Origin of the sequence: Cohnella zeiphila, assembly GCF_014212055.1 — a bacterium.
Taxonomy (GTDB): domain Bacteria; phylum Bacillota; class Bacilli; order Paenibacillales; family Paenibacillaceae; genus Cohnella; species Cohnella zeiphila.
In genome coordinates, this window is sequence record NZ_JACJVO010000023.1 from 1 (window position 1) to 50,547 (window position 50,547).

The 50,547-nt window shown below is 60.5% G+C and carries 40 protein-coding genes and 2 pseudogenes; 26 read left to right on the forward strand and 16 right to left on the reverse strand.

From position 1 onward, the window contains the following. Positions 1–118 precede the first annotated feature (118 nt). The 9 genes from fabI to H7C18_RS18640 all read left to right on the forward strand — a co-directional run bounded on the left by fabI (position 119) and on the right by H7C18_RS18640 (position 8,317). Positions 119–895: an enoyl-ACP reductase FabI gene (fabI, locus tag H7C18_RS18600; RefSeq protein ID WP_337913732.1), complete on the forward strand. Its 777-nt coding sequence runs from the start codon at positions 119–121 to the stop codon at positions 893–895. A 186-nt stretch (positions 896–1,081) separates the two neighbouring features. After that, positions 1,082–2,473, forward strand: a complete 1,392-nt coding sequence (locus H7C18_RS18605) for a DHA2 family efflux MFS transporter permease subunit (RefSeq protein ID WP_185130598.1) — start codon at positions 1,082–1,084, stop codon at positions 2,471–2,473. A 189-nt stretch (positions 2,474–2,662) separates the two neighbouring features. Continuing rightward, entirely contained in the window at positions 2,663–2,977 is a 315-nt protein-coding gene (locus tag H7C18_RS35210; protein WP_238357796.1) for a hypothetical protein, read from the forward strand. Positions 2,978–3,005: 28 nt separating this feature from the next. After that, positions 3,006–3,491 carry a nitroreductase family protein gene (locus tag H7C18_RS18615; protein ID WP_185130599.1) on the forward strand — a complete coding sequence of 162 codons (486 nt, stop codon included), beginning with the start codon at positions 3,006–3,008 and terminating at the stop codon, positions 3,489–3,491. A 55-nt stretch (positions 3,492–3,546) separates the two neighbouring features. Further along, positions 3,547–4,959, forward strand: coding sequence for an MFS transporter (locus H7C18_RS18620; protein WP_337913735.1), 1,413 nt, complete (start codon positions 3,547–3,549; stop codon positions 4,957–4,959). 23 nt (positions 4,960–4,982) lie between these two features. Beyond that, a complete protein-coding gene (gene cls / locus H7C18_RS18625; protein WP_185130600.1) occupies positions 4,983–6,437 on the forward strand; it encodes a cardiolipin synthase in 1,455 nt (484 codons plus the stop codon). A gap of 41 nt (positions 6,438–6,478) precedes the next feature. After that, positions 6,479–7,351, forward strand: a complete 873-nt coding sequence (locus tag H7C18_RS18630) for an aminoglycoside 6-adenylyltransferase (RefSeq protein ID WP_185130601.1) — start codon at positions 6,479–6,481, stop codon at positions 7,349–7,351. A gap of 20 nt (positions 7,352–7,371) precedes the next feature. Then, positions 7,372–7,782: a DUF488 domain-containing protein gene (locus tag H7C18_RS18635; protein WP_185130602.1), complete on the forward strand. Its 411-nt coding sequence runs from the start codon at positions 7,372–7,374 to the stop codon at positions 7,780–7,782. Beyond that, positions 7,775–8,317, forward strand: coding sequence for an NUDIX domain-containing protein (locus H7C18_RS18640; protein ID WP_185130603.1), 543 nt, complete (start codon positions 7,775–7,777; stop codon positions 8,315–8,317). Before H7C18_RS18635 ends, H7C18_RS18640 begins: the two co-directional genes overlap by 8 nt. Positions 8,318–8,326: 9 nt before the next feature. Here H7C18_RS18640 and H7C18_RS18645 read toward each other — a convergent pair whose 3' ends face one another. The 3 genes from H7C18_RS18645 to H7C18_RS18655 all read right to left on the reverse strand — a co-directional run bounded on the left by H7C18_RS18645 (position 8,327) and on the right by H7C18_RS18655 (position 11,017). After that, a complete protein-coding gene (locus H7C18_RS18645; RefSeq protein WP_185130604.1) occupies positions 8,327–8,755 on the reverse strand; it encodes a hypothetical protein in 429 nt (142 codons plus the stop codon). A gap of 97 nt (positions 8,756–8,852) precedes the next feature. Continuing rightward, complete coding sequence (locus H7C18_RS18650; protein ID WP_185130605.1) at positions 8,853–9,923, reverse strand: Gfo/Idh/MocA family protein; 1,071 nt, start codon at positions 9,921–9,923, stop codon at positions 8,853–8,855. After that, the gene (locus tag H7C18_RS18655) at positions 9,920–11,017 is read right to left on the reverse strand and encodes an FG-GAP repeat domain-containing protein (protein ID WP_185130606.1); all 1,098 of its coding nucleotides are present in this window, start codon (positions 11,015–11,017) and stop codon (positions 9,920–9,922) included. Before H7C18_RS18655 ends, H7C18_RS18650 begins: the two co-directional genes overlap by 4 nt. A 154-nt stretch (positions 11,018–11,171) precedes the next feature. Here H7C18_RS18655 and H7C18_RS18660 point away from each other — a divergent pair, with 154 nt between their 5' ends. Together H7C18_RS18660 and H7C18_RS18665 are read left to right on the forward strand one after the other, a co-directional pair. Next, the gene (locus H7C18_RS18660; protein ID WP_185130607.1) at positions 11,172–11,990 is read left to right on the forward strand and encodes a helix-turn-helix domain-containing protein; all 819 of its coding nucleotides are present in this window, start codon (positions 11,172–11,174) and stop codon (positions 11,988–11,990) included. 77 nt (positions 11,991–12,067) lie between these two features. Beyond that, on the forward strand, positions 12,068–12,442 hold the full coding sequence (locus H7C18_RS18665) for a YciI family protein (protein WP_185130608.1): 375 nt from the start codon (positions 12,068–12,070) through the stop codon (positions 12,440–12,442). Positions 12,443–12,511: 69 nt separating this feature from the next. Here the strand turns inward: H7C18_RS18665 and H7C18_RS18670 are convergent, their stop codons facing one another. From H7C18_RS18670 to H7C18_RS18695, 6 genes are all read right to left on the reverse strand, one after another. Beyond that, positions 12,512–13,339 (reverse strand): phytanoyl-CoA dioxygenase family protein, encoded by an 828-nt coding sequence (locus H7C18_RS18670; protein WP_185130609.1) that lies wholly within the window; start codon positions 13,337–13,339, stop codon positions 12,512–12,514. Between the two features lie 32 nt (positions 13,340–13,371). Further along, the gene (locus H7C18_RS18675) at positions 13,372–14,976 is read right to left on the reverse strand and encodes an extracellular solute-binding protein (RefSeq protein ID WP_337913737.1); all 1,605 of its coding nucleotides are present in this window, start codon (positions 14,974–14,976) and stop codon (positions 13,372–13,374) included. 58 nt (positions 14,977–15,034) lie between these two features. Further along, positions 15,035–15,895, reverse strand: a complete 861-nt coding sequence (locus H7C18_RS18680) for a carbohydrate ABC transporter permease (RefSeq protein ID WP_185130610.1) — start codon at positions 15,893–15,895, stop codon at positions 15,035–15,037. Then, positions 15,889–16,845 (reverse strand): ABC transporter permease, encoded by a 957-nt coding sequence (locus tag H7C18_RS18685; protein ID WP_185130611.1) that lies wholly within the window; start codon positions 16,843–16,845, stop codon positions 15,889–15,891. The genes H7C18_RS18680 and H7C18_RS18685 overlap by 7 nt, the downstream gene beginning before the upstream one ends. 196 nt (positions 16,846–17,041) lie before the next feature. Then, on the reverse strand, positions 17,042–18,811 hold the full coding sequence (locus H7C18_RS18690) for a sensor histidine kinase (protein ID WP_185130612.1): 1,770 nt from the start codon (positions 18,809–18,811) through the stop codon (positions 17,042–17,044). Next, positions 18,808–20,409, reverse strand: a complete 1,602-nt coding sequence (locus H7C18_RS18695) for a response regulator (RefSeq protein WP_185130613.1) — start codon at positions 20,407–20,409, stop codon at positions 18,808–18,810. The genes H7C18_RS18690 and H7C18_RS18695 overlap by 4 nt, the downstream gene beginning before the upstream one ends. Before the next feature lie 203 nt (positions 20,410–20,612). On the opposite strand from H7C18_RS18695, the pseudogene H7C18_RS18700 reads away from it, so the two are divergent. The 9 genes and pseudogenes from H7C18_RS18700 to H7C18_RS35220 all read left to right on the forward strand — a co-directional run. Next, positions 20,613–20,915 (forward strand): annotated as a pseudogene (locus H7C18_RS18700) (CobW family GTP-binding protein); the annotation flags it as partial. 560 nt (positions 20,916–21,475) lie between these two features. Continuing rightward, positions 21,476–22,393, forward strand: coding sequence for a LysR family transcriptional regulator (locus H7C18_RS18705; protein ID WP_185130614.1), 918 nt, complete (start codon positions 21,476–21,478; stop codon positions 22,391–22,393). A gap of 154 nt (positions 22,394–22,547) precedes the next feature. Continuing rightward, on the forward strand, positions 22,548–24,836 hold the full coding sequence (gene metE / locus H7C18_RS18710; RefSeq protein ID WP_185130615.1) for a 5-methyltetrahydropteroyltriglutamate--homocysteine S-methyltransferase: 2,289 nt from the start codon (positions 22,548–22,550) through the stop codon (positions 24,834–24,836). A 138-nt stretch (positions 24,837–24,974) separates the two neighbouring features. Beyond that, complete coding sequence (locus H7C18_RS18715; RefSeq protein ID WP_185130616.1) at positions 24,975–25,193, forward strand: spore germination protein; 219 nt, start codon at positions 24,975–24,977, stop codon at positions 25,191–25,193. A 233-nt stretch (positions 25,194–25,426) separates the two neighbouring features. After that, on the forward strand, positions 25,427–26,434 hold the full coding sequence (locus tag H7C18_RS18720) for an ABC transporter substrate-binding protein (protein ID WP_185130617.1): 1,008 nt from the start codon (positions 25,427–25,429) through the stop codon (positions 26,432–26,434). Positions 26,435–26,555: 121 nt separating this feature from the next. Beyond that, positions 26,556–28,157 carry a helix-turn-helix domain-containing protein gene (locus H7C18_RS35215; protein WP_185130618.1) on the forward strand — a complete coding sequence of 534 codons (1,602 nt, stop codon included), beginning with the start codon at positions 26,556–26,558 and terminating at the stop codon, positions 28,155–28,157. Further along, the gene (locus H7C18_RS18730; RefSeq protein ID WP_185130619.1) at positions 28,099–28,404 is read left to right on the forward strand and encodes a helix-turn-helix transcriptional regulator; all 306 of its coding nucleotides are present in this window, start codon (positions 28,099–28,101) and stop codon (positions 28,402–28,404) included. The genes H7C18_RS35215 and H7C18_RS18730 overlap by 59 nt, the downstream gene beginning before the upstream one ends. A 203-nt stretch (positions 28,405–28,607) precedes the next feature. Beyond that, a complete protein-coding gene (locus H7C18_RS18735) occupies positions 28,608–29,603 on the forward strand; it encodes an ABC transporter substrate-binding protein (RefSeq protein ID WP_238357799.1) in 996 nt (331 codons plus the stop codon). Between the two features lie 22 nt (positions 29,604–29,625). Next, positions 29,626–30,189 (forward strand): annotated as a pseudogene (locus tag H7C18_RS35220) (ABC transporter ATP-binding protein); the annotation flags it as partial. On the opposite strand, the gene H7C18_RS35225 reads toward H7C18_RS35220, so the two are convergent. Further along, the gene (locus H7C18_RS35225) at positions 30,184–30,969 is read right to left on the reverse strand and encodes a protein-glutamine gamma-glutamyltransferase (RefSeq protein WP_337913742.1); all 786 of its coding nucleotides are present in this window, start codon (positions 30,967–30,969) and stop codon (positions 30,184–30,186) included. The pseudogene H7C18_RS35220 and the gene H7C18_RS35225 overlap by 6 nt on opposite strands. 228 nt (positions 30,970–31,197) lie before the next feature. Between H7C18_RS35225 and H7C18_RS18745 the strand changes: the two genes are divergently transcribed. After that, complete coding sequence (locus H7C18_RS18745) at positions 31,198–33,555, forward strand: helix-turn-helix domain-containing protein (protein WP_185130620.1); 2,358 nt, start codon at positions 31,198–31,200, stop codon at positions 33,553–33,555. Positions 33,556–33,642: 87 nt separating this feature from the next. Here H7C18_RS18745 and H7C18_RS18750 read toward each other — a convergent pair whose 3' ends face one another. The 4 genes from H7C18_RS18750 to H7C18_RS18765 form a co-directional block, all read right to left on the reverse strand. Beyond that, positions 33,643–35,217 (reverse strand): ABC transporter substrate-binding protein, encoded by a 1,575-nt coding sequence (locus tag H7C18_RS18750; protein ID WP_185130621.1) that lies wholly within the window; start codon positions 35,215–35,217, stop codon positions 33,643–33,645. A gap of 110 nt (positions 35,218–35,327) precedes the next feature. Then, positions 35,328–36,206, reverse strand: coding sequence for a carbohydrate ABC transporter permease (locus H7C18_RS18755; RefSeq protein WP_185130622.1), 879 nt, complete (start codon positions 36,204–36,206; stop codon positions 35,328–35,330). Positions 36,207–36,225: 19 nt separating this feature from the next. After that, positions 36,226–37,224, reverse strand: a complete 999-nt coding sequence (locus tag H7C18_RS18760; RefSeq protein WP_238357800.1) for an ABC transporter permease — start codon at positions 37,222–37,224, stop codon at positions 36,226–36,228. A gap of 204 nt (positions 37,225–37,428) precedes the next feature. Further along, complete coding sequence (locus tag H7C18_RS18765) at positions 37,429–39,738, reverse strand: helix-turn-helix domain-containing protein (protein WP_185130623.1); 2,310 nt, start codon at positions 39,736–39,738, stop codon at positions 37,429–37,431. Positions 39,739–40,023: 285 nt separating this feature from the next. On the opposite strand from H7C18_RS18765, the gene H7C18_RS18770 reads away from it, so the two are divergent. Together H7C18_RS18770 and H7C18_RS18775 are read left to right on the forward strand one after the other, a co-directional pair. Next, on the forward strand, positions 40,024–43,251 hold the full coding sequence (locus H7C18_RS18770; RefSeq protein WP_185130624.1) for a fibronectin type III domain-containing protein: 3,228 nt from the start codon (positions 40,024–40,026) through the stop codon (positions 43,249–43,251). A 147-nt stretch (positions 43,252–43,398) separates the two neighbouring features. Beyond that, on the forward strand, positions 43,399–45,516 hold the full coding sequence (locus tag H7C18_RS18775; protein WP_185130625.1) for a right-handed parallel beta-helix repeat-containing protein: 2,118 nt from the start codon (positions 43,399–43,401) through the stop codon (positions 45,514–45,516). Between the two features lie 93 nt (positions 45,517–45,609). On the opposite strand, the gene H7C18_RS18780 is transcribed toward H7C18_RS18775, so the two are convergent. Both H7C18_RS18780 and H7C18_RS18785 read right to left on the reverse strand, forming a co-directional pair. Further along, positions 45,610–46,290, reverse strand: coding sequence for a hypothetical protein (locus tag H7C18_RS18780; RefSeq protein ID WP_238357801.1), 681 nt, complete (start codon positions 46,288–46,290; stop codon positions 45,610–45,612). A 125-nt stretch (positions 46,291–46,415) separates the two neighbouring features. Next, positions 46,416–47,405 carry a LacI family DNA-binding transcriptional regulator gene (locus tag H7C18_RS18785; protein WP_185130626.1) on the reverse strand — a complete coding sequence of 330 codons (990 nt, stop codon included), beginning with the start codon at positions 47,403–47,405 and terminating at the stop codon, positions 46,416–46,418. A 260-nt stretch (positions 47,406–47,665) separates the two neighbouring features. On the opposite strand from H7C18_RS18785, the gene H7C18_RS18790 reads away from it, so the two are divergent. The 3 genes from H7C18_RS18790 to H7C18_RS18800 all read left to right on the forward strand — a co-directional run. Continuing rightward, complete coding sequence (locus H7C18_RS18790) at positions 47,666–48,976, forward strand: ABC transporter substrate-binding protein (RefSeq protein WP_185130627.1); 1,311 nt, start codon at positions 47,666–47,668, stop codon at positions 48,974–48,976. A gap of 64 nt (positions 48,977–49,040) precedes the next feature. Next, the gene (locus tag H7C18_RS18795; RefSeq protein WP_185130628.1) at positions 49,041–49,937 is read left to right on the forward strand and encodes a carbohydrate ABC transporter permease; all 897 of its coding nucleotides are present in this window, start codon (positions 49,041–49,043) and stop codon (positions 49,935–49,937) included. A gap of 17 nt (positions 49,938–49,954) precedes the next feature. Further along, positions 49,955–50,547: carbohydrate ABC transporter permease (locus H7C18_RS18800; protein WP_185130629.1), on the forward strand; the 593-nt coding region annotated here is incomplete at its 3' end.

The window sequence follows — 50,547 nt, forward strand, 5'->3', positions numbered from 1 at the left end:
CATTATCACAGCACAACGACACGTTCCGTCGCGGCCGCTGGAACGTTCCTCCGCAAAGTAGTATAATATCGCCTGACTCGCGTACCGAGGCTAATTTATAGTAGGAGGAACATCCGTCGTGTCCAATTTGATGAGCAACAAGACCGTCGTGGTGATGGGCGTCGCCAACGAACGGAGCATCGCCTGGGGCATTGCCAAATCGTTGCATCGCCATGGAGCGAAGCTAATTTTTACATATCGCAAGGAAAGGTCTTATGAGAAACTGACGAAGCTTCTGGCGGACAGCGGCATCGAGCCGCGGCTGACCGTTTCGTGCGACGTCTCGGACGACCGGAGCGTCGAAGCCGCCTTCGCCCGGATCGGGTCCGAAGCCGGGGTCGTCCACGGCGTTGTCCATTCGCTCGCTTTCGCGGACAAAGAGGAGCTGCAAGGCGAATTCGTCAATACGTCGCGTTCGGGCTATATGCTCGCCCAGGACGCCAGCGCCTATTCGCTCGTGGCCGTCGCCCGCGAAGCCAAGAAAATCATGACCGAAGGGGGAGCCCTGGTCACCCAAAGCTACATCGGCGCGGAGCGCGTCGTCAAAAACTACAATGTGATGGGCGTGGCCAAGGCGGCATTGGAAGCCGGCGTGCGCTATCTGGCCGAGGATCTCGGCAAGTACGGCATCCGCGTCAACGCCGTCTCCGCCGGGCCGATCCGCACGTTGGCGGCCAAGGGAGTATCGGGCTTCAACGAGATTATGTCCCTCGCGGAATCCCGGGCGCCGCTCCGCAAGAACGTCGATCAGGACGAAGTCGGAGACGCGACGATGTTCCTGCTCAGCGATCTTTCCCGCGGCATTACGGGAGAAGTGCTTCACGTCGATTCGGGCTTTCACATTCTCGGGATGTAGGCGCATCGCCGGTCTCCGGCACGTTATTCCGCTCGATAACCGCTCCTATCCGGCTTGCCGGGGGGCGGTTTTTTGTCCGTAAAGCTTCGGTTTTTTTTGGGTTGACACGAGCGGAGGACGTCTCGATAATGGTAAAGCAAGCTTGTTGTTTCAAAAGTCCGGCAAGGAGAAAAGAGGCTTACAATCGTGCCAAAGCAATCGAAAGTCGGATGGGTCGTGGCGGGGCTGCTGATCGCGCTCTTCGTCGGAGCGCTGGATGTGACCGTCGTCAGCACGGCCATGCCGAATATCATCGCGGACTTAAGCGGAACGCATCTGATCAGTTGGGTGTTCACCATTTATACGCTGACGACCTGCGTGGCGACGCCGATCTTCGGGAAGCTGACCGATCTGTTCGGGCGGAAGCCGGTCTTTACGATAGGCGTGGTGCTGTTCGTCGGCGGCTCGATCCTGTGCGGCTTCTCCCAGTCGATGATCGCCTTGATCTGGTTCCGGGCGGTGCAGGGAATCGGCGCCGGCGCGCTGAACCCGGTCTGCTTCACGATCGTCGGAGATTTGTTCGCGGGCGAGAAACGCGGACGGATGATGGGCGTATTCGCCTCGGTGTGGTCGGTCGCGGGACTGCTCGGGCCGCTGGTCGGAGGCTATTTCGTCGACCAGGTATCGTGGAGATGGATTTTCTTCATCAACCTGCCGCTCGGCGTTCTGGCGCTTATTCTCGTTCTCGGTTTTATGAGGGAGACGTTCGAGAAGCAGAAGAAATCGATCGACTTTGCGGGTGCCGCCGTCTTCACCGTCGCGATCTCCGCGCTCATGTACGCGCTGCTGAGCGGGGGCGATAAATACGCATGGGATTCCGCCGTCATTATCGGTCTGTTCGTCGTATCGGCGTTATTTCTCTTCCTGTTCGTTTGGGTGGAGAGCCGGGTGAAGGAGCCGATGGTTCCGCTGTCGATATTCCGCAACCGGGTCATGAACGTCTCCAATCTGAGCGGCTTTCTGGCGTTCAGCATTACGGCCGGGGTGACTATCTACGCGCCGATCTGGATTCAAACCGTATTGGGGCACAATGCGACCAACTCCGGCCTCACGGTCATGCCGATGTCGCTCGCCTGGCCGCTCGCTTCGAATCTGGCCGGCAGGCTCATGTACAAAGTCGGCATGAAGGCGACCGTGGTGTGGGGCGCCGCGCTGGTCGCCGGAGGCGCCGTCTGGCTGTCCGCGCTCGAGCTGGGCTCACCCTACTGGTTCTGGGTGTGCATTCTGAGCATTCTCGGCTTCGGAATGGGCTTCATCTCCAATCCGACGACCGTCATGGTCCAGTCTTCGGTCGGCTGGGAAATGCGCGGCGTCGCGACGGCCGCCAATTCGCTGCTCCGCTCGCTTGGCCAAACCGTCGGCGTCGCCGTTTTCGGCACCATCTTCAATCATTTCGTCGGAACGGCCGGGGCGAAAGAACAAATGACGAGCGGCATGCACGCCATCTTCGTGCTCATGCTCGCCATCGCGGCAGTTCATCTTCTGACCGTGGCGTTCCTTCCTCCCCATCGCAAAGTCATGGCTCAACAAGTATCTTGAATAACGGGACCTCTTCACGATACGCGGCCGCTCTTCTCTAATCGGAAGGCGGCCGCTTTTGCGATCGGGCTTGTTCCCGCGGTTTCGACCCTGTTTCCTGTCACTTGACAAATGGGTAATGCACGTATACATTCATATCCAGATGGTGTATACGAATGTATACGAATCGAGGGAAGGAGCGAGGTCGACTTGCGCAACGGAGAGCGAGGCCCCGACGGCCCGGATCGAAGGCTCGACGGGCATAATAGCGGATGGCGCCGGCGAGAGGGCCAGAGCGCGCAGACGTTCCGCCGCGGCAGGGCGCTTGCTTTTCTGGAAAAGCTGCACGTCATGCGGAATACGCTGGCGGCCCAGCTGAACGAGCAGGAGTTCGAGGCGATCCGTCCGGTGATCTGCGGCGAGCTGAAGGCGGTCGACAGCGTGATTCAAGCGTTCGTACATACATTCGAGCTCGAAGAAGAGTCGCGGCGCCCAGATTCGGAACAGCCGGATTCGCGGCAGTAGGAATATTATGAATGAAAGAGGAATCGGCATGAATACGATCGAAGCGATAAAATCCCGCAGGAACATTAAGGAGTTCAAGAAGGAACCGCTGGATTTGAACAAAGTCAAGGAATGGCTGGAGGCAGCCAGCTACGCGCCGAATCATCGCATGACCGAGCCGTGGAAAATCAAGATCGTCGGACCGCAGACGAGGGCGGCGCTCCGGCACAAAACGGACTTCGGAGGCGCGCCGGTCGTCCTGCTGCTCACCTCCAAAGGATCGGATATCGAGATCGAACGGACGGAGAACGCGCTGGCCGTCGCTTGTTTCGCCCAAAACTTTATGCTGGCCGCCCGTTCGGAGGGAGCCGGCGTCTTCTGGTCGTCTCTCGCGGGATCGCCACAAAGCCGAGCCATTCTCGGCGTTCCGGAAGAGGATGACGTGATCGGCATTTTCGGAGTAGGCTATCCGGCCTCGCTGCCGCCGGCGAAGGAACGGATTCCGGTCGCCCGGAAGATCGAGGAGATGCCGTGATGAGAGGCATTTCGGAGACTCCGCGGCGCAACGGAAAGGGACAGGAGGCCGGAACGTGAGCGGGGAAGCGCAGCCCGCGAGGCTGCCGAGACCGGCGACCAATCGTTGGGTCATCCTGGCCAACGTGTCTCTCGGCACGTTCATGTCCACGCTGGACGGGAGCATCGCCAACGTGGCGCTGCCTACGATGTCGCAAGAGCTGTCGGCGCCGATTCATCTGATTCAATGGGTGCTGACGGCTTACCTGCTGACGATCTGCGCGACGCTGCCGATCATGGGCAAGCTCTCGGATCTGCTCGGCCGCACGCGAGTGTACTTGTTCGGCTTCCTGCTGTTCGCGTTCGGCTCGGCCTTGTGCGGGATGTCGCATACGCTCGGGTTCCTGATCTTCTCCCGGATCGTGCAAGCTTTGGGCGCCGCGTGCCTGATGTCCAACAGCCAGGCGATCGTCGCCGAGACGTTCGCCAAGGGAGACCGGGGACGCGCGCTCGGCATCATCGGAACCGTGGTGTCGCTCGGTTCGCTGACGGGACCGGGGATCGGCGGCATTCTGGTCGATCGGTTCGGCTGGCCCACGATCTTCTGGATCAACGTGCCGATCGGGGCGCTCGCGTTCCTGGCCGGTCTCGTCTTCCTGCCGAAGGATTCCGGGCGGAAGCGCGAGCCGTTCGACTATGCGGGCTCGGGCCTGTTTATCGTGGGCATGACCGCCTTCTTGTACATCCTGTCCAACGCCCAGGATTGGGGTTGGGCATCGGCCGCCGTGCTCGCCGGCGGAGCGGGATCCCTCGCCGTATTCGCGTGCTTCTACTTATGGGAACGGCGCGTCCGGTACCCGATGCTCGACTTCACCCTGTATCGGATTCCGGCCTTTGCGGTCGGCAATCTGACGGCGCTGCTCGTGTTCGCGGCGAACTTCTTCACGACGGTGATGCTCCCGTTCTACCTGCAGAACGTGCTGGGCCTGACTCCGGAGAGCACCGGTTATTTCATGATGGTCTATCCGATCACGATGGCCGTGGTTGCGCCGATGTCCGGGTTTCTGTCGGACAAGATGGGCTCGAAGCTGCTTACGACGCTGGGGCTGGCGGTCACGATCGGCGGCTTCCTCTGCTTGACGACCGTCTCCGCAAACGAGAATCGAATCGCGCTCGTCTCGTTCCTGGTGCTGTTCGGTCTCGGCAGCGGCTTGTTCCAGTCGCCGAACAACGCCAGCATTATGGGCGCCGTTCCGCTGCCCAAGCTCGGCTCCGCCGGCGGCCTCAACGCGCTCGCCCGGAATGTCGGCATGGTGCTCGGCACGTCCGTCTCCGTCTCGATCTACGCCACCGGGCTCCGGCATTACGGCGGCGGGGCGGCGACGCCCGATCCGCAGGCGATGATCAGCGCCCTGCATGTGGTATTCTGGGCGGGACTGGCCGTCTGCCTGCTGGCGCTGTCGGTGTCGCTGCGGCGCTTGAAGCTTTAACATTAGGGATGCGAGGTTAACCGATGTCCTTCTGGGCGATAACGCACAATGTGAATACGGTCGTCATGGCGATCAATATCGTCCTGGCGATCAGCGTCATCTTCATCGAGAGGCGGAACATCGCCGTCACGTGGGCTTGGCTGATGATTTTTCTGTTTCTGCCCATCGTCGGGTTCGTGCTTTATTTGATTTTCGGGCAAAATTTAAGCCGCCTGAAGCTGTATAAGGTGAGAAGAGACAGTGAAGAGCGTTTCCGGCAGCTGACCAAAAGGCAGCGGGAACAGTTCAAGCATCATCGCCTGGCTTACAACGATCCGGCTGTCGATGAATTCGAAGATTTGATTTACATGAACCTGTCCAGCGCGATGTCGTTGTACAGCCAAGATAACGACGTGAAGATCTACAAGGACGGTCCCGGGAAATTCGCGGCGTTGTTCGAGGATCTCGAACGCGCCCGCCATCATATCCATCTGATGTATTACATCGTCAATAACGACGAGATCGGCCGGAAGCTGCTCGAATGTCTGAAGCGCAAAGCGGAGCAGGGCGTCGAAGTCCGGTTCCTGTACGACCCGATCGGCAGCTATCGGCTTCCGTCCAGCTTCTTCGACAGCCTGATGCGGGCGGGCGGACAGGTCGCGGCTTTTTTTCCGTCGAAAATCCCTTACCTGAACTTCCGGGTCAATTACCGCAATCACCGCAAGCTGGCGATCGTGGACGGACAGGCCGGATATATCGGCGGGATCAACGTCGGAGACGAATACATGGGCAAGAACAAGAAGTTCGGCTACTGGCGGGACACGCACCTGCGCCTGACCGGCTCGGCCGTCCGGCAGATGCAGGCCCGGTTCCTGATGGATTGGGGGCTGGCCACCAAGCGTTATTTGACGGAGACGGCGCTTTATTTTCCCGTGCCGGAGGAGCCGGGCACGGTCGGGCTGCAGATCGTCGCCAGCGGGCCGGACCAGTCGATCGAGCAGATTCGCAACGCCTATATCAAGATGATTCACCGCGCCAAAGAAAGCGTCTGGATCCAGACGCCTTACTTCATTCCCGACGAAAGTCTGCTGAACGCGCTGCAGACGGCCGCGATGTCGGGCTTGGACGTTCGCATCATGATTCCCGCGATTCCCGATCATCAGATGGTGTTCTGGGCGACGCATTCGTACATCGGCGATCTGTTGCCGCTCGGCGTCCGCTGCTATCGGTACGGGAACGGCTTCCTGCACGCCAAGACGCTGATCATCGACGGCAAGGCCGCCACGGTCGGCACCGCCAACTTCGACATTCGCAGCTTCAAGCTCAACTTCGAGGTGAACGCGTTCATCTATGACCGTACGGTGGCGAACCGGCTTCGGAAGCTGTACCTGGAGGACATCGAACACAGCATCGAATGGACCCGCGAGGAATATTTGAAGCGGCCGCTCGCCCACAAATTCCGCGAGTCGGTCACTCGCCTGCTGTCTCCGATCTTATGATCCTGCCGGCCCGTCCGGTATCCATGGGAGGTTGAACGGCTATGAGAACGCAAGCCGAAATGATGGAACTTATCCTCGGATTCGCCCGAGGCGACGAGCGGGTTCGCGCGGCGGCGATGAACGGCTCCCGGACGAATCCGAACGCGCCGCGGGATCCGTTCCAGGATTACGATATCGTCTACTTGGTAAGCGAGGTCGATTCTTTCAAGCGCGATCCGCATTGGATCGACCGCTTCGGCGAACGGATCGTCATGCAGACTCCCGACGATTCGGCGCTGTTCCCTGCCGGGAACAGGAGCCGCTACGCCTATCTCATGCTGTTCGCCGACGGCAATCGCCTGGACTTGACGCTCGTTCCGCTTGCGGAGAAAGACGCTTATCTTCGCGAGGACAAGCTGACCGTCGTGCTGCTGGATAAGGACGGGGCGCTGCCGTCCCTTCCCGCTCCCTCCGATGAGGACTATTGGGTGAGGCCGCCTTCCGCCGCCGAATTCGCCTCCTGCTGCAACGAATTCTGGTGGGTTTATCCTTATGTGGCGAAGGGGCTGTGGCGCCGGGAGATCCTCTATGCGCTGGAGCATCTGAACGCCTATGTCCGACCGATGCTCATCCGGATGCTCGAATGGCGGGCGGGCATCGAGACCGGGTTCAGCCTCAGCACGGGAAAGTCGGGCAAGTACCTGCAGCGATATATGTCCGAGGAGCGATGGCGGCGGCTCTTGGCGACGTTCGCGGACGGAAACGCGGAGAACGTCTGGCGGGCGCTGCTGGCGATGGGCGACCTGTTCCGAGAGACGGCGACGGAAGTCGCGGAAAGCTTCGGGTATGTCTACCCGAGCGAAGACGACCGGCGCGTCACGGAATACGCCCGGCACGTTCGGGCGCTTCCGCCCGATGCAACCGAAGTCTACTGAACCGTTAGGGAGGCGTTGCGATGGGGGCTGCGTCGGAGAGTGCGAAGGACAGGCAAGGCGGCATCCGGGTGAAGCGGGTCTTTGAGCAAGCCGAAGACAGCGACGGGGCGCGGATTCTGGTGGATCGGTTGTGGCCGCGGGGTGTCGCGAAGGAGTCGGCCCGGCTCGCGATCTGGATGAAGGAAGTCGCGCCGAGCCCTTCCTTGCGCGCTTGGTTCGGACACGTCCCGGAGAGGTTCGCGGAGTTCAAGGAGAAATACGAGGCCGAATTGAGCGATCCGGCGGTTCAACCTGCATTGGAGCGGCTTTGCGAGCTGGCGCGTTCCGAAAAGAACGGACTCACGCTGCTTTACGCCGCCAGGGACCCGGATTGCAATCATGCCGTCGTTCTGCAGCAATATTTGGAGCGGATGAGGGGATCGCGTGATTAAGTACAATATATGTTTTATTCGGCGGGGAGACCGGATTTTGCTCTTGAACCGGGAGCTTCCAAGCTGGATGGGGTGTTGGAACGGCGTCGGCGGCAAGCTGGAGCCGGGCGAATCGCCGCGCGACTCCATGGCGCGCGAAATCGCCGAAGAGACCGGCATCACGGCTTGCAGGATTACGTATAAGGGACTTGTGACGTGGACAAGCGACGGCGGCCGCTTCGGCGGCATGTACTTGTACTTGGGCGAGCTTCCGGACACGTATGAGTACCCGACGCCGATCAAGACGCCGGAAGGCATCCTGGATTGGAAGAAGATCGATTGGATCCTCCACCCGGACAATGTCGGCGTCACTTCGAACCTTCCCGTTTTCCTGCGCGCCGTGCTGGAAGACCCTCGCTGTTACGATCATCATGTCGCCTATCGGGACGGCAGGCTGGCGGAGCACCGGTCCGTCGTCATCGTCCCGGACACGGAGACATTGGCCGGAACGGAGGCGTATCTCCGGCTGCGGGGCGAGGTGCCGACCGGCGGATAAAAGGGAGCGTCAGAGTCCCAGATGGTTCCGCTCCATAAACTTTCGGCTGTCGCCATGAAGAACGGCGACGGCCGATTTGCCGTGCTCCCAGAACAGCAGCGCTCTCGGATCGGTACCGGGTTCGAGAAACAAATAAACTTGCCGGACCCGGTCCTTGTAGAACGGGTGGGAGACCTGAAGCGGCGCCGGAAAAGCGATGCGAACGATCAGACCGCCGCGCGGATTGACGGACAGGCCGCCGTACATGGATGGGGCGGATCGGAGCAGGGCCAGAACGGAATGCTGCAGCGGGGGCTCGAGCGGCATGGCCTGCACGACTTTCTCCCGCTTGACGTCGAATACCGATACGGCGAGCGCTTCTTCCGCGGCCGCAGCCGGACGATGAAAAGCGAAAACGACGGCCGCCAGCAGGGCGGCCGCAATTTGAATGTGCTTCATACGTTCACCTCATCTGGCATTGTTTCCAGGAAGAGGGAGGACTATAACGAAGAGGCGGAGCACTGGGAATTCCGTTATTGGCGCAAGCGCCCCAAGGCTATTGCCCGTAGTGCCGGGACCGATAGTCCATGTAGGATTCCGCCAGAATCAAATCCTCCAGCGCTTCCTCCGCCGCGCACGGAGCCGCCCTTTCTCCGCGTACGGCGGCAAGAAAGTTGACGGCCTGCCGGCGCATCGCCGACTCGTTCGGCATGCTGGGAATGAAGGTGCCAGGCTCATGCACATGGGCATTGTCGCGCATGACGGTCACTTGGCCGGCGCGCTGACGCGCGAGCGGCGCCGGCAGGTCGACGCGCACGAAGCCCTGCTCGAACGAGACGAGGATGCACTCGTGCCATTCGCGAGAGGTCTGGTAAGGGGCCATCTCCAGCGTGACCGCGACCCCGCTTTCGCTTTCGCCGACCAGCAGATTTCCTTGCCGGTCCGCGAACGTAAGACGATAATTTTCGCCGAGAAAAAAACGGATCGCATTGACCTGATGAATATAATAGTTGACGAATTCTTCCAGAGCGCGCGTCTGTTCGTCCGAATAGGAGGAGGGGCCGGGCTCCCATGAGAGCGGCGGGTACGGTTCGTCCGTCGCGAGCGGCCGGTCGGCGCCGCTTACCCAGTCGCCGGGCGGCATCGTGACCCGGACGTAGCGAAGCTTGCCGAAGTCTCCGCTCGCCTTCCAAGCGTCGACCGTTCGCTTGGCGTACTCCATTGCCGGGTCGGAGCGTTTGTGATAGCCGACCATGTGCAGCACGCCTTTTTCCTTGCCGATCCGCACGAGCTCGCGGCCGGCATCGGCCGTCAGGCAGAGAGGTTTCTCCGTCAGCACCGGCACGCCCGCGCGCAGGATGTCCGGAATGAGATTGACGTGGTTGCGGAATTGCTGCGGGGCGACGATGGCGTCGACTTTCGCCCGCTCCAATAGCTGCTGATGGTTCGCATACACTTCCGGCACGCCGTACCGGCCGGCGACCAATCGCGCCATCCGCGGCCGGGGTTCGGCAATGGCGACCACCTCGCACTGGTCGGTCAGAACGGCATAGTTGGACAGATGCGCCATCTGACCCATGCCGCCGACGCCGACGAACCCGATTCGAAGCTTGCTTCCCGCGCTCATTCGTTCCCATCTCCCGTCCCCAAGTTTTCGAATACATACAGCCCGTCCTTGCCCGGAGCCACGATGTCCGGATAGCCGTTGCCGGTCAAATCCTGAACCCAGAAGTAAATGCCGGCGCCCGAAGCTTCGCCGGCGGGCCCGAAGTCGATCACGTTCTTCGAGAACTCGCCGCCGTCCGAGATCTTGTAATAGTAAAGCCCGATCGGATCGTGAGCGCCCGGATCGCCGTCGTTGTGCGCCCGATATCGCTTGCCCGTCACCAGTTCAGGCCGGCCGTCCAGGTCGAGATCGACGAGCCGCAAGTCGTGAAATTGCGAGGCGGACAGGTCGATGTCATGGCGGATCCAAGTCCGCTCGCCGTTTCCGTCGCGCCGCTGCTCGTACCAGCGGAGGCCGTAATCGTGCGCCTGGCCGACGATCAGATCCGTGAGCCCGTCCCCGTTCACGTCGTAACCGAGAATCGGAACGCTGGCCAAGCCCAGCGCAAATTCGCGGCGGAACGGCCAAGGGGTTTGGAACGGATCCTCCGGCTGCTCCAGCCAGCCGCCGGACAGCACGACGTCGATGCGGCCGTCGCCGTCGATGTCGGCGAAGCCCAAGCCGTGTCCGCTCGGCTCCGTTCCGATCACGACTTTGCGGAACTGCCCGGTTCCGCGCCCGGATTCGTCGCGAACGAGCTTGTAGAACGCCTGGGGAGCCCCCGGCGTGTTCGGGAAAATCTCCGGCACGCCGCAGCCGTCGATATCCAGAAAGCGGATCGTCTCGATGCTGCCGCAGCGGTCGATATCGATCGTCTCCCAATCGCCGCCGTCCGGCCCCGGATTGCGGCGCCAGCGCAGCGTCTCGCCCCACCACGCGCCGGTGATAATATCCGGCCGTCCGTCGCCGTCCACGTCCAGCGGGTAGTCCGAGAAGTCGTCGTGATAGCCGTCGATGGCGGCAACGTCGCCTATTCTGTGCTTTCGGACGTAATCCGGTCCTTCGTACCACCAGGCGCCGCTGACGATGTCCGGTACCCCGTCGCCGTTCACGTCGAATACGGCGCATGCCTCGTACTTATCGTCGGACAGCTTTCTTTTTTTGAAGCGAAGCAAGCGGAATCCTCTCCTTGCGAATTATTGGATATTGCGTTCGAACGGCGTTTTCTCCTACAATGTATCCGAGATCCAACGGGGAGACAATGAGCGATCTTGCGATCATGACTATTCGTTCTTGCGAAGAGAGGCGAAGAGGTTGGAGGACGGATCGATGTTCGTAAAGCCGGCCGCGATGGTCGGCGGAGGCGTATTCGAGCGAGAGCGTTCGGAGCCGTTCATGATGCCGCTGCACAAGCACGACCACATGAGCGAAATGTATTTCGTGGAGAAGGGAGAAGGGGAGTTCGGCATCGACGGCCGGACGTACCGGGCGGTTCCCGGAACGCTGATGTTCTATCAGCGCGGCGTATGGCACGAGGAGCTGTCGACGGTCCATCCGTTTACCGGAATGTACATCGGCTTCCGGGGGCTGGAGCTGCGCGGGCTGCCTCCGTGCCACTTCGTCGCGCCGGAACAGCCCCCGGTATTTCAATTGGGAGAGCAAGCGGCCTCGTTCGCTTCCCGTTTCCGCCGCTGTATCGCCGAGTTCGATTCGGGCGAGCCCGAAGCGCGAACGGTCGCGAGTCATCTGCTGGGAGCGCTGCTCGGGCGCCTCGCCCGGACGGTTCATTACCGCGATGCCGAAGGGCCGGCGGCCAAGCCCTCGCAAATGGCGGTCATGAACGCCAGACGGTATATCGAGGAGAATTACGCCGAGCAGATCACGCTCGCCAAGCTGTCCCGCGCCGCTTACGTGAACGAATACTACCTGGCGCACCTTTTCAAGCAAGAGCTGGGGGTCAGCCCGATTCAATTTTTGAAAATGTACCGGATCGAAGTGGCCAAGCGCCTGCTGTCCACGAGCGGCGTCTCGAACCGCGAAATCTCCGAGCAGGTCGGCTATCAAAGCGAAACGACGTTCCAGAACACGTTCAAAAAAATGACCGGCATGACGCCGGGCGAGTACCGCCGAAGCCGCCTTGAAAGATAATCGGGGAAATGTCGATTTTGCCGCATGCCGTTCGTCGATCTAAGGAAGAACCGATTCTAACCGAAGGGAGACACGCAATGCAGTTCCTGTGTTTGGGTTATTTGGAGGCGGAGAAGATGGATGCCCTCTCCAAAGAGGAGATCGGCGCCGTCATGCGCGAATGCGAGCCGCACCTCGAGGCGCTCTACCGGAGCGGGCAAGTGAGGATCGACGCCGGACTCGCCTCGGAAGCGAAAAGCTTGCGGCGGAAGAACGGGAAGGTGCGCGTGACGGACGGTCCTTTTACCGAAGCGAAGGAGATGATCGGCAGCGCTTTTCTGATCGAAGCGAGGGATATGGAGGAGGCGATCCGGATCGCCTCCCTGCACCCGACCGTGCAGGTGAGCGAGGGCGAGCGCTTCGGATGGGGCATCGAGATTCGCCCGATCCACTACTTCAAGGCGGGAGACTAGATCCGACCGGAACAAGACAGGAAGGGAGGGCAGCCGCCTAGCGGCCCCCTCCCTCCGAATCGCCGCGGGTTACGAGTAGACGCTCGCTCCCGAACCGCCGAGCCACAGGGCTTTGAGCGGCACCATGCTTTCTTCCGGCACGTAATACTTGAAGCAGTTGCTGCTGATGTCGCCGAGCAGCTGGCGGCGGATCGGGCTCGCCCCTTGCAGCAGGGCGTCCGAAGCGCGGTGGTAATCGATCGGGCGCATCCAGATCGGGCTGTAGCCCATAAACAGCTGCCGCCGCGTGAAGCTCGAACGGTTGGGCGCGCCGGCGTGCCACAGGTTTTGCGGGAAAAGAAAGACGTCGCCGGGCTTGCCGCAAATCTGCAGCTCGTCTTCGAGCGGGGAATCCACGTCGGTCTGCACCGGTTGGAATCCGGCCTTGCGATGGCTGCCCGGAATGATCTTCGTATTGCCGCGGTCCGGTTCGGACATATCGCTCAGAATGTAGCAAGCTTTCACGTAGTAAGCGGCCGTCAGCCCGCCGATCGTCGGGAATTCGGGATGGGGACCGTCCCGGTGCCAGTTGATGAAGCTCTGGGACGCCGTCTTTACGTTGGCCGGGTTCGGCTTGCGTACGGTCAGATGCGAGATGTGAAGCTGGATGTTGTAGCCCAGCAGATTCACCATCAGAGGCAGCAGCGAAGGTTCGTCGATCAGCTCGGCGATGGCCGGATGCCGCTCGACGCTGTGGTAGACATTGATCGCAAGCTCGTCGGGCTCTTGCGCGAGCACCTCGTCGATCGCCGCGTTCAGCCGCGCCGTCCGTTCCTCGGACAGAACGCCGCGCAGAATCAAATAACCGTCTTCCCGGAACCGGCGAACGAGCGCCGGAATATCAAGCGAAACCGTCATGATGGCGTACCCTCCTGTATCCTCATTCCACGTTATTTGCCGTATCCGAGAGCTTGCAGCTGCTTCACCGCATCGTCATAGAACGTTTTGAAGTTCATGCTCGTCTCGAGCTGCTTGAGGAAGGAGTCGTAGTTCGTCAGCGGTTCCTTGCCATAGACGAACTTGACGAATTCCTCTTCGATGAACCTCGTCGCGTCCGCGGGGTTGTAGCCTTCCGGATTCGTGAGGAAGCCGTTCAGGCTCTGCAGGCGCGGCTGGTTGTTGGCGAACTCGATATACTTCGCTTGCGGCGCGAATTTGGTCTGCAGGTAGCTCATCTCCGGGCGGCCGGTGAACTGGTACAGCCAGGTGAAGCCGGTCTCCTTGCTCATCAGATCGGTCGGCACGACTTTGTCGCCGTCCAGGTTGTAGTGGCGGCCCTGGATGCCGAACTGAACGAGCATGGAGCCGTCCTTGCCGGAGACGTAGTTGAGCAGGTCCAGCACTTTTTGCAGCTTCTCCTTATCTTTCTCGAGCGCCTTCGGAATGGCGTAGATGCCGGAGGTGCCGCCGGCGTCGTACGGCCCGTCGTACTGGCCGCCCGGCCCCTTGGGCGGAGCGAGCTGAATCCATTCCGCGTTCGGATTGACCTTCTTGATCTGCTCGGCGAACTGGTCCTTGGACAGGTTCGGCCAGTCGATCCAGATGATGCCGGCCTGGCCTTTGATCGCTTTCTCCTGGTGCTGCAGGCCGGTGTTGGCCATGATCTCCGGGTCGACGCCGCCGGTGTCGATCAGTCCCTTGATGAAGGCGAGCGCGTCCTTCATCGCCGGTTCGTACAGCGAATTGACGAGCTTGCCGTCGTCTTTCACGTAGAACGTGTTCGGATCGCCGACGCCGAAGGCGCCGAAGACGGGGGCGAACGTGCTCAGCTTGCTGCCGGTCAGCCCGATCGTGTCGTTCTTGCCGTTGCCGTCGGGGTCCTGCTTGGCGAACGCCGTTACGACGTTCTTCAATTCGTCGATGGTGGCAGGCGGCTGCAGCCCGAGCTTGTCGAGCCAGTCCTTGCGAATCCAGTAGGTGTTGTACGGAATGTTCGGCGCTTTCGGAATGGCGTAAATTTTATCGTCGATGGTCGTTTTCTTCAGGCTCTCGTCGCCGAGAAACTCCTTCGTCGGACCCAGCTGCTCCATATACGGAGTCAGGTCCAGCAGCAGCCCTTGCTCGGCGAACTGCTTCAGCGTGGCGCGATCGGGCACCTGGAACAAGTCGGGAAAATTGCCGGACGCAAGCCGCACGTTCAGCTGGTTCTTGTAGTCGTCGCCCGAAGCGTATACGGTCAGATTGATGTCGGTCCCGAGCGCTTTGTCCAGCGCTTCTTTGATGAAGTCCTGATCGGGCGTCGGCAGGTTGTTGCCGGTCTCGATAATGTCCAGCTTGACCTTTTTCCCGCTTGCGGCAGAGGCGCTGGCCGAGCCGCTTGCCGAACTGCTCGCCGAACTGCCGGCGCTGCCGCTGGCCTGGGCGGTTCCGGTCCCGGCGCTTCCTCCCGAATTCGTACCGGAATTGTTGCCCCCTCCCGAACCGCAGCCGGCCAGCAGCCCCGGAAGCAGCGCGGCTCCCGCGAGCAGAAGAGTCATTCGTTTCGTCGTTTTCAAGCTTCGATCTCCCCTTTCGAATCTTGGCGAATCTATTGAACCGGCGCTACGCCGTCGTTCAACCTTTGATCGAGCCTAGCAGCATGCCTTTGGTGAAGTGCTTCTGCAGGAACGGATAGACGATGATGATCGGCAGGCTGGCCAGAATGACGGACGCCATCTGCAGCGTCTCGGTCGGCGTCATGTTCTCGGCGTTCTCCAGCGGCTGCTGCGTCTGGATCAGAATTTCCCGGACGATGACCTGCAGCGGGAACAGCATCCGGTCGGACACGTACATGATCGCCTGGAAAAATTCGTTCCAGTGACCGACCGTGTAGAACAGTCCGATCGTCAGCGTGACCGGCACGGACAGCGGCGCCACGATCGTCCACAGGATGCGGAATTCCCGCGCCCCGTCGATCCGCGCCGACTCGAACAGCTCTTCGGGCAAGCTTTCGTAGAAGCTTTTCATAATGAGCACGTTGAAGCTCCAGACGAGGTTCGGCAGGATCATCGCCCAGATGGAATTGAGCAGTCCGAGCTCCTTGACGACGAGGTACGTCGGGATGATGCCGCCGTTGAACAGCAGGGTGAAGACGATCGCCATCAGGAAGAAGCTGCGGCCGGGAAGCTTCCGGCGGCTGAGCGGATATGCGGTCAGCGCGGTGACGACAAGATTGAGCACCGTGCCGATCGCCGTTACGAGAACGGTAACGCCGAACGCCCGCGGCAGGCCGGAATCCGTCAGCAGCTTATGGTACGCGTCGAGCGTGACCGACCGCGGGATCAGGATAAAGCCGCCGTTCTTCAGCACCTCGCTGAAAGGAGTCACCGAGACGGACAGCACGTACAGCAGCGGAAAGACGGCGGACGCCCCGCAGAGCACGAGGATGACGACGGTAACCACGTTGAAAATGCGATCCTGGGAGCTTTTTACCATATGCCTTCCCCCCAAATCCTGGCGATCCGGTTGGAGCCGAGCACGAGCACGAGTCCGATCGCCGCTTTGAACAGGCCGACCGCCGAAGCGAGACTGAAATTGAGCTGCTGCAGGCCGGTGCGGAACACCCACGTGTCGAGAATGTCGGCGACCGGGTAGACCTGAATGTTGTACATGATATAGATCTGCTCGAATCCGGCGTCCAGCAGATGGCCGAGATTCAGAATAAACAGCATGATGATCACGGTGCGGATGCCGGGGAGAGTGACGTGCCAGATCATCCGGAGCCGTCCGGCCCCGTCGGCCCGCGCCGCCTCGTACAGCGTCGGGTCGATGCCGGCGATCGCCGCGAGATAGATGATCGCGCCCCAGCCGAGGTTCTGCCAGATCTCGGAGCTGACAAGAATCGAACGGAAGTAGGAGGTCGACGTCAGGAACGGGATCGTCTCGCCGCCTATGTCCTTGATCCATTGGTTGACCAGTCCGGAAGATTGCGACAGCAGCGCCAGAAGGATTCCGTAAATAATGACCCACGACAGAAAATGGGGCATGTAGGTCAGCGTCTGAATGAGCGACCGGAACCACTTGACGCGGCATTCGTTCAGCAGCAGCGCCATCGCGATGGGAGGCACCATGCCGAACAGAAGCTTGTAGACGCTGATCAGAACGGTGTTGGTCAGCAGCTGGGAGAAATAAGGGGAATGTAAGAACGTCAGAAAATGCTTATTCCACGGATGCGCCCATGCGCTGTGGAGGATGCCGCTCGACATGTTGAAGTCCTTGAAAGCGATGATGACCCCGTACATGGGCAAGTACTTGAACAGGACGTAGTAGATCAGGCCGGGCAGCAGCATGACGTAGAACGCCCGGAAGCGCCACGCGCTTCCGAAGAAGGAGGCCAAGCGCCTCGGCTGCTCGGCGCGGGGTTGTGCGGCAATCGGCATTTCCATCGTTTCACCTCGCAAAGATTCGATGCAAGCGCATTCGTCGGCGCCGGCTTATTCGTAGTATAGCAAGGCTCGAAAGCGCTTCACTATGCAGGAATCTTGCGAAATTGCACATAAAAACGGCAAATTGGCAGCACGGTCTCCCGACAGGAGCCGGTACGGGAAGCCGGCCGTTCGGCGCAGACCGCCGCCTGATCGCTTACGCCCGTTTCTCCGCCGGACGCCGGAACGGAACCGTGATGCAGACGACCGTTCCGGCCCCCGGCGCGCTGCCTACCCGGAGTCCGAAAGGCTTGCCGTAGTAAAGCCGCAGGCGGTCGTGCACGTTGGACATGCCGATGCCGGAGAAGCGTTCGCGGCTGGCGCCGGAGGACGGCTCAGTGAGGACGGTCCGCCGCTTCTCTTGGGGCATGCCGACGCCGTCGTCGCGAACGAAGAAGCGCAGACGCTCGCGGCGCACGGATGCACGGATGCGAATGACGCCGCCCGAGCCGGAGTCGGGAACGATGCCGTGAAAGATCGCGTTTTCGAGAATCGGCTGAAGGGTGAGCTTCAGGATGGAGCCGTCCAGGACGGAAGGGTCGATGTCCTGAACCAGCTTGAATTTGTCCCCGTACCGGATGTTCTGGATCTGCATATACATGGACAGGCCTTCGAGCTCGTCGCGAACCGGCAGGAACGCCGACGTCTTGTCGAAGCTGAACGACAGCACCCCGACGAGCGAGCGGATCGTCTCCCGCACCTCCGTGACCCGGTGCTGTCGCGCAAGCGAGCCGATGCAGGCGAGCGTGTTGTACAGAAAGTGGGGGGCGATCTGGCTCTGGAGCACTTTGAGCTCCAGCTCCTTCTTGCGCGCTTCCATCTGCTTCGTCTCCTGAAGCAGGGCGCGGATCCGTTCCATCATGGCGTTGTAGCTCATCGCTAGCCGCCCGATCTCGTCCTGCCGGGTGACCTGAATGGCGGGGATCACTTCGATGGCGCGTACCCGGTCCATCTTCGCGGACAGCAGGCGGATCGGCCGGGTGAAGTAGCGCGACATCGTGAACGCCATCGCGAACAGAATGACGAGCCAGATCAGCGCGGCGGTCTTGTAATTGTCGAACAACCGGGAGACGTTCTGGTAGAAGTAGTGTTCCTTGATCAGCACGTTCAGGGTCCAGCCGAGCCGGTTCTGGCCGGACTTGATGACGACGAGCCGCCCGGCCGAGCTGTCCAGCTCGCTCGTCGTATGCGGCAGGCCGATCAGCCGGGCGACGAAATCGTCTGGCAGCTCGTCGTGATAGCTGCGGGGCCGCTGCGGCAGAATCGAATTGTCGCGGTCGAACGCGACGATCCGGTCCTGATCGGACGAGATGACATACGTCTCGTAAGCGTTGGAAGTCAGCTCGCTGATCTGCTGGTTCAGCTTGTCGAGATCCAGTTCCAGCACCGCTACGCCGAGCACCCGGCTGCCTTCGAGGATCGGACGGGACAGGGCGACCGTCCGGCCGGACAAGGGGGAGTCGTACGGCTGGCTGACGACGAGCGCGCCGAAGTTCTGCTGCGATCTTCGGTACAAGTCCGGCAGCTCGGGATTGCCCATAATCTCGTAGTTCACCTGCGAGTTGGAGAAAACGCGCCCGTCCGGGCGAATCAGATACAGCGTCTTGACGAACTGGCTGTTGGTGGCCGCAAGAGAGCGAAGGGAGTCGGAGATGTCCTGCTCGCTGCCGCTTGCGATCAGCTTCTTGTCGGCGGAGAGCAGAAGCAGCAGGTTCTTGCTGTTGTCCAGGTAGGAGTCCAGGAACTGGTTCGTGCGCGCGATCAGAAGATTGGAGTCGGCGACCATCTGGCGCTTGAACAGATCGGCGGCGCGGTGGTAATTGTTCCAAGCCAGAAAGCCGAAAAACACGGACGTCGCGACAAACAAAAACAGGAACTGCCTCGTCGCCAGGCTCCAGTTCCTGTACCAGTCGTACAAACGCCTCATGGCTGTTCCTCCGTTTCGCGGGCAGGCTGCGCTTTCTTGAATTCCGAAGGCGCCGCCCCCGTCCGCTCGCGGAACAGGACGGCGAAGTAGCGGTAGCTCGGAATGCCGACCTCCTCGGCGACTTCGTACACCCGGAGCGAGGTGGTCTTCAGAAGGCGGATCGCCCGCTCGATTCGCTTGTCGGTGACGAAGTCGTTGAACGAGAAGCCGGTCTCCTCGCGAAAAAGCCGGCTGAGATAATGCGGGCTCAGTCCAACCTGAGCCGAGACGGCGGCCAGCGTGAGCGGGGCCGCGAGGTTGGCGGCGATGTACGCTTTGGCGTCGGCGATCTCTCTCCGGCAGGCACGGTCTCCGCGCGCCGACTCGACGGCGTGGATGAGCGCCGCGACCAGCTCGCCGAGCGAAGACGCTTCGGCGACCGCGGCCGCCAGCGGCCAATCGGGCGGCTGCGGCCCGTTGTTCCGCAGCCAGCCGCGCAGCCGCTCGGCCGCCAGCGCCCGCAATTGCTCCGGCGGCAGGCGCCTTCGGCGCGCCCAAGCGGCGAACTCTTGGCGGAGGAGCGGCAGCAGCCGCTCCGGGCCGAGCTCCCACGGCTCTTCCCATCGCGCCGCGGGGAGAAGGTTCTCCGCAGCGGCCGCGCGCGGCTCGGCTGCGACCGGCTCGGAGGGAGCGGGGAAGAGGCGGCCCGCCCCGTCGTAGAAGCTGTCCAACGGCTTCCCGAACAGCAGCTTGCGGCAAACCTCCGCGAATTTCGCACCTCCCCGAACGGTCTCCCCGATCGAAGCGAACAGCCGGATGGAGCCGCTGAGGAACGGAAGCCTGCGGTCGAGTTCGCCGTCCAGCGAATCCAGCAGTTTCTCCGCCTCGGATCGAAGCGCTTTCATATCCGTGAAATCGCGTTGGAACAGCAGCAGATACACCTCGTCGCCCGCCGGCTGCCAGAAAAAACCGAAGCGAGGCTCCGCCTGCTCGAGCGCCTCCTCCAGCTCATGCCGGACGAACGAACGGGTCCCGGGCCGCGTCTCGGCGAACAGGGCGAGCGGAGCCGCAGGGAGGCTCGCGCCGCAGAGCTTCAGCAGCTCTTGCTCCGCGTCCCCGGCCGGCCGATCGCCCGCTTTCGCTTCCGGCTCATCGCCGCGAAGCAGCTGCCGGAGCCGCTTGGACGCTTCCCAGCGCAGCTTGCTTCGCTCGCTAAGCCGAAGCAGACCGTTTTGGCGGACGGCTTCCGCCGCGCGGGCCAGCGCCTCGCCGAGCTCGCGTTCCTCCATCGTCACCTTCACCAAATATTGGATGGCGCCAAGCCGGACCGCTTCCTGCGCGTAGGCAAATTCGGTATGGCACGTGAGCAAGATGACTTGCGTTCGCGGCATCTCTTCTTTCAGCCGCCGGAACAGCTCGATGCCGCCCATGACCGGCATCGTGATGTCGGTAATGACGATGTCCGGCTGCAGGGAGCGGCAGAGCCGCATCGCCTCCTCGCCGTTCTCCGCTTCGCCGACCCATTCCGTCCGGTGCGCTTCCCAGGGAAAAAGGCGAAGCTCTTCCCGCAGAGGCAGTTCGTCATCCACGACGAGCACTTTCAACGCTTCCCGATCCATCGCCCGCACCTCCCGAACAGGAGTAAGAGTCGGATTTTTTATAACACGATTCAGCGAGTTCCACAACCCCCGAATCTTTCGATTCGGCAAACCGAACGGCATCGTCCGGAAAAACGCGGTTGACGGATGCATGCGCGGCTGCTATCTTTTGAAAATTGCCGGTAACGGTGCTGAGCGGGTATCCGGGAGCGGGATAAACGACGGTGCTGAACCACGTTCATCCTAACCGGAACGGACTGAAGGCGGCGGTGATCGTCAACGACCTGAGCGAAGTGAATATCGACGCGGAGCTCGTCCGCGAAGGGGGCGGCTTGTCCCGCACGAACGAAACGCTGGTCGAGATGTCGAACGGCTGCATCCGCTGCACGCTGCGCGAGGATTTGCTGCGGGAAGTGGAGCGGCTGGCGCGGGAAGACCGGTTCGACTATATTCTGATCGAATCGACTGGAGTCGGCGAGCCGGTTCCCGTCGCCCAGACGTTCAGCTACGTCGACGAGGAGCTCGGCCGGGCTGGAGAGCGAACTGGACGCCTGCCTGTTGACCGATGCGGAGATGGCGTCCGACTGGAGCCGGTTCGAAGATCCGTTCCCGAAGGTCGGGGGAGAAATCGCCGAATCCGCCTTTTGATAGGAATTGAACGCGTAATTATTACGTTTAGAGAAGGGGTTTTTCTATGCCATTCCAATTGTTGAAAAGTTCCCGTAACCGGAATCTTGACGGTCCGTACGGCTTCGGATAGACTTTGGCAAGAAACGTAACGTTGCGGGATTTATTGCGTTTTGAGACTAAATCGGTTCGAGAAACCGCGTAACGACGGGATTTAATGCGTTTTGAGACTAACTCTGCTTGAAAAGCCGCGTAATGACGGGATTTATTGCGTTTTGAGACTAATTCTGCTTGAAAAGCCGCGTAGCGACGGGATTTATTGCGTTTTGAGACTAATTCTGCTTGAAGAGCCGTGTAACGGCAGAAAATCGCATTCTCGGACTAACTCTGCTGGCGCATCGGAACTTTTCGAAAAATTCGTCGTCTATTTTGGTCAATAGGGAAAAGAGGGGGCGGCGCCGTGACGCTGCAGCAGCTCAAATATGTGATCGAAGTCGCCAACCGGGGCTCCATGAACGAGGCCGCCAAGCGGTTGTTCATCTCCCAGCCGAGCCTCTCCAACGCGATCCGGGAGCTCGAGGAGGAGCTGAGGATCACGATCTTCGAGCGGACGAACAAAGGAATCGCGCTCTCCAAGGCTGGTGCCGAATTTCTCGGGTACGCCCGGCAGGTAATCGAGCAGGCCGAGCTGCTGGAGAATCGGTACTTGAACGCCAAGCCTTCGCCGCAGCATTTTTCGGTATCGACCCAGCATTATGCCTTCGCGGTGAACGCGTTCGTGAAGCTCGTCCGCGAGCACGGCCAAGAGGAGTACGAGCTGGCGCTCCGGGAGACGAAGACGCACGAGATCATTCAGGACGTCCGGAGCCAGCGCAGCGAGATCGGCATTCTGTACGTCAATGAATTCAACGCCAAAGTGATCAATCGGCTGCTGAAGGACGCGAACCTGGCGTTTACGAGCTTGTTCACGGCCAAAGCGCACATCTTCGTCAGCGTCCATAATCCGCTCGCGAAGCAAGCCGTCGCGACGCTCGATCAGCTCCAGGAGTTTCCGTACTTGTATTTCGAGCAGGGAGAGTACAACTCGTTCCATTTCGCCGAAGAGATTCTGAGCACGCTGTCCCATCAGAAAAGCATTCGGGTGAACGACCGCGCGACTTTGTTCAATCTCTTGATCGGGTTGAACGGGTATACGATCTCCACCGGGGTGCTGAGCGCGGACTTGAACGGCAACGAGATCGTTCCGGTGCCGCTCGCCAGCGACGAGACGATCCATGTCGGCTGGATCTGCCATCGGAACGCGGCGCTTTCCAAGCTCGGCGTCGCTTATGTCGAAGCGCTTCAGGAAGCGGTCGCCGTTCCCGGGTCTTCGGTATAGCTATTGGCTATAGCCGGCTATAGCAATTCGGATTTACGCTATAACGAGCGCGATATGCTATCTTTCTGGTATCGATCCAAGCGAACCGTTCCGCGGGTTTTCTAGTCAACGGGCACGCTTGGTCTCGCGATCAGAAGGAAGAGGAGACTGCGCTATGAAAAGCGGAAATCTGGGCTATCCCCGAATTGGGCGGAACCGGGAATGGAAGAAGGCGCTGGAGGCTTGCTGGGCCGGCAAACTGAACGAAGAGGCGCTCCATGCGGAGCTGAAAGCCATTCGGCTGGGCCATTTGAAAAAACAGCGGGAGTTGGGGATCGACATCATTCCGGTGGGCGATTTCACGTACTATGACCATATTCTCGACCTGTCCGCCATGTTCGGCATCATTCCGGCACGGTTCGGCTATAAGGGCGGAGCCGTGGATCTCGCCACCTATTTCGCCGTGGCGCGCGGGAACCGGGAAGCGGCGGCCAGCGAGATGACGAAGTGGTTCAACACGAACTACCATTACATCGTGCCGGAACTGACCGGCGCGCGCCCGGTCCTGACCGGCAACCGTCTTCTTGACGCGTACCGCGAAGCGAAAGCTGAACTGGGCATCGAAGGCCGGCCGGTCCTCGTCGGACCTTACACGTACTTGAAGCTGGCGAAAGGCTACGGCCCGGAAGAGCTTGCCGGTTGGATCGACCGCCTGCTTCCGCTGTATGGGCAAGTGCTGTGCGAGCTGGAAGCCGAAGGCGCGGAATGGGTGCAGATGGACGAGCCGATGCTGGCCGCAACGTCGGATAAAGGCGAGCTGGCCCAAGTCGTCCGCATTTATGAGACGCTGGCGAAGGAGACTCCGAAGCTCAAGCTGATGCTTCAGACGTATTTCGAGTCGGTCGACGCCTATGAGACGGTCGCCTCGCTTCCGGTTCACGGCATCGGACTCGATTTCGTTCACGACGGTGGCCGGAATCTGACGGCGGTACGCACACATGGTTTTCCGGCGGACAAAACGCTCGGCGCCGGCTTGATCGACGGGCGCGCCATCTGGCGGGCCGACCTGAAGATGAAGCTGGACACGCTCGCCGAGCTCGGCGAATTCGTGGCCGCGGACCGCCTTGTGGTGCAGCCGTCTTGCAGCTTGCTGCACGTGCCGGCAAGCGTCGCGGAGGAAACGGCGCTGAAGCCGGAACTGCGCGGAGCGCTTGCCTTCGCCGACGAGAAGCTGGCGGAGCTGGCGCTGCTGGCGAAAGCCGGCCGCTTGGGCGAATCGGCCGTCGCCGCCGAGCTGGACGGCGCGGCTCGCAGCCGAAGGGCCTTGGCGCAATCTCCGTCCCGCAACCGCGCCCAAGTGCAGGCGCAGATCGCGAGTCTGTCTTCGCAGCCCGACCGCCGCGCGGACCTTTTCGAAGCGCGCAAGGAAAAGCAGCGCGAGCGTTGGAACCTGCCGCTTCTGCCGACGACGACGATCGGAAGCTTCCCGCAGACGCCGGAAGTGCGCAGCGCCCGGCAGAAGTGGCGCAAGGGCGAATGGAGCAACGAGCGGTACGATGCGTTCGTCCGCGAGCAAATCCGCCGCTGGATCGGCATCCAGACCGAGCTCGGACTCGACGTGCTCGTTCACGGCGAATTCGAGCGGAACGATATGGTCGAGTTTTTCGGGGAGAAGCTGGAGGGCTTTGCCTTCACGGCGAACGGGTGGGTTCAATCGTACGGCTCGCGCTGCGTGAAGCCGCCGATCATCTACGGAGACGTCGAGCTTCCGGCGCCGATGACAGTCGCGGAGACGGTCTACGCCCAGTCTCTGACGGAGAAGCCGGTGAAGGGAATGCTGACGGGACCGATCACGATCCTGAACTGGTCGTTCGTGCGCGACGACAAGTCCCGCGAAGAGGTTGCCTATCAGATCGCCTTGGCGCTGAGGAGCGAAGTCGAAGCGCTGGAGGCGGCGGGCATCGGCATGATCCAGGTCGACGAACCGGCGCTGCGCGAAGGGCTGCCGCTCAAGCGCGAGCAGTGGCAGGCATACTTGGATTGGGCGGTGCGCGCGTTCCGCATCTCTACCGCCACGGTCCAAAGCGAGACGCAAATCCATACGCACATGTGCTATAGCGAATTCCACGACATCATCGACTCGATCAGCGCGTTGGACGCCGACGTCATCTCGATCGAAACGTCCCGAAGCCACGGAGAGCTCGTATCCAGCTTCGAAGCGTACACGTACGACAAAGGCATCGGCCTCGGCGTCTACGATATTCACAGTCCGCGCGTTCCGAACGCAGAGGAGATGGGCGCGATGATCGACCGCGCTCTGCGCGTGCTCGATCCCGCCCAGTTCTGGATCAATCCGGACTGCGGCCTCAAGACCCGGAAGGACGAAGAGACCATCGACTCTCTCCGCAACATGGTGCAGGCGACGGAACGGGCCCGCGAAAAGTACGCGGCCGGATTGCGCTGACGGCTTCGGATTTCCGCGGATAGACCGGGCTGTTCCGAAACCCGCCGCGGCGAACTTTTCCCACTTTGGAGTGACGGATAGGCGTTCGTCTTCATATCTTGTGTTGAGTGGAAATTCTGAATGACGAGGTACCTGCCGATGCCTTCAATCGTCGGAGCCGTGAAAGTGAACAGTATCAGTCAAGGATCGAACTTTCAAATAGGAGATACGGCATTTATCGTTCTGAACAGCGCCACCAAGAACTACGCGGGGGCAGCCTCGTTCTCTCCGGGCGACGCTTTCGACGAGAGCCAGTCGAATAACCCGCTCAGCCAGACGAATGTAAACGACCCGGACGTCAACGACACTATCGCTTAGTCCCCCGAAGCGGCGGAACCGGAAAGAACGATACCGGACGGTCGTCTCTTGCCGCAAACAACCTTCGTGTACGGAAACGTGCGCGAAGGTTGTTTTTTGTTGCGATGGCGACGATTCGGGCATCATCGTCCATGGCGAATGAGCACGATTCTCTATTTTCAGGAGATGAGAGTTTCGGTATACTTTCAATTGATATTGAGAATCGTTATCAAACAAGGGGGAGTAGGAAAGAAATGAAGCCATTGTTCGCCAGAATCGCCATGCCGGCGTTGATCGCCGTATTCCTGACCTTGCTGCTGTCCGCTTGCGGCGCGAATTCGACGGAGAATTCGCCTGCTTCGTCGAAGGAGGCAACGCGGATTTTCAAAGATTACGAGGGTCATGAGGTTACCATTCCGGCGCATCCGCAGCGAATTCTCGTCGACCAATTCATGGGACATCTGCTGGCCGTCGGGGTCAAGCCGATCGGCGCAACGACGAACCAGCTCAACCAATTCGAGAAGTCTTCCTTTCTGAAGCCGCTCGGACTGACCGGAGGGGTGGAAAATCTGGGCGACGCGACGATCTCGCTGGAGAAGGCGGCCGGCCTGAATCCCGATCTGATCATTCTCCAGGAGAACAATGCCGAGGGAATAAGCAATTACGAGCAATATGCCAAAATCGCGCCGACCGTCGTATTGAGCTACGGCTCCAAAACGATGTTCGACCAGCTGCGGGAGATCGCCGACATCGCCGGCGTTCCGGAGAAGGCGGAGGAGTGGATTGCGCAGTATGAAGAGAAAGCGAAGCAATACCGCGAGCAGCTCGCCGGCGCGATCGACCCGAATACGACATTCACGGTCATGGAAGCTTGGCCGAAGTCGGAGATCATGATCTTCGGCAACTTGTTCGGCCGCGGCACGTTCAGCCTTTACGATTCGCTCGGGCTGAAGGCGCCGCCCAAGGTGCAGGAGGCGGTGATGGACAAGGAGCCTTCCTACCTGAAAGTGTCGCTGGAGACGCTGCCGGACTACGTGGGCGACTACGTGTTCCTGACTGTCTACGATTGGCAGGACGGCGACAACGCCAAGCTGGAGTCGGAGCTCAAGAACGCGCCGGTTTGGCGCAGCTTGCCGGTTGTCAAAGAGGATCGGGTCATTCAAGTCCATGTCGACGACTTCCTTCCCGGCGATCCGATCTCGATCGAGAAGCAGATGGAGACGCAGACGCAGCTGCTGTTGGAGCGTTTCGGCAAAAAATGAGCGAGCGGCCTCAGCGGCGGCTCCGGAAGCCGGCCAACCACCCGGCGGGGATCGCTCCCCGCCGGAGTGGTTGTTTGCATTGAAACGGCGATTCGTTCCATGAAGTCAAGGGGGATTCACGGTGAAAGAACGAAAGAAGATGGAGTCGATGTGGTTCAAGCTTCGATCGGCGGAAAAGGTCCGCTGCGCGGACTGGCGGCATCCTCTGGGCTATCTGGATTCCCATCTGCTGCTTATCAACGTTGACGGGGAGCCGATGGTTGCCGTCGACGGCAACCTGGTCCGGCTTCATCCGGGCAGCGCGTTCGTCGGCTTGCCGGGGCAATTGCTGCAGGCACTTCCTCCTGGGGAGAACGGTGATTTGTATATCCTGAGATTCGATACGATAGAGGAGGACCGCTGCGAAAAGCAGGGCTTGCGGGTGACGGAACGAAGCAGCGCCTTCCCGTTCGCGGGCGAGATCGCGCTGTCCGACGCCGTCCGAACGAACGAAATCTGTCTGCAGGCTGCGATGGATTGGCAATGCGAAGGGACGAGGGAGCGGTTGCGGGCGCAGGCGGCGCTGCTTGAGCTGATCTCCCGCCTCGCCGAGGACGGAGACTCGAAAGCATCGGCTTCCGAAGCGGCGCTATGCCGAACGATCGCTTACATGGAGCGCCATAGCGAGCGGAACATTACGATCGACGAATTGGCCGAAATGGCCGGGCTAAGCCGGTACTACTATATGCGGCTTTTCAAATCGAGCTACGGCATCAGCGCGATGGATTACTTGACGGAACTCCGCATGAACAAGGCCAAGCGCCTGATGGAGCAGTCCAAGCCGAAGCTGCGCGAGATCGCCGGACAAGTCGGCTACGCCGACGAGTTCTATTTTATTCGCAAGTTCAAGCAGCAGATCGGCATTCCGCCGGCCACCTACATTCGCAATCGGAAGCGACGAGTGGCGGCTTACAGCTTTCCCAATATCGGCCAGCTGCTGGCGCTGCAGATCGTTCCGTTCGCCGCGCCGATGGATCACGGGTGGACCGATCTGTACCGGCGAAAATACCGGACCGACATCTCGACGACGCTCAGCCATCATTACGAGTTCAACCTCGCGGCCCTTCGCGATGCCCGTCCCGATTGCATCATCGGCGTCGACGCGTTTCTGCCCCCCGAGGAACAGCAGCGGGTGCGGGAGATCGCGCCCGCGCTGTTCGTACCGTGGCGGACGGACGACTGGCGCGGGCATCTGCGGCGAATATCGGAGTTTCTGGATATGTCCGAAGGAGCGGAAGCGTGGCTGCGCCGATACGACCGTCTGGCCGCGCGGACGCGCGAGCAAGTCCGGCGCTTCGTACGGCAGGAGAAGGTTCTGGTCGTCCAGCGAGGCGAAGACGGCTATCATGTCTACGGCCGCAAAACGGTGGCCGGCGTTCTGTACGAGGATCTGGGCATGACGCCGGCGGGCCGCGCCGCGGCGATCGAGTTCCGCGAGACCGTCGCGCCGGAAGAACTTGCCCGATTCGAAGCCGATCGGATTCTGCTGATGCTTCCGGGCGGCGGAGATCCTCGCGGCGCGCGGGAGCGGCTTGCTTCATCGGAGGAATGGAAGCGAACCGCCGCGTCTCTGGGCGGCAGGGTGACGCCGGTGGAGGCATGGCCATGGTTCGATTATTCGGCGTATGCGCAAGAGAGGTTTCTTTTGGCGGCGCCGGCCATGTTCCGGGCTTTTTCAAATTGACAATGACGATCCGGAGCACTTCTCGCGAATGTTCAAGAAGATAACCGGACAATCGCCGGTCGACTATCTGACCGATCTGCGCATCCGGCAAGCGCAGCGTCTGCTGCGAAGCTCCCCCTTGACGATCAAGGAGATTGCAACCCGGGTCGGGATCGACGATCCTTCCTACCCTCGATCTGTGGGGAAAGATCCGCCGTTCCCGCGTTTGGCAAAGCCATCCCGCGGTACGGCGGGGGCGTGTGCATGAATTGAATGTCCTCCGCTGGCTGGCGTACGACCCCGTCTCGATTCTTCGTCAGGCAGAAGAGATCGCGGAGCTGGCGGACAAGCTCCGGGACGAACGCTCACAATAATCCATCCTTACCGTCATTTGCGTGCATGGCGAAGAAAGGGAACGAGCGGGTACAATATTTAATGATAATAAGAATCAATATCATTTGGAGGTTGAAGATGCGCAGCACAAGAAAAGGCAAACGAATGGAGATGGCGGAGCTTTTTGGGCTCGTGCTGCTGCTGCTGCTTGCGGCTGCGGGCTGCGGACGGCAGTCGGCGGAGCCGGGAACGCCGGAATCGACGGCGGCGGCGGAGCCGCAAACGCGGCTGTTCACCGACGATCTGGGGCGTCAGGTCGAAATTCCGGTTCATCCGCGTCGGGTCGTAACGTCGGAGTTTTCTGCAGAGGCGCTGACCGTCGGCGTTACGCCGATCGGTCTCGGACCCAACGATTTGAAGAACCCGTTTACGCGGGACCGCCTTGCGGGAATCGACAACATCGGAGATCCGCCGGATGCGGAAAAAATATTGGAACTCAAGCCGGACTTGATTCTTTTCTCGCAATTCATGCCGGACATCTATCCGGATGTAATGGAGAAAATCGAGCAGATCGCACCTGTCGTCTACATTTCCTTCCAAGACCCGATTTACGACGTTTTGCCGAAGGTGGCGGATGCTGTGGGGCAGCCGAAGGCGGCGGCGGACTGGATCCAAGGGTACGAAGCTGAACGGACGAAGGCGCAAGAGCGGGTTCGACAGTCGATCGGCGACAAGACGGTGTCGATCTTCCGCATCGAAAAAGGACGTCTCCGCATCTATTTAAGTACCAACTTCGGCGGATATGCGCTGCGATCGGCTCTGGAAGCGAAAGCTCCCGCGGCCGTGCAGGCGGAAATCGACAAGTCGCCGCCCTGGACGAATGCGGTGCAGATCTCTTTGGAGAAGCTGCCGGAATATGCCGGGGACATTCTGCTGCTCGTCGCGGCCGGCGACGACGATTCCCAGGCGGCTTATCGGGAGATTCGGCAGTCGAAGCTTTGGCAGTCGCTTCCGGCGGTGAAGAACGGCATGGTCTATGAGTTGGATACGGCCACATATTACAACGCCGACAATGTTACCGTTCGGGAAACGATGAAGGAGATGGCGGACATGCTGGCGGCCAAGGCTCCATGACGCTGCCTCGGTCGCCGGGCCGGCGTCCGCGCCGGATGCGGAAGATCCGGGCCCGCTGCGGGGAGATATCCGCTTTCGGCAGGTGACATTCGGATACGAGAACGACGCGAAGGTGCCGAAGGGCGTCGATCTGAAGATTCGCGCCGGGGAGACGGTGGCGTTCGTCGGGCCGTCAGGCGCGGGTAAAACGACGCTGTGCAGCCTGCTGCCTCGCTTTTACGAGCCGGAAGCGGGGACGATTACGGTGGACGGAATCGACATCAAGCGGATGAAGCTCGCGATCTTGCGGGGACAGATCGGCATCCTGCAGCAGGACGTCTTCCTGTTCTCGGGAACGATCCGCGAAAACATCGCAAACGGCAAAAAGCAAGCGTCCAAGGAGGACATCTGGGAAGCGTTCATCCGGGATCTGCCGGGTGGCTTGAACACGATCGTCGGCGAGCGTGGCATGAAGCTGTCCGGCGGGCAGAAGCAGCGGCTCGCAATCGCCAGGATCTTCCTTAAAAACCCGCCGATTCTTATTCTGGACGAAGCGACGTCGGCGCTCGACACGGAGACGGAGAAGGCGATCCAGCAGTCGCTAGAGTGCATAGCGCCGGCCGCCGATGCGGGCAAAGATGGCGGGGGGCGCGTCCAGCGCAAAGCGCGACAGAAAGTTGCTGTTCGGAAAGACGACTTCGTTCGTCAGATAAGCCGAGGTCGTGCTGCCTTCCATGCGGCCCCGGTTCAGGCCGTCGATAATCGTTCGGTAAGGGGCGACGCCGAACGGGTGGCCGTAATAGAAGTCGCCGTACATCTTGACGACGTTCTCCCCGCGCCACTCAGGCGTTGCGGGGTTGAACTCGGGATTGTTGAAGTACAGCAGGTCGCCGATGTACTTTTCTTCGGGGGCCGCTTCCCGGGCCGGAAGCAGATTGTCCTGGGTATGCCAGTCGTACAGGAGCAGCCCGGAGAAGAGCCGGTTGAAATCGGCGGGCCGAATCGAATCGAGAATGCCTTTGTAAGCCACGATGACGGTGGCGGTGGCGCACTCGGTGGCGTACATGGGGCCGTTTACGAAAATATCCCGGATCGCGTCCGCAGGCGCGACGCCGTTCCGCAGCTGGAATCCTCCCGCAGGGGTCAGAATCCAGAACTCCCCGTTGCACTGGGCTCGGTCAAAGTTGGCGAACCGCAACCCGCTGCGGCTCATCGCTTCGGCAGCGGCCACGATGGCGGCCCTCAGCTCCATCTCGAACCTTAGCCGCTCAAAGGTCGAATAGCGATACGTGATCGGACTGTTGTTTTTTTGTTCATATGCGATTCTTGCGACCGGAGACCAAGATGCCGTATTGACCGGCATCCCGGCATTGGCAACCGAAATCATGGTCTCACCACCTCCCGAAAGCCTTGTTAGACGGTATGCCGCCGGCCGCGCCGTTATTCGCGTTTTGATGTACACGCTCGATGGCGGGCACCGAATTCGATACGGCGTTGCAGCGGCTTTTTCCCGATTCGGCAACCAATTCGAAGATTGTATAGTAGATGAAGCGCCGGGGAATGTGAGATGCTGGAACCGTTCAGGCAGACCGACTCTCGAACGGGGTGAACCGGCATGCGGATCTGGCAATCTTACAAGTCGAGAAAATATTTGCTGCGCATCGTGCTGTCCGTGACGGTGCTGATCGTCGCCATGCTCTTCTTCGGGTCTCTCGCGCTTCAGATGAACGCCGAACGGAGCGCGGTGCGCATGCAGCAGGAAGCCAGCCGCAAAGTGATGAGCCAGATTCGGTACAACGTCTCCTATATGACGGACGTGCTCAACAATCTGGCGCTGTCCCTCTATATGGATCCGAACATCGAACCTTTGCTGTCGCTTCGCGATCCCGACGAGATGACGGTCATCCGCTCGATGAACACGCTGAAGCAATCCTATCTGTCCTCGTCGTTCCTTCATTCCATTCTGGTCTACAACGGCTACGACGACGTTAACTATGCCGTAGGCGAACTCGGTCCGAACAAGCCGGACGCCGCGATGGCAGACGGCCTGGCGGCGCTGCTGAAGCGCAAGATGAAGCTGCCCCGCATGCGGATGCTTCCGATGCGCTTCGGAGGGACGGAGGGGCCGATCGACTTCTTTTCGCTGGTGCTCTATCAAAATTTCGACTCTGCGAACGACAGCCGGGAGAGCGCGCTGGTCGTCAATATCAAGCCTGAATGGCTGTACGATAATTTGCAGGCGGTCAACGGCTTCGCCGAACCGGACCGGTCGGGCATCTTCATGCTGGATGAGGACGGGAACGTCTTGATGTCGGGAAGCGAAAGGAAGCTGCCGGACCGGGAGGCGCTGCAGGCTGCGCTGAACCGGCAGAATCGGTCATCGGAGGACCCGGAGCCGTTCGGATCGTTCGCTTCCAGGCTGGGGGGCCGGGAACGGCTGCTCGTCTCCTACTTGAACGTGAAGGATACGGGCTGGACGATCGTATCGGTTCAGCCTTACAGCGCGGTGCTCGGGGGCATCCGGGAGATGCGGGTCACATCCTTCTTCGTCATGGGGGCCGTGCTGCTGCTTGCCGTTGCGCTGTCCGTTCTGCTGGGGCATCGGCTCTACAAGCCGGTCGAAAGGCTGGTCCGCCAGATCGGGAGCGAGCCGGGCGAGCCGGCATCCGCCGGCGCCGCGGCGAGCGATGAATTGTCTTTTGCGGCGAACGCATATCGTTCGCTCGTGGAGAAGCTTCAATGGGCGTCCAGCGAGCGGGAGCGGCAGAAGCGAATTGTCCGGAACGATTATTTGCGCACGCTGATCGCCAGCAGCCCCTCGCTGACCGCAGCGGAATTCGCGGATCATATCGCGGGGAACGGACTCGGAATCGACCCCGACGGTCCGTTCCGGCTTGTGCTGATCCGGGCGGACGGACTGGAAGAGCGCCTGCGCGCGGGAAATTTCGGCGATCGTTCGCTCTATCATTTCGCGATTGGCAATATCGCCGAGGAGATCATGCGTCCCGGACGCTTCCGCTGCGAGATCGCCGACATGCGGAGCGATCACTTGGTCATGCTGGTCAGCGGCGGGACGGGGGAGCCGGGAGATCAGGACGATCTGATCCGTCTGCTCCGCCGGATCCAGGAAGTCGTCGATCGTTACTATAAACTGAGCTTGACGATGTCCGTCAGCGACCCCGCCGATGGGCACGAGGCCATCTCGCAGCGGTACGCCGAAGCGATTCGGATCGCCATGTATAAGCTGCTGTTCGGCCATGGCGCGATCGTAACGCCCGGCCGGGTCCGATCCAACGACGGGCAGCTTGAATACGTTTTTCCGGAAGAGGCGGAGAAGAAGCTGGCCGAGAGCGTGCGCGCCAATCGGCTGCAGGACATGGAGAGCGCGGTGGACGACATTCTGAACCGGCTTGCCGTCTATCACTACGACCATATCGTTCACGGAATCCTGCACACGGTCGATCTGATCAAAGCGGCGGTCCGGGACGTGAACCGCAACCGTGTCGTGACGCTGAACGTCGATCTGAGCTCGCTCAGCCGCCAGGTGCTGGAGAAGGAAACGATGGGCGAGATCTCCGCGTTGTTCCGCAGCGTCTGCCGGGACATCTACGAGACGCGATGCCGGTTGGACGGCGAGAAGCATTCGGCGCTGATCGACGCCATCAAGGAAATGATCGAGCTGAACTACCGGGACCGCAATCTGAGCCTGCAGGGGATCGCCGCGATGCTGCATCTGACGCCGGCCTACGTCGGCCGGATGTTCAAGAATAGCGAGCAATTGTCGGTCGGAGAATATTTGAACGAGGTTCGGCTGCAGCGGGCGAGAGGATATTTGGAGACCCGAAGCTTCAGCGTCAAGGAGATCATGGAGCTTGTCGGGTACGTGAACGAGAGCACCTTCTTCAAGCTGTTCAAGAAGTCGTTCGGCGTGACGCCGAAGGAGTACCGGCTGAAGCGGGCGCTGGAACCGTAACGGCGCGCCGGAAACAGGAAGCCGCGGCCCCGGAACGAAAGTTCCCGGCAAGCCGCGGCCTTGACTTTTCATGAGGAGAGAAAGGGCTTATCGGAGGCCTTTGCTCTTCAGGAAGGCGTCCCATTGCGAGGCGACTTCCTGCTCGTACTTCTCCAGACCGGACGCTTTGAGCTTGTTCTCGTATTCCGGCAAAATCTTGCTCGGGTCGACGGCGCCCGTCTCGAGCGCGGTGGCGTATTCATTCTTTACCGCATTGAGGTTCGCGCCCTCGGCCTTTACTTTCTCCTCGCTGAAGCTGAAGCCGTTGCTGACGGGTACGATCGCGTTGTCGTTCAGCTCGATCGTTTTGTCCCAGGTGTCGGGAGCCATTCCGGTCTTCAGGTAGGCGTTGAACTGATTGCCGAATACCCAGTCGCCGTTCGGCGCATAGCCCGAGTTCTCGATCGGCTCGATGAACTGGTCGTCGATCTTCTTGTAGTGCTTGCCTTCGATGCCGTTGCAGATCAAGTTGTACAAATACTTGTCGGTGTTGAGCAGGTTGATCAGCATGAGCGCGCGATCGGGATTTTTGGAGTTCTTGTTGATAACGTGCATCGCGCTGGCGATGCCGGTGAAGTAGCTGTCGGAGATCGGCACGTACACGACGTCGTTCCCGCCGTTGATCGCCTTCTCGCCGACCTCGCCGCCCGGCTTCGACGTGAACTCGATGGATACCGCGACGTTGCCCTTGCTTTTCAGATCGTTGATGTTCTGGAGCACGGGCGCGTCTTTGTTGATATAACCGGCCTGGTACCAGTCGTGCATCGTCTGGTAATACTCCTTCTTGCTCTCCAGCGAATCGATCGTGGGGATCATCGCATACGTCGGATCGTCCTTCTTGTAGCCGATGGCGGCGCCGTCCGGAGCGACGGCGTTCGGATCCACGAACAGGCCGTTGGAGTTCTGGGCGAGCCCGAGCGGCACGACGTCCGGCTCGTTCTCCTTGAGCGTCTTCAGGAACGGCTCGATGTCCTTGTACGAATGGATCGTGCTGACGTCCAGGTTATACTTGTCGATAAAACGCTTCTGGATGATCAGGCTCTTCTGCTTGGCGGCGATCTGATAGATCGGGAAGCCGTACACCTTGCCGTCGGCGGCCTTCATGTCCGGCCAGAACTGATCGGGAATGTTGGCCCGCGCCTCGGGGGCGTCCTTGGCGATCATATCGTCCGTAATTTCCAGGTAAGCGCCTTTATCGATATAAGGCTGATAATTGCCGAGCCATCCTTTGGAGCTCCAAGCGATGTCGAAGTTCTCGTTGGCTGCCAGCATCGCGTTCAGCTTCGGCTCGTATTCGTCGAAGGTGAGCGGTTTCAAATCGACGGTCGCGTTGATTTTCTCCTTCAAATACTTGTTGATCTCGTCGTTGACCAGCTTCTGGTCCGGGCCCGGATTCGCGGCAACCGGATAGAGGAACGTCAGCTTCGCTTCCGGCAGCTCGGACGCCGAAGCGCTTGCGGACGGCTCGACGGACGACGAGGCGGAGGCTGGCTGCGTGCCGACGGCGGAAGGCGACGAAGATGGCTCGGCATTGTTCCCGTTGCCGGAGCAGGCGGACAGAACCGAGATGACGCTAAGAAGCAGGCATGCGAGCAATGCGTTTGCGATTTTTGTTTTTTTCAATTCCGAACCCTCCATTTGGAACGTCTTTTAATAAAATACGGCAAAGCAACGCGCTGCACCTGCTGCGATTAGACCGGATCACCTCCTTCGCGACGCGGCCGGAAGCCGCGTTACCCTTTCAGAGAACCTACCGCAATGCCTTTGACGAAGTACCTCTGGAAGAAAGGGAACACGATCAGCATCGGACCGCTCGCCACGATCGCCATCGCCATGCGTACGGATAACGTCGGGAACTGGGCGAACCGGAGCTTGTCGGACACCTCCGCCATCGGCGAGTTGGCGAGGAATTCGGCCTGCGACAAGATGCGGACGAGCAGCAGCTGGAGCGGGATATACTTGTCGTCGTCGATGAACAGCAGCGCGTTGTACCATTCGTTCCAGTAGCCGAATGCGATGAACAAGCCGAGCGTGGCAAGCGCGGGCGTCGAGAGCGGCAGCACGATCCGGAAGAAGATGCGGAATTCGCGCGCGCCGTCGATCTTGGCCGATTCGACGATCTCGGGCGAGATTTTGTCCAGGAAGCCCTTCATGATCATGATGTTGAACGGGCTCATCAGGCTTGGAATGATCAGGGCCGCGAGCGAGTTTTTGAGATGGAGGTACTGGGTCATCAGAATGTAGAACGGGATCAGGCCGCCGTTGAACAGCATCGTGAAGAACACATAGAACGTAAGCGGACGATTATAGTGAAAATCGCGGCGCGAGATCGGATAGGCGATCATCGCGGTCAGCAGAAGCGACGCGACCGTCCCGACGACCGTGATGAACGCCGTGACGCCGTAAGCCCGCAGCAGCGAATCGGGCTTCTCGAAGACGATCCGGTACGCCTCCCAGCTCCAGGTATGCGGCAGGAATTGGTAGCCGAATTGATGAAGGCTGTCCTCGGACGTCAGGGAAATCGACACCACGAGCACGAACGGCAGCGCGATCAGCAGACAGACGACAATAAAGAATGCGTTGATGGACAAGTTGAGCGTTCTGGCACTCATCGTTAGCATCGCCTCCGGTTTAGAACAGCGCGTTGTCCCGGTCGATCCGGCGCACGATAGAATTCGCGGACACGACGGTGACGAGCCCGACGACGGATTGAAGGAACCCGACCGCGGCCGCGGAGTTGATGTCGCCGAGCTTCGTCAGCGCCCGGTAGACGTACGTGTCGATGATGTCGGTCGTCGGGAAGTTCGGCCCCGCGTTGTTCGGGATAAAATAATGCAGGCCGAAATCCCCGCGGAAAATGTTGCCGAGTCCCAGGATAAACAGAATGATAACGAGCGGCTTGAGCAGCGGCAGCGTGATGCGCAGCATCATCTGTACCCGCGTCGCGCCGTCCAGCGTCGCCGCCTCGTAATAGTCCGGGCTGATTCCCGTGATGCCCGCATAGTAGACGAGCGTCGAGAAGCCGACTCCCTTCCAGAGCGCGACGAGCGGCAGGATGAATATCCAGGGCGTCTTCTCCAGGTACCAATTGTGCGGCGAGATTCCGACATAGCCGAGCAGCTTGTTCAGGTAGCCGTTGTCGAAGTCGAGAAACGCGTTGCCGATGTAGCCGACGAGCACCATCGACAGGAAGAACGGGAGGAACATCGTCGTCTGGTACATCTTGATCATCCGGCCGGACAGCTCGTTCAGCAGAAGCGCGAACAGCAGCGCGGCGACCGTGCCTGTCACGATGTACGTAAAGTTGTACAGCAGCGTATTGCGGATAATGCGGAACGCGTCCTGCGCCTTGAACAGGAACTCGAAGTTGTCGAGGCCCACCCACTTGCTTCCGAACAACCCCTGGTCGTAACGGAAATTTTTGAACGCGAGTATGAGTCCGACCATCGGCACATACGCGATGACGAGCTTGAACAGAATGCCCGGCAGCGCCAGGACCAGCAGCTCTCTGTTTTTGCGGAACATCCGAATCTCTCGCCGGATCCGACTCTGTGCGGCCGGGCGAGCCGCGTCCGCTTTGCCGCGCGATCGGGTTCTTCGCTTGGCCGGTTCCGGCATGCCTGTCTCCATCTTCATCTCCTCCATCTTCGGGATGCCCTCATCATGGCATGCCGCCCGTCCGCGGCGATACGATCCGATTGTCGAATAACTGTCCGCGGGGACTGTACAAAATGCGAATTCATATGTTTACAGGCAAAAACGGCAAAAAGCCGCCCGTCTCTCCGACTTGAAAGGGAGAGCGGGCGGCGGTCCCGCCGGCTTTTTGGGCGAGCGTCAGCCCAGCGATTTTTTGAGCCGATATTCTTTGGGGGTGCTCCCGAACTTGCCTTTGAACAAGCGGAAAAAGTGGCTCTGGTTCGAATAGCCGCATCGGTCCATGATTTCCGCAATCGTCTTGTCGGTCATAAGAAGCAGCTTCCGCGCTTGCTCGAGTCGAACCTCGTTCAGGTATTCGGTAACGGTCATGCCGCATTCGTCCTTGAACAGCTTGCCGACGTAGGCCGACGTGAGCTTGACGGTCGCGGCGATCGATTGCTGGCTCAGGTTCGGATCGGCGAATTGCCGTTCGATCAGCTCTTTGACCGTCCCGACGATCCATTCGCTGCGATCCGGCGCGGCCGCACGCTGCCCTTCGCAGATGTTCGCGCAGACCGATTGGAAGAGCAGGCACATTTCCTCCAACGTGAGGTTGTCTTCGATAAGCTTATGCAGCGTCTCCGGATCGGCGGCAAGCGAGAAAAGTCGGTTGTCGCGAATCTCCATCGCGGTGTTCCGGATCGCCCAGGCCAGATCCGATACCGACCGCCGCATGTCTTCATACGGGAACGCCGCAAGCAGCGAGAACGCCTTCTCCAGCTCGCTTCCCGCATTCGTCGGCTGCCCCTTCTTCAGCGCCTCCGACAGCCGGCGCTCAATGCCTTCCGGCAGCGTCCTCCGGGCGCCCGATAGACGAGCCTCGATGTCGCCGGACGCGATAATCGACTTATAGCCTTGGGAGAACATGTACTGACAGAGTTGGACGGCTTGGCGGTAGGCGGATGTCAGCATCGCCGGCCGGGGAACGGCGTCGCTGACGCCGCAGGACAGCGACAAGCCGTAGAAGCGCTCGATCGTGTCCTGAATGTCGCGGATCCGGCGCCGCAGCTCGCCGGACCCTTCCGTCGTGTCCGCGTCCGAGACGATCAGCACGACGCCGTCGGCCCGCATATCGACGGCTTCGCATTGGAAGCGAGCCGACAGGAGCTCCTCGGCGATATTGACGAAGGCGAAGCGGTGCAGCTTCATCAGGCCGGACGTCGCGGTCCGCTCGTACGACCCGAACCGGTCGATCCGCAGCACGCAGACGGTGAGCGGGGCAGTAGCGGACATGTTCAGGCCGTGCCGCCCGATCAGCTGAAGCATATCGGCGTCGGCGAACCAGCCGCTGTCGGACAGAAATTTGCGCAAATAATACTTGCGCACGATCTGCTCGGAGCCGATCTCGTGAAGCTTCTCCGACAGCCGCAGCACGTTGTCGCCCATCCGCTCCAGCTCGTTGCCCGCGGCCGCTTCCGCCCGGTCTTCTCCCGGCAGATGCGGCCGGATGCGACGCAGCATGGCGTCGATCGGACTGTACAGCTTGTAGGACAGCCAGACGGAGACGCCAGCGGCGAGCAGCAGGAAGGCGCCCGAGACGAGCATTGATTTCTCCCGCGTCTTCGTCACTTCCTTCATGAGCCGGGCGTAAGGCTGAACATATAGAATCGTCCAATCCCCGATCCCGTTCATATAGGTCACCATGCTCTTCCCGCCGCCGACGTCGCCGACCGCGAAGCCGGAGGGCCGCTGCGGATCGATCAGCCCGGCGGCTTTGGCCTCGTCGATGCCGCCCGGCTCCTCGGTTCTTCCATCGGCATACAGCCGGCCGTCGGGCGTCCGGATGTAAATCTCGCCCTCGATCCCGCTGCCCGCGCCGTTCATCCGCCGCAGGCTGTCGAACACCCAATCGGACTTGACGTAGAGAATGACGGCGGACTCCGTTCCCTCGAACGGCTTGAACGCGTCGGCGACGATAAAGGCGAAGGCGTCGATGCCGCCGTTCTCCCGTTTCAAGCTGACGGGAATGAGCCGGGATGTCGGTAGCGGCTGCGGCGAACGGAGCAGCCAATCCAGCATTCTCTGCTTCGTGACGCCGCCGTCGACGAGAAAATCGCTGGACGAGCCGTAAATCTCGCCGTCCCGAGCGTTGTAAACCGCCATCGATTGAAGGAAGGAGGAGCTCTCCATCAGCTTCTCCATCTCGTTGTACCCGCGAATGTAGTCCATTGCCGGAAGCGGCTCCGAGAACATGAGCGGAATCAGGTAATTGTCGCGGAAGGCGAACGTGGACAGATGCGTGATGATCTCGTTCATATAAGAAAGGTTATATTGAATTTGCGTCAGCACCTTCAGGTTGGAGTCCTCCTGCGCTTGCTTGACCGAGCGCTCCAGGACGTAGGCGTTCGCGACGGACAAGCCGGCGAGGATGAACGCCATCGCCAGCATGATCGAGATCAGAACGCGTTGGAAGTATTTTCTCGACTTGTAGAATCCGAACGCCTTCATGGCGGTCCCCCTTGGCATCGTCCGTTGCCGATGACCTCTCTGACTTTAGTTGTAAACGGATTCAGGAGGAGGCGCAACTCTTTTCTCGAAGGACGCAGGAATTGATAGATTTCATAGCCGGCGGGGGCGGCGATTGACACATTTCGCAGTATCGCGCCGGTCCGCGTTATGGCACGATCGATGGAGAAGGGAGGCGACGGGGCGAACAGAGAGAACCTGCGGGCGGGCGGAGCGGAACTGGCTGTAACTGCACGTAATCACAGGTGAAAGAGAGGGAGATTGAAGATGGCAGAAAGATTGAGAATGCCGGCCCAGACATGGAAAATGCGGGCTCTCGGCGTCGTTGGCGCGTTGACGTTCCTCGTCCCGTTCATCCCTGCTCCGTCCGCCTATGCGGCGACGATCGACATTACCTCCTACGGCGCGAACGGCAGCGACTCTTCGGACGACATGGCCGCGATCCAGAGCGCGATCGACGCCGCGGCGAGCGGGGACACGATCTATTTTCCCCCGGGCACTTACTACGTCTCGGGAAGCATTCAGGCGAAGTCCGGCATCAAGCTGCTTGGTCATGATCGGGACGATTCCATCGTGAAGTATTCGGGAACGACCGACGGTGCCATCCTCTCGCTGAACAACACGACGGACGTCGAAGTTGCGGGGCTGACGATTGACGGCAACAGCAATACGCACGTCACCGCCGGAATCTGGGGCGAGCCGGGTGGCGGGCACGACATTCACGACAACCGTTTCAAGGACTTGACCAAATCCGATGGCTTCGCTCCGTTCGGCATCCTCATGTCGAACTCTCCGAACGTGAAGATCACCGACAACGACTTCATCAACATGGGCACCGGGTCGATGTGGGGGGCGGCGATGCGGGTCGGCTGGGGGTCGGACGCGCCGGATATCGAGCGCAACACGATCGCGAACACCGGCCGCGGCGGCATTTTCGTCAATGACGGGGTGGACGGGGCGGTTATCCGCGACAACGTGGTTACGGGCTCCGGCCTTTTCAACGAAGGGCTGTCCATCGAGCTGCATACCGACGTCAACCATTCGATCGTCGAGGACAACCAGGTCGACCATTGGCTGAGCGTCGTCCGCTCCGAGTACAACGCCATCCGGCGCAATACGATTCATACGACGGACAATACGGTCAAAGGCATCGGGCTGGAGATCATGTCGAACCATTCCGTCACGTCGGACAATCTGGTCGACGGCGGCCAGCAGGTCGGCATGCAGCAATCGCCGGGAACCGGCTACCAGCTGTGGAATTACAACACGGTCCAAAACATCGTCATGTGGGGCATGCAGCTACAGGGCGAAGGGACGGGCGAGACGGAGCAATACCAATATTTTTACAAAAACACGCTGGAGGACGGGCCGATCGGCAATCCGGCCGCGGCGTATCCGGGCTATGACGGCAACGCGGTGCGCATTCACGGCAACACGCAGAACGTGACGTTCGACAGCAACCGGATCCTGAACAACGGCCGCAAGGCGATCGAGATCACGACGGCGAGCGGCACCGATCGGCTCAGCTTCATTAATAACACGATCACCGGCAACGGCGGACCTTCGATCGACCAATATCCGTCGTCGGCCGCCGATCTGGAATGGTTCGGCAATACCGTCAGCGGCAACGGCACGGACACGCAGCTGACGAGCCGCGGGTTCTCCGATCCGAAGCCGACGGCGAACTTCACCACCCCGTTGAGCGTTCAGCTTGGCCAATCGGTGACGTTCACGAACACGTCGACCGATAACGGCTCGATTGTCGAGAATCTGTGGGATTTCGGCGAGGGCGTACCGGTGACGACGGTCAGTCCGACTTATACGTACCAGAAGGCCGGCACGTACCGGGTGACGCTTGTCGTCTGGGATAACACCGGCCGCGCCAATCTCAAGGAACAGACGATCAACGTCTATGCGGGACCGCCCGACACGACGGCGCCTTCCGCACCGGCGAACCTGACGGCTCCGTCCAAGTCGAACGTGACGGTCGACCTGTCGTGGTCGGCTTCGACCGATAACGTCGGCGTCGTCGGCTATGACGTCTACAAGAACGGCACGCCGGCAGGCTCCACGACGGGTGCGAACGCAACGGCGTTCACGGTGACGGGGCTGACGCCGAGCACGTCGTACAGCTTTACCGTCAAGGCGCGCGACGCCGCCGGCAACGTCTCCGCGGCAAGCTCCGCGCTCGGCGTGACGACGGACGCCGGCGACACGCAGCCGCCGACGGCGCCGGGCAACCTGGCCGTGACGGCGAAGACGGATACGAGCGTCAGCCTGGCCTGGTCGGCTTCGACGGACAATGTCGGCGTAACCGGCTACGACGTCTATGCCGGCAGCTCGCTTGCCGGTTCGACGACGGGCGCGGGCGCCACGGCGGTCACGCTGAACGGCTTGACGCCGAGCACGGCGTACAGCTTCACGGTCAAGGCGCGGGACGCATCGAACAACGTCTCGGCCGCCAGCGGCGCCGTAACGGTCACGACCGATCCGCTGGCCGACTGGGTGCCTTGCGCGGGCGAGAACAACCTGTGCAGCTTCACGGGAACGCACGAGGTCCGTTACGGCGCGAACGGCAGCTACGTATACGGCACGTACACGAATTCGGTCATGTGCTCGAACAACGGGTTCGGGACCGATCCCGCCGTCGGCTACTACAAGACTTGCGACGTCAACATGGCAAGCGAAGGCGGGAACGGCGGCCAGGGTGGCGACACGACGGCTCCTTCGGCTCCCGGGAATTTGACTTCGCCGTCTCAGACGGCGGACACCATCAGCCTGAGCTGGTCGGCTTCGACGGATAACGTCGGCGTCGCCGGCTACGATGTCTATCGCGGCGGAACGCTCGCCGGCTCGACGACGGGCGCGAACGCGACGACGTTCACGGCGACCGGCTTGTCGCAAAGCACGACGTACAGCTTCACCGTCAAGGCGCGGGATGCGGCCGGCAACGTCTCCGCGGCGAGCGCCGCGCTCAGCGCGACGACGGCGGCGCAGCAGGGCGGAGGCGGGCCGTCGCCGACGGGAACGATCGTCCGGGAGTACTGGACGAACATCAGCGGGCCGACCGTGTCCAGCATTCCGCTCGGCACGACGCCGACCGGTACGTCCGTGCTGACGAGCTTCGAAGCGCCGACGAACTGGGGCGACCATTACGGCACGCGCATTCGCGGCTATATCGTCCCGACCGTGACGGGGACGTACCGGTTCTCCATCGCCGGCGACAATAACTGCCAGCTGTGGCTCAGCACCGACGACTCGGCCGCGAACAAGACGATGATCGGGGAAGTGGTCGACTGGACGTACGAGAAAAACTGGACCCAGAATTCGTCGCAGCAGTCGGGCAGCATCACGCTGACGGCCGGGCAGCGCTACTATGTGGAGGCGCTGCAGAAGGAAGAGAGCGGCGACGACCATCTTGCCGTTGCCTGGATGGTGCCGGGCAGCACAAGCTACGCCGTTATCGACGGCGCGCATCTGGCGCCGCTCTCGTAAGTCGCCGGCAGCCGCCGGACAGTCGTTTTAGCTTCGCCGGAAGCCTTCGCGGCGGTTTGAAAGACATGCCGCGGAGGCTTCTTCCGCCGCTCGGACTGCTTGAAGTCCTTGCGGATACATAAGCGTGCCGAAAGGGGAGAGACACCCATGATCGAAATCCGTTTATACGTTCGCGCGGACGCCGAAGAGGATGGGGACGGGAGCCAGGAGCGGCCGTTCCGCACGATAGCCGCCGCGCAGGAAGCGGTGCGCGGGGTGCTGCGAGCCGGGCATGAAGGCTCCATTACAGTTAGCGTCGGAGGCGGCGTCTACGAGCTGGCGGAGCCGCTGCGCTTCGGCTCCGAAGATGCAGGAGGGGAGCAATGCCGCGTTGCGTACGAGGGCGAGCCGGGCGACCGGCCGGTGCTGCTCGGCGGCACCGTGCTGTCCGGCTGGGAGCCGTGGCGGGCCGGCATCTGGCGGACGAAGGTTCCCGCGGGCAGGCGATTCCAGACGCTGTACGCGGACGGGGAGCGGGTGGTCAAAGCCAGATGGCCGGCGTCCGGCTATATGCGCTCGGCGACCGTGCCCGGCCGCGAGCGGGAAGGGATCGGCTTTCGGGAAGAGGATCTGGCGGATACTTTAGCGGCAGAACTGGAAACGGGAGGACTTCAAGTTTATGTTTGGCCGGGGGAGGGCGAATGGAACTGGTTATGCGAGACGATCCCGGTTCGCCGCATCGATGCCGCCGCCCGATTCATCGAGTTCGCGCGCCCCAGCGTCTGGAGCATCGGGGAAGGCTCGCGATATTACCTGCAAGGCTCGCTCCGATTTCTGCTGGGGCCCGGACAATTCCATCTGGACGAAGCCGACGGCTGGCTGTACTACCGGCCCGCCGAAGGGGTTCCCGACCGCCAGCGGGTTGTCGCTCCAATTGTGCTGCGTATTCTCGATATTCAAGGGGAGAGCATGGGCCGGCCGGTGTCGGGATTGTCTTTCCGGAACCTCGAGCTTGCCTGCACGGATTGCCGGGACGATTACCAGCCGATGTCGAGCGAGCCGGACATGGCCAATTCGGAGCCCGACGAGCATCGGAACGGCCTGGTGTATATCCGGAACGCGTCCGACCTCGAGATTGAATCATGCGAGCTCCGCCTGTCGGGTTCGAACGGCGTGTTCCTCGACCGCTGCGCCGAGCGGGTTACATTGACCGGGAACCGGATCGAACGCGTCGGCCACAACGGCATTTACGCGTCCGGGTACGCGCCCGGCGAAGGAGATTTCGCCGGACCGGACGAAGCCTTCCGCAACAAAGGGCACACGATCGCGGATAACGTGATCGAACGCGGAGGCGAGCTGGTCGGGCACGGCAGCGGCATTATGCTCTATCAATGCGGGGAATGCGAGATTGCGCACAATCGGATCTCCCGCATGCCGAGATACGGCATCTCTCTCAAAGGACTTCGGCGCGGAACGATGCCGTCGGAGCTTTGGGGCGTCCCGGTCACGTGGGACAACCACTGGGACTTCCTGTTCTCGCGGAACAACCTCATTCGGCACAACGACATCTCCGCCGTGATGGAAGACAGCCAGGACGGCGGCATGATTGAAGCGTGGGGTCCCGGCCTCGGCAACCGGATCGAGGGCAATCGGCTGCACCACAGCGGCATCCATTTCTCGTTCGGGTTCGGCATCTATCTGGACGACGCGGCGGACGGCTTCGAGGTGACGGGGAATGTGCTCGATCATCTGTACAGCACGGGGGAAGGGAAGCTGTGGATGACGATCTTCGCCAAAGGAATCGGCAACCGGATCGCGGGCAACCTGATCGCGGACAATCCGGACGCGGTGAACGCGATCGGCTCGCAGGAGATGGCCGGAGAGGCCAATCGGGACCTCGTGGTGGAACGCAATATCGTCTGCGACTCCGGGCATCTGTACGGCTTCGTGAACTGGAGTCCAGAGCGGTTCCTTTCGGCGGACTTCAACCTGTTCTGGCGGAACGGCGAGGCGTGCGGGGTATCGGGCGAGCTGCCGCTGACGCCTGCCGGCGTCAATCCGGCGTGGGGTCACGACTATGAATGGGAGGCGTGGCAGTCGTTGTCCGGCGAAAGGTATGACGCGAACTCGGTGTTTGCGCCGCCCGGTTTTGCGGACGCGGAAGCCGGCGACTACCGGCTGCTGCCGTCCTCTCCCGCCTATGCGCTCGGATGGGAGGAGATCGATTTTACTCAATTCGGGCCGAGGCAGCGGCGGGAAGCGGCAGCTCGGCGGGAGAGGGAGTAAAGGGGATCACGGCGAGAGATGCCTTCAGACCGAAGCGGTGCCGCTTCGGTCTGGGGGTCCAGACTGAAAAGAGAGTAACCAGATGACGCACATTTACGGGATTCCGGCGAATGGGGCGAAAGAGAGTAACCAGAAGACGCACATGGACGATTGGATTCCGGCGAAGAGGACGGACCCAAGCAAACCCCGACTCGCATGACAGACCGCGACGGGGCGCTGCCAAGCGCCCCGTCGCCAACGAATCGCTAGACGAGCGCAAACCGAATCAAGCCCGATAAAGCAAAGCCGAACAAAGCCGTACCGGCGCCGATGCCGGTAATGGCGCTGTTCGCAACCCGCAGCTTGCGGGAAAAAAAGAGAGAAGCAACTGACGCTACCACCAGCAGCCGCCAGCAGATACAGGCTGGGGTCCTCGAAAACGCCTGCCAGACTGATGAAAGGAATGCCGACAATAAAGGCAATCCAGGGTGCTATGAAGTCTTTTCGTTTTTGCAGGATTAACCAACCTGCGCCGGCGCCGGCCAGAAAAATCTCCGCATAGACGGAAATCAAATATTGGCGGAATGAAGTGGACGCAGACAAAGCGGAGGGCGCATCCCAATTGCGGATGCTGAGGAACACGCCGAACAGGCAAACGAGGAGCGCAATGCCGGAAGCGATACCAAGGTATTTTCGCCAACTTGCCCGAGGGTTCTCCTGCGCCCAGCCGAACCAACTGAAGCTGAACATGCCGAAGATGGAGGCGTACATCACATAATCTCTAGCATACTCCATACCCTTCCTCCTTTACGGCAGGAATTGCCAGTCGCTGTCTCCCTTCCACTAATCCAGACAGCGAGAAGCTCCGACAGGCTGCTCTATTCATTGTTCGGGGCTTCTCGCGCCGGATGTTACGGTCCTTACGTCGATTCGCCCTCGATAATCTCGTGGGGGACCATCGTTCGGAGCGGGACGTTCCTTCCTGCGATCCGGTCGACGAGCAGATCGACGGCTTTCGTTCCGACTTCATCGGCGGAATAGGCGATGGTTGACAACGATGGCGTAATATACTCAAGCGTGTCAATGTTGTCGAAGCCCATCAACCCGACGTCCTGCGGGACGCGGATCCCTTTTTTCTTCAAATGTAGAAGCACTTTGAGCGCGTATTTGTCGCTTGTGCACAGAATGACTTTCCGCTTGCTCCCCTTCCGAAGCAGCCCTTCGATCTCCTCCAGATAGCCCTTGTGCAGGATCAAGTCGGCGCTTAACGCGCCGCCGGCCTCGGCGATCGCCTGCCGAAAGCCGGCATGCCGCTGCTCCACGGCGTACAGATTGGTTCGTCCCGACAGCGCCATCGGCGGACTGACGTAAATAATCTCTTCGTACCCGAGAGCGGCGAGCCGCTTGACCGCGTCCCGGATCGCCTTCCGGTCGTCGACCCAGATGTAGGGAATCTCGTCCGAGACCAGGTTGCCGAACGTGATGACGGGCACGCCGAGCTTCGAGACGAAGCGCTCGAAGTCATCCCCTTTATTGACCGATAGAAGCAAAATGCCGTCGACCCTGCGGTCGACCAGATGCTGAAGGCATTCCCGTTCCTTCTCCGGATCCTTGTTCGTCAGCGTCAAGTACAGGAAATAGCCGAGCTCGCTCGCTCTCGTCTCGATCGCGTTGACGAGTTGGGGGAAAATCCGGTTGTTGATGTCGAACAGCACCGCGCCGATCGACTTCGTACTGCCTTTCACAAGGCTTTGCGCCAGAAAGTGCGGGCGATAGCCAAGCTGCTCCGCCACTTTCAGAATTCGTTCTTTCGTCTCGGGATTGATGCCGGGCCGGTTGTTCAGCGCCCGATCGACGGTGCCGCGGGACACGCCGCAGATCTCCGCGATTTGCTGGCTTGTTTTGCTCATGGCTTCGTTCTCCTGGAAATAGAGTATCGGAATTTGTCGAGGTCCCGTCGCGCTACTACGATTATAAGAAAAAAGTCCGAAAAAATAAATACGTACACGTGCACGATATGCATTTACAGCTTCTTGAGGGCTGTGTTATAGTAAAGCCGTTCACGTGAACGGTGACCGTAAAACGCATGAAGGGGGCCCATGTGTTTTTTTAAATTTTCACAATGCAAACGCTTTATTTGAAGTTATTTCTTCAAAAAGGAGCTATTGCGATGAGAATAACGATCATGGCCGGCGTGCTTGCGGCGCTGGTAGCGCTGCTGACCGCTTGCGGCGGGGGCTCGAACAGCGGTACGGACGCTTCGGCATCTTCATCGGCGCCCGCTTCGGATTCCGGAAGCAAGGGGAAGCAGGAAGTGACGCTTGTCTGGAACGAGACCGACGTCAGCAACGGCCAACTGAAGGTGCTGCTGGACGAATTCAACAAGAAGTACCCCGATATCAAAGTGAATCGGATCTCGGTCACGAGCAGCGGGTGGGCCGACTACTTCAACAAGATTCAGACGATGATCGCGGGAGGCAAGGCACCGGACGTGATCCGGGTTGCGATCGAAGGCATTCAGATGTTCGCGAAGCAGGATCTGCTGCTGCCGCTCGACGATTACATGAAGCAGTTCCCGGACGCCGTGGAAAATTACGACGATCTTCACCCGAAGCTGCAATCCCCGTTCGTCATCGACGGCAAGACGTACGGTTTCGTCTGGGACTGGAACAACGTCGTCATGCACTTCAACACCGATCTCCTCAAGGAAGCGGGGCTGCCGGTGCCGCCGGCGGATTGGACCCGCGACGACTTCCTCCAATACGCCCAGGCGCTCACGACCGACAAAGGCGGCAAGAAGACGTTCGGCTTCGAGATCCCGAACTATTACTTCGGCGCGTCGGCCTGGCTGTTCAACAATGACGCGAGCGTGCTGGATCCCACGATGACGACAAGCAAACTGGACGATCCGAATGCGATCGAAGTGATGCAATTTTTCCAAGACCTGGTCTACAAATATAAAGTCGCGCCCGTGCCGAATCCGAAGGCCGATATGATCAACGACCTCATCACCGGGCGCGTCGCCATGATCTCCGCCGGCAAATGGCCGTTCGCCACCTACGACAAGACGAAGTTCAAGGCGGTGGACGTTCAGTTTCTGCCGAAGCTGAAGACCCAGAAGGTCATCTTCGGGTCCGGCGCCTTCCCCGTGCTCAAATCGGCGAAAAACCCGGAAGCCGCCTTCAAGCTGTCGGCGTTCCTGTCCTCATCCTTCTCGCAGAAGACGACGCTGTCCAACTCATCGATTCCGACCCGCATCTCGGTCATGAACGAAGTATTGCCGCAGACGCCGGCCTCGAACTGGAGGGTGTACGCCGACAGCGCGGACATCGCCCAGCCGGTCGAAGCGCCGATGCAATACGGCTCGATCGAAGGGATTTTCAACCGCTATATGTCTTCCATTCTTTCGAACCAGATGGATGCGGCCACCGCCATGAAGAAGGCGAAGGCCGAGATCGACGCCGCCCTGGCCAAAAAATAACGCCGGAGAAGCGGCGGACGCAGCGCGTTCCGGTGCAACCGCCGCTCTCCTCGGAGGCTGTGTGATGATGAAAATGAGCCGAACGATGAAGGACGGCTTCGCCGGCTACCTGTTCCTGCTGCCCGCGCTGATCCTGTTCCTGCTCTTTATCGCCGAGCCGCTGATCGTGTCGGTGTTCCTCAGCTTCACCGAATACAACGTGATCACTCCGTACCGGTGGATCGGGCTGGACAACGTGCGCCAGTTTTTCCATGACGCCCGGCTGGGCCTCATGTACGGCAATACGTTCAAGTATGTTCTGATCCTTGTCCCCCTGCATATGGTGCTCGGCCTGCTGCTGGCTCTCGGGGTCACCCGCAAAATCTCGAAGCGGTGGAAGTATTTCTACCGGACGGCCTTCTATTTCCCGGTGCTCGTCACGTCCGCCGCCGTAGCGGTGGCGTGGAGCTTCCTGTTCGACAGCGACTTCGGGGTGCTCAACTACTTGCTCGGCCAGCTTGGGTTCGATCGCGTTCCATGGCTCCAATCGCCCCGCTGGGTGTATGCGGCCGTAGCGCTGTACAGCTTCTGGAAGTTCGTGGGCAACGCCTTCCTCTACTACGTCATCGGACTGCAGAACATCCCGGAGACGCTGTACGAGGCGGCGGAGATCGACGGGGCGGGTCCGCTGCAGTCGTTTTTCCGGCTTACGCTGCCGCTGTTGTCGCCGACGATCTTCTTCGTGCTTGTGACGACGCTGATCGGCGCGACGCAAATTTTCGACGAGCCGTATCTGATTACGGGCGGCGGACCCGGAGACGCCTCGCGGTCGGTCAACATGTACATCTACGAGGTCGCGTTTCAGAGCCATGAGATGGGCTATGCGTCGCTCGTCTCGCTCAGCCTGTTCCTGATCATCCTGCTCGTGACCGTGCTGCAATTCCGCCTAAGCCGGACATGGGTGTCCTACCACCAGGAATAGAGAAAGGAGGAAGCGCCATGCGGAGACGATACGGCGGACGTCTGCTAACGGACGGGGTGCTGCTCGTAGTGGCGGCGTTCATGTTCGCGCCTTTTCTATGGATCATCTCGACGTCGCTCCGCCTCCCGCAGCAATCGTTCGATTTGCCGCCCGCCATTTTTCCGACGGCGTTCCATTTCGGCAACTACGGGGAAGTGTTCCGGCAAGTTCCGCTGCTCGCGTTCATGTTCAACAGCCTGAAAGTATCCGGTCTGGTCGTCATCGGCCACGTTCTTATCTCGAGCATGGCGGCGTATGCGTTCGCCCGCATCGCTTTTCCCGGCCGCAACGCCGTGTTCCTGATCTTCCTGTCCGGCCTGATGATCCCGGGACAGGTGACGATCATTCCGCAGTTCATTCTCATGTCGAAGCTCGATCTGGTCGACACGCACGCCGCCTTGATCCTGCCGGCGCTCATCAATCCGCTCGGGATCTTCCTGATTCGGCAGATGATGATGACGATCTCGCCGAGCTACGAGGAAGCCGCATTCATCGATGGGGCGGGCCGGGTGAAAGGATACTGGAACGTCATCCTGCCGATGTCGGTGCCCGTCATCGCGATGACGTCGGT

Coding starts and splice junctions, on each gene's coding strand:
- H7C18_RS18615 (WP_185130599.1), top strand. CDS start 3,006: ATGAATACGATCGAAGCGATAAAATCCCGCAGGAACATTAAGGAGTTC.
- cls (WP_185130600.1), top strand. CDS start 4,983: ATGTCCTTCTGGGCGATAACGCACAATGTGAATACGGTCGTCATGGCG.
- H7C18_RS18630 (WP_185130601.1), top strand. CDS start 6,479: ATGAGAACGCAAGCCGAAATGATGGAACTTATCCTCGGATTCGCCCGA.
- H7C18_RS18635 (WP_185130602.1), top strand. CDS start 7,372: ATGGGGGCTGCGTCGGAGAGTGCGAAGGACAGGCAAGGCGGCATCCGG.
- H7C18_RS18645 (WP_185130604.1), bottom strand. CDS start 8,755: ATGAAGCACATTCAAATTGCGGCCGCCCTGCTGGCGGCCGTCGTTTTC.
- H7C18_RS18650 (WP_185130605.1), bottom strand. CDS start 9,923: ATGAGCGCGGGAAGCAAGCTTCGAATCGGGTTCGTCGGCGTCGGCGGC.
- H7C18_RS18660 (WP_185130607.1), top strand. CDS start 11,172: ATGTTCGTAAAGCCGGCCGCGATGGTCGGCGGAGGCGTATTCGAGCGA.
- H7C18_RS18665 (WP_185130608.1), top strand. CDS start 12,068: ATGCAGTTCCTGTGTTTGGGTTATTTGGAGGCGGAGAAGATGGATGCC.
- H7C18_RS18670 (WP_185130609.1), bottom strand. CDS start 13,339: ATGACGGTTTCGCTTGATATTCCGGCGCTCGTTCGCCGGTTCCGGGAA.
- H7C18_RS18680 (WP_185130610.1), bottom strand. CDS start 15,895: ATGGTAAAAAGCTCCCAGGATCGCATTTTCAACGTGGTTACCGTCGTC.
- H7C18_RS18685 (WP_185130611.1), bottom strand. CDS start 16,845: ATGGAAATGCCGATTGCCGCACAACCCCGCGCCGAGCAGCCGAGGCGC.
- H7C18_RS18690 (WP_185130612.1), bottom strand. CDS start 18,811: ATGAGGCGTTTGTACGACTGGTACAGGAACTGGAGCCTGGCGACGAGG.
- H7C18_RS18695 (WP_185130613.1), bottom strand. CDS start 20,409: ATGGATCGGGAAGCGTTGAAAGTGCTCGTCGTGGATGACGAACTGCCT.
- metE (WP_185130615.1), top strand. CDS start 22,548: ATGAAAAGCGGAAATCTGGGCTATCCCCGAATTGGGCGGAACCGGGAA.
- H7C18_RS18715 (WP_185130616.1), top strand. CDS start 24,975: ATGCCTTCAATCGTCGGAGCCGTGAAAGTGAACAGTATCAGTCAAGGA.
- H7C18_RS18720 (WP_185130617.1), top strand. CDS start 25,427: ATGAAGCCATTGTTCGCCAGAATCGCCATGCCGGCGTTGATCGCCGTA.
- H7C18_RS18730 (WP_185130619.1), top strand. CDS start 28,099: ATGCGCAAGAGAGGTTTCTTTTGGCGGCGCCGGCCATGTTCCGGGCTT.
- H7C18_RS18735 (WP_238357799.1), top strand. CDS start 28,608: ATGCGCAGCACAAGAAAAGGCAAACGAATGGAGATGGCGGAGCTTTTT.
- H7C18_RS35225 (WP_337913742.1), bottom strand. CDS start 30,969: ATGATTTCGGTTGCCAATGCCGGGATGCCGGTCAATACGGCATCTTGG.
- H7C18_RS18745 (WP_185130620.1), top strand. CDS start 31,198: ATGCGGATCTGGCAATCTTACAAGTCGAGAAAATATTTGCTGCGCATC.
- H7C18_RS18755 (WP_185130622.1), bottom strand. CDS start 36,206: ATGAGTGCCAGAACGCTCAACTTGTCCATCAACGCATTCTTTATTGTC.
- H7C18_RS18760 (WP_238357800.1), bottom strand. CDS start 37,224: ATGGAGACAGGCATGCCGGAACCGGCCAAGCGAAGAACCCGATCGCGC.
- H7C18_RS18765 (WP_185130623.1), bottom strand. CDS start 39,738: ATGAAGGCGTTCGGATTCTACAAGTCGAGAAAATACTTCCAACGCGTT.
- H7C18_RS18770 (WP_185130624.1), top strand. CDS start 40,024: ATGGCAGAAAGATTGAGAATGCCGGCCCAGACATGGAAAATGCGGGCT.
- H7C18_RS18775 (WP_185130625.1), top strand. CDS start 43,399: ATGATCGAAATCCGTTTATACGTTCGCGCGGACGCCGAAGAGGATGGG.
- H7C18_RS18780 (WP_238357801.1), bottom strand. CDS start 46,290: ATGGAGTATGCTAGAGATTATGTGATGTACGCCTCCATCTTCGGCATG.
- H7C18_RS18785 (WP_185130626.1), bottom strand. CDS start 47,405: ATGAGCAAAACAAGCCAGCAAATCGCGGAGATCTGCGGCGTGTCCCGC.
- H7C18_RS18790 (WP_185130627.1), top strand. CDS start 47,666: ATGAGAATAACGATCATGGCCGGCGTGCTTGCGGCGCTGGTAGCGCTG.
- H7C18_RS18795 (WP_185130628.1), top strand. CDS start 49,041: ATGATGAAAATGAGCCGAACGATGAAGGACGGCTTCGCCGGCTACCTG.